This window comes from Mesorhizobium qingshengii, from assembly GCF_027563465.1.
GTDB classification, from domain to species: Bacteria; Pseudomonadota; Alphaproteobacteria; order Rhizobiales; family Rhizobiaceae; genus Mesorhizobium; species Mesorhizobium qingshengii_A.
Map to the genome: position 1 here is coordinate 56101 of NZ_JAPFQA010000004.1, position 55170 is coordinate 111270.

General features: G+C 62.9%; 57 protein-coding genes and 1 tRNA gene (2 of these 58 cut by a window edge). 28 read left to right on the forward strand and 30 right to left on the reverse strand.

The genetic code is table 11. The features are described 5' to 3' along the window. The 7 genes from OOJ09_RS11520 to OOJ09_RS11550 form a co-directional block, all read right to left on the reverse strand. Positions 1 to 90, reverse strand: partial view of a M20 family metallopeptidase gene (locus OOJ09_RS11520; RefSeq protein WP_269905333.1) — the start only. It extends 1227 nt beyond the left edge of the window; only the first 90 of its 1317 coding nucleotides appear in the window; its start codon is at positions 88 to 90; the stop codon falls past the left edge of the window. Beyond that, positions 90 to 1049 carry an ABC transporter permease gene (locus OOJ09_RS11525; RefSeq protein WP_269905334.1) on the reverse strand — a complete coding sequence of 320 codons (960 nt, stop codon included), beginning with the start codon at positions 1047 to 1049 and terminating at the stop codon, positions 90 to 92. The genes OOJ09_RS11520 and OOJ09_RS11525 overlap by 1 nt, the downstream gene beginning before the upstream one ends. Beyond that, positions 1046 to 1993, reverse strand: coding sequence for an ABC transporter permease (locus OOJ09_RS11530; RefSeq protein WP_269905335.1), 948 nt, complete (start codon positions 1991 to 1993; stop codon positions 1046 to 1048). The genes OOJ09_RS11525 and OOJ09_RS11530 overlap by 4 nt, the downstream gene beginning before the upstream one ends. A 47-nt stretch (positions 1994 to 2040) precedes the next feature. Next, the gene (locus tag OOJ09_RS11535; protein ID WP_269905336.1) at positions 2041 to 3027 is read right to left on the reverse strand and encodes an autoinducer 2 ABC transporter substrate-binding protein; all 987 of its coding nucleotides are present in this window, start codon (positions 3025 to 3027) and stop codon (positions 2041 to 2043) included. 34 nt (positions 3028 to 3061) lie between these two features. After that, on the reverse strand, positions 3062 to 3832 hold the full coding sequence (locus tag OOJ09_RS11540; protein ID WP_269905337.1) for an ATP-binding cassette domain-containing protein: 771 nt from the start codon (positions 3830 to 3832) through the stop codon (positions 3062 to 3064). Positions 3833 to 3950: 118 nt separating this feature from the next. Next, positions 3951 to 4727, reverse strand: a complete 777-nt coding sequence (locus tag OOJ09_RS11545) for a glutamine amidotransferase (protein ID WP_269905338.1) — start codon at positions 4725 to 4727, stop codon at positions 3951 to 3953. 72 nt (positions 4728 to 4799) lie between these two features. Continuing rightward, entirely contained in the window at positions 4800 to 5981 is a 1182-nt protein-coding gene (locus tag OOJ09_RS11550) for a carbohydrate kinase family protein (RefSeq protein ID WP_269905339.1), read from the reverse strand. 4 nt (positions 5982 to 5985) lie between these two features. Between OOJ09_RS11550 and OOJ09_RS11555 the strand changes: the two genes are divergently transcribed. Then, on the forward strand, positions 5986 to 6228 hold the full coding sequence (locus OOJ09_RS11555) for a hypothetical protein (RefSeq protein ID WP_269905340.1): 243 nt from the start codon (positions 5986 to 5988) through the stop codon (positions 6226 to 6228). A 281-nt stretch (positions 6229 to 6509) separates the two neighbouring features. On the opposite strand, the gene OOJ09_RS11560 is transcribed toward OOJ09_RS11555, so the two are convergent. From OOJ09_RS11560 to OOJ09_RS11585, 6 genes are all read right to left on the reverse strand, one after another. After that, positions 6510 to 7289 (reverse strand): hypothetical protein, encoded by a 780-nt coding sequence (locus OOJ09_RS11560; protein ID WP_269905341.1) that lies wholly within the window; start codon positions 7287 to 7289, stop codon positions 6510 to 6512. A 276-nt stretch (positions 7290 to 7565) separates the two neighbouring features. Further along, positions 7566 to 8594 (reverse strand): OmpA family protein, encoded by a 1029-nt coding sequence (locus OOJ09_RS11565; protein ID WP_269905342.1) that lies wholly within the window; start codon positions 8592 to 8594, stop codon positions 7566 to 7568. A gap of 122 nt (positions 8595 to 8716) precedes the next feature. Continuing rightward, positions 8717 to 9472 (reverse strand): dienelactone hydrolase family protein, encoded by a 756-nt coding sequence (locus OOJ09_RS11570; RefSeq protein ID WP_269905343.1) that lies wholly within the window; start codon positions 9470 to 9472, stop codon positions 8717 to 8719. A gap of 223 nt (positions 9473 to 9695) precedes the next feature. Further along, entirely contained in the window at positions 9696 to 10202 is a 507-nt protein-coding gene (locus tag OOJ09_RS11575) for a hypothetical protein (RefSeq protein WP_269905344.1), read from the reverse strand. A gap of 144 nt (positions 10203 to 10346) precedes the next feature. Then, positions 10347 to 10730, reverse strand: a complete 384-nt coding sequence (locus tag OOJ09_RS11580; RefSeq protein ID WP_269905345.1) for a hypothetical protein — start codon at positions 10728 to 10730, stop codon at positions 10347 to 10349. Positions 10731 to 10814: 84 nt separating this feature from the next. Then, positions 10815 to 11711 carry a class I SAM-dependent methyltransferase gene (locus tag OOJ09_RS11585; protein WP_269905346.1) on the reverse strand — a complete coding sequence of 299 codons (897 nt, stop codon included), beginning with the start codon at positions 11709 to 11711 and terminating at the stop codon, positions 10815 to 10817. 61 nt (positions 11712 to 11772) lie between these two features. Between OOJ09_RS11585 and OOJ09_RS11590 the strand changes: the two genes are divergently transcribed. Continuing rightward, positions 11773 to 12438, forward strand: a complete 666-nt coding sequence (locus tag OOJ09_RS11590) for a TetR/AcrR family transcriptional regulator (protein WP_269905347.1) — start codon at positions 11773 to 11775, stop codon at positions 12436 to 12438. A 56-nt stretch (positions 12439 to 12494) separates the two neighbouring features. On the opposite strand, the gene radC is transcribed toward OOJ09_RS11590, so the two are convergent. After that, on the reverse strand, positions 12495 to 13253 hold the full coding sequence (gene radC, locus OOJ09_RS11595) for a RadC family protein (protein WP_269905348.1): 759 nt from the start codon (positions 13251 to 13253) through the stop codon (positions 12495 to 12497). A 45-nt stretch (positions 13254 to 13298) separates the two neighbouring features. Beyond that, positions 13299 to 14126, reverse strand: a complete 828-nt coding sequence (map, locus tag OOJ09_RS11600) for a type I methionyl aminopeptidase (protein ID WP_269905349.1) — start codon at positions 14124 to 14126, stop codon at positions 13299 to 13301. Between the two features lie 226 nt (positions 14127 to 14352). Here map and OOJ09_RS11605 point away from each other — a divergent pair, with 226 nt between their 5' ends. From OOJ09_RS11605 to OOJ09_RS11620, 4 genes are all read left to right on the forward strand, one after another. Next, a complete protein-coding gene (locus tag OOJ09_RS11605; RefSeq protein ID WP_269905350.1) occupies positions 14353 to 14751 on the forward strand; it encodes a hypothetical protein in 399 nt (132 codons plus the stop codon). A gap of 112 nt (positions 14752 to 14863) precedes the next feature. Next, a complete protein-coding gene (locus tag OOJ09_RS11610; RefSeq protein ID WP_269905351.1) occupies positions 14864 to 15100 on the forward strand; it encodes a hypothetical protein in 237 nt (78 codons plus the stop codon). 134 nt (positions 15101 to 15234) lie between these two features. Then, complete coding sequence (locus OOJ09_RS11615; protein WP_269905352.1) at positions 15235 to 15531, forward strand: DUF982 domain-containing protein; 297 nt, start codon at positions 15235 to 15237, stop codon at positions 15529 to 15531. 188 nt (positions 15532 to 15719) lie between these two features. Continuing rightward, entirely contained in the window at positions 15720 to 16016 is a 297-nt protein-coding gene (locus tag OOJ09_RS11620) for a DUF6074 family protein (protein ID WP_269905353.1), read from the forward strand. Between the two features lie 197 nt (positions 16017 to 16213). Here the strand turns inward: OOJ09_RS11620 and OOJ09_RS11625 are convergent, their stop codons facing one another. From OOJ09_RS11625 to OOJ09_RS11635, 3 genes are all read right to left on the reverse strand, one after another. Next, entirely contained in the window at positions 16214 to 16855 is a 642-nt protein-coding gene (locus OOJ09_RS11625) for a class I SAM-dependent methyltransferase (RefSeq protein WP_269905354.1), read from the reverse strand. Between the two features lie 747 nt (positions 16856 to 17602). Beyond that, complete coding sequence (locus OOJ09_RS11630) at positions 17603 to 18682, reverse strand: NAD(P)H-dependent flavin oxidoreductase (protein WP_269905355.1); 1080 nt, start codon at positions 18680 to 18682, stop codon at positions 17603 to 17605. Further along, positions 18679 to 19113 (reverse strand): monooxygenase, encoded by a 435-nt coding sequence (locus tag OOJ09_RS11635; protein ID WP_269905356.1) that lies wholly within the window; start codon positions 19111 to 19113, stop codon positions 18679 to 18681. Before OOJ09_RS11635 ends, OOJ09_RS11630 begins: the two co-directional genes overlap by 4 nt. Positions 19114 to 19337: 224 nt before the next feature. Here OOJ09_RS11635 and OOJ09_RS11640 point away from each other — a divergent pair, with 224 nt between their 5' ends. Together OOJ09_RS11640 and OOJ09_RS11645 are read left to right on the forward strand one after the other, a co-directional pair. After that, complete coding sequence (locus OOJ09_RS11640; RefSeq protein WP_269905357.1) at positions 19338 to 21332, forward strand: winged helix-turn-helix domain-containing protein; 1995 nt, start codon at positions 19338 to 19340, stop codon at positions 21330 to 21332. Positions 21333 to 21713: 381 nt separating this feature from the next. Beyond that, entirely contained in the window at positions 21714 to 22070 is a 357-nt protein-coding gene (locus OOJ09_RS11645; protein ID WP_269905358.1) for a hypothetical protein, read from the forward strand. 756 nt (positions 22071 to 22826) lie between these two features. On the opposite strand, the gene OOJ09_RS11650 is transcribed toward OOJ09_RS11645, so the two are convergent. From OOJ09_RS11650 to OOJ09_RS11660, 3 genes are all read right to left on the reverse strand, one after another. Continuing rightward, positions 22827 to 22901 (reverse strand) — tRNA-Glu (locus OOJ09_RS11650). Between the two features lie 212 nt (positions 22902 to 23113). Next, positions 23114 to 24367, reverse strand: coding sequence for a YcbK family protein (locus tag OOJ09_RS11655; protein ID WP_269905359.1), 1254 nt, complete (start codon positions 24365 to 24367; stop codon positions 23114 to 23116). 215 nt (positions 24368 to 24582) lie between these two features. Next, the gene (locus OOJ09_RS11660; protein ID WP_269905360.1) at positions 24583 to 26418 is read right to left on the reverse strand and encodes a PHA/PHB synthase family protein; all 1836 of its coding nucleotides are present in this window, start codon (positions 26416 to 26418) and stop codon (positions 24583 to 24585) included. A gap of 98 nt (positions 26419 to 26516) precedes the next feature. Here OOJ09_RS11660 and OOJ09_RS11665 point away from each other — a divergent pair, with 98 nt between their 5' ends. The 8 genes from OOJ09_RS11665 to recJ all read left to right on the forward strand — a co-directional run bounded on the left by OOJ09_RS11665 (position 26517) and on the right by recJ (position 33690). Further along, the gene (locus OOJ09_RS11665) at positions 26517 to 26903 is read left to right on the forward strand and encodes a hypothetical protein (protein ID WP_269905361.1); all 387 of its coding nucleotides are present in this window, start codon (positions 26517 to 26519) and stop codon (positions 26901 to 26903) included. Between the two features lie 65 nt (positions 26904 to 26968). Next, the gene (locus tag OOJ09_RS11670; protein ID WP_269905362.1) at positions 26969 to 28186 is read left to right on the forward strand and encodes an LL-diaminopimelate aminotransferase; all 1218 of its coding nucleotides are present in this window, start codon (positions 26969 to 26971) and stop codon (positions 28184 to 28186) included. Positions 28187 to 28234: 48 nt separating this feature from the next. Next, the gene (locus OOJ09_RS11675) at positions 28235 to 29548 is read left to right on the forward strand and encodes a homoserine dehydrogenase (RefSeq protein ID WP_269905363.1); all 1314 of its coding nucleotides are present in this window, start codon (positions 28235 to 28237) and stop codon (positions 29546 to 29548) included. 135 nt (positions 29549 to 29683) lie between these two features. Beyond that, complete coding sequence (locus tag OOJ09_RS11680; RefSeq protein WP_269905364.1) at positions 29684 to 30040, forward strand: hypothetical protein; 357 nt, start codon at positions 29684 to 29686, stop codon at positions 30038 to 30040. Positions 30041 to 30111: 71 nt separating this feature from the next. Then, positions 30112 to 30279, forward strand: a complete 168-nt coding sequence (locus tag OOJ09_RS11685) for a Thivi_2564 family membrane protein (protein ID WP_081293949.1) — start codon at positions 30112 to 30114, stop codon at positions 30277 to 30279. A gap of 258 nt (positions 30280 to 30537) precedes the next feature. Then, positions 30538 to 31521 (forward strand): class II fructose-bisphosphatase, encoded by a 984-nt coding sequence (gene glpX, locus OOJ09_RS11690; RefSeq protein ID WP_269905365.1) that lies wholly within the window; start codon positions 30538 to 30540, stop codon positions 31519 to 31521. A gap of 72 nt (positions 31522 to 31593) precedes the next feature. Next, complete coding sequence (locus OOJ09_RS11695) at positions 31594 to 31818, forward strand: DUF6434 domain-containing protein (RefSeq protein ID WP_269905366.1); 225 nt, start codon at positions 31594 to 31596, stop codon at positions 31816 to 31818. A gap of 87 nt (positions 31819 to 31905) precedes the next feature. After that, on the forward strand, positions 31906 to 33690 hold the full coding sequence (recJ, locus tag OOJ09_RS11700; RefSeq protein WP_269905367.1) for a single-stranded-DNA-specific exonuclease RecJ: 1785 nt from the start codon (positions 31906 to 31908) through the stop codon (positions 33688 to 33690). 7 nt (positions 33691 to 33697) lie between these two features. On the opposite strand, the gene OOJ09_RS11705 is transcribed toward recJ, so the two are convergent. The 3 genes from OOJ09_RS11705 to folE all read right to left on the reverse strand — a co-directional run bounded on the left by OOJ09_RS11705 (position 33698) and on the right by folE (position 35940). After that, positions 33698 to 34669 carry a patatin family protein gene (locus OOJ09_RS11705; protein ID WP_269905368.1) on the reverse strand — a complete coding sequence of 324 codons (972 nt, stop codon included), beginning with the start codon at positions 34667 to 34669 and terminating at the stop codon, positions 33698 to 33700. Between the two features lie 84 nt (positions 34670 to 34753). Next, on the reverse strand, positions 34754 to 35212 hold the full coding sequence (hisI, locus tag OOJ09_RS11710; RefSeq protein ID WP_269905645.1) for a phosphoribosyl-AMP cyclohydrolase: 459 nt from the start codon (positions 35210 to 35212) through the stop codon (positions 34754 to 34756). 92 nt (positions 35213 to 35304) lie between these two features. Beyond that, positions 35305 to 35940, reverse strand: a complete 636-nt coding sequence (gene folE / locus OOJ09_RS11715; RefSeq protein ID WP_091575232.1) for a GTP cyclohydrolase I FolE — start codon at positions 35938 to 35940, stop codon at positions 35305 to 35307. Positions 35941 to 36180: 240 nt separating this feature from the next. Here folE and OOJ09_RS11720 point away from each other — a divergent pair, with 240 nt between their 5' ends. After that, positions 36181 to 36627: an iron-sulfur cluster assembly scaffold protein gene (locus OOJ09_RS11720; RefSeq protein WP_269905369.1), complete on the forward strand. Its 447-nt coding sequence runs from the start codon at positions 36181 to 36183 to the stop codon at positions 36625 to 36627. Here OOJ09_RS11720 and OOJ09_RS11725 read toward each other — a convergent pair. Then, positions 36624 to 37547 carry a LysR substrate-binding domain-containing protein gene (locus OOJ09_RS11725; protein WP_269905370.1) on the reverse strand — a complete coding sequence of 308 codons (924 nt, stop codon included), beginning with the start codon at positions 37545 to 37547 and terminating at the stop codon, positions 36624 to 36626. The two genes, OOJ09_RS11720 and OOJ09_RS11725, sit on opposite strands and share 4 nt — an antisense overlap. Before the next feature lie 90 nt (positions 37548 to 37637). On the opposite strand from OOJ09_RS11725, the gene OOJ09_RS11730 reads away from it, so the two are divergent. The 5 genes from OOJ09_RS11730 (at position 37638) to OOJ09_RS11750 (ending at position 42411) form a co-directional block, all read left to right on the forward strand. Further along, on the forward strand, positions 37638 to 37796 hold the full coding sequence (locus tag OOJ09_RS11730; protein ID WP_269905371.1) for a hypothetical protein: 159 nt from the start codon (positions 37638 to 37640) through the stop codon (positions 37794 to 37796). Positions 37797 to 37885: 89 nt separating this feature from the next. Beyond that, complete coding sequence (gene yidD / locus OOJ09_RS11735) at positions 37886 to 38260, forward strand: membrane protein insertion efficiency factor YidD (protein ID WP_269905372.1); 375 nt, start codon at positions 37886 to 37888, stop codon at positions 38258 to 38260. Between the two features lie 146 nt (positions 38261 to 38406). Beyond that, positions 38407 to 39234, forward strand: coding sequence for a class D beta-lactamase (blaOXA, locus tag OOJ09_RS11740; protein WP_269905373.1), 828 nt, complete (start codon positions 38407 to 38409; stop codon positions 39232 to 39234). Positions 39235 to 39411: 177 nt separating this feature from the next. Next, entirely contained in the window at positions 39412 to 41388 is a 1977-nt protein-coding gene (gene thrS, locus OOJ09_RS11745; protein ID WP_269905374.1) for a threonine--tRNA ligase, read from the forward strand. 84 nt (positions 41389 to 41472) lie between these two features. Further along, positions 41473 to 42411, forward strand: coding sequence for a lysophospholipid acyltransferase family protein (locus OOJ09_RS11750; protein ID WP_269905375.1), 939 nt, complete (start codon positions 41473 to 41475; stop codon positions 42409 to 42411). A gap of 75 nt (positions 42412 to 42486) precedes the next feature. On the opposite strand, the gene OOJ09_RS11755 is transcribed toward OOJ09_RS11750, so the two are convergent. Continuing rightward, entirely contained in the window at positions 42487 to 43449 is a 963-nt protein-coding gene (locus OOJ09_RS11755; RefSeq protein WP_269905376.1) for a hypothetical protein, read from the reverse strand. Positions 43450 to 43605: 156 nt separating this feature from the next. On the opposite strand from OOJ09_RS11755, the gene OOJ09_RS11760 reads away from it, so the two are divergent. The 3 genes from OOJ09_RS11760 (at position 43606) to OOJ09_RS11770 (ending at position 46888) form a co-directional block, all read left to right on the forward strand. Then, positions 43606 to 44190: a nitroreductase family protein gene (locus tag OOJ09_RS11760; protein ID WP_269905377.1), complete on the forward strand. Its 585-nt coding sequence runs from the start codon at positions 43606 to 43608 to the stop codon at positions 44188 to 44190. After that, complete coding sequence (locus OOJ09_RS11765; RefSeq protein ID WP_269905378.1) at positions 44191 to 44799, forward strand: flavin reductase family protein; 609 nt, start codon at positions 44191 to 44193, stop codon at positions 44797 to 44799. 187 nt (positions 44800 to 44986) lie between these two features. Continuing rightward, positions 44987 to 46888 (forward strand): CASTOR/POLLUX-related putative ion channel, encoded by a 1902-nt coding sequence (locus OOJ09_RS11770; RefSeq protein WP_269905379.1) that lies wholly within the window; start codon positions 44987 to 44989, stop codon positions 46886 to 46888. A 2-nt stretch (positions 46889 to 46890) separates the two neighbouring features. On the opposite strand, the gene OOJ09_RS11775 is transcribed toward OOJ09_RS11770, so the two are convergent. Together OOJ09_RS11775 and OOJ09_RS11780 are read right to left on the reverse strand one after the other, a co-directional pair. Next, a complete protein-coding gene (locus OOJ09_RS11775; RefSeq protein ID WP_269905380.1) occupies positions 46891 to 47772 on the reverse strand; it encodes an HpcH/HpaI aldolase/citrate lyase family protein in 882 nt (293 codons plus the stop codon). Next, on the reverse strand, positions 47772 to 48224 hold the full coding sequence (locus tag OOJ09_RS11780; RefSeq protein WP_091575212.1) for a MaoC family dehydratase: 453 nt from the start codon (positions 48222 to 48224) through the stop codon (positions 47772 to 47774). The genes OOJ09_RS11775 and OOJ09_RS11780 overlap by 1 nt, the downstream gene beginning before the upstream one ends. Positions 48225 to 48375: 151 nt before the next feature. Here OOJ09_RS11780 and OOJ09_RS11785 point away from each other — a divergent pair, with 151 nt between their 5' ends. After that, entirely contained in the window at positions 48376 to 49497 is a 1122-nt protein-coding gene (locus OOJ09_RS11785; RefSeq protein ID WP_269905381.1) for a DUF2336 domain-containing protein, read from the forward strand. Here OOJ09_RS11785 and OOJ09_RS11790 read toward each other — a convergent pair. Together OOJ09_RS11790 and parE are read right to left on the reverse strand one after the other, a co-directional pair. Beyond that, positions 49494 to 51530, reverse strand: a complete 2037-nt coding sequence (locus tag OOJ09_RS11790) for an FUSC family protein (protein ID WP_269905646.1) — start codon at positions 51528 to 51530, stop codon at positions 49494 to 49496. The two genes, OOJ09_RS11785 and OOJ09_RS11790, sit on opposite strands and share 4 nt — an antisense overlap. Positions 51531 to 51730: 200 nt before the next feature. Beyond that, positions 51731 to 53785: a DNA topoisomerase IV subunit B gene (gene parE, locus OOJ09_RS11795; protein WP_269905382.1), complete on the reverse strand. Its 2055-nt coding sequence runs from the start codon at positions 53783 to 53785 to the stop codon at positions 51731 to 51733. A 237-nt stretch (positions 53786 to 54022) separates the two neighbouring features. On the opposite strand from parE, the gene cpaB reads away from it, so the two are divergent. After that, positions 54023 to 54949, forward strand: coding sequence for a Flp pilus assembly protein CpaB (cpaB, locus tag OOJ09_RS11800; RefSeq protein ID WP_269905383.1), 927 nt, complete (start codon positions 54023 to 54025; stop codon positions 54947 to 54949). A gap of 59 nt (positions 54950 to 55008) precedes the next feature. Next, positions 55009 to 55170, forward strand: the 5' end (the start) of a protein-coding gene (locus OOJ09_RS11805; RefSeq protein ID WP_420107509.1) for a type II and III secretion system protein family protein. Its footprint extends 1257 nt past the window's final position; the window shows 162 of its 1419 coding nt (coding positions 1-162); it begins with the start codon at positions 55009 to 55011; its stop codon lies off the right edge, out of view.

The window sequence follows — 55170 nt, forward strand, 5'->3', positions numbered from 1 at the left end:
TGGAAAAGCGACGAGATCGCTCAGCGTTGCGACGATGCGATCGGCGGTTGCCTCGACGCGCGCGGCAATGATCTCTTCAATGGAAGGCATTATGATCTCCAACGTTGGGAAAGTCGGTCGGCGAGAAGGACGAAAACCAGAAGGCCGCCGACAATTCCCACCTGCCAGACCGTGTTGATGTTCAGTTGCAGAAGACCCGTCTTCAGCGTGACCAGAAGCAGGACGGCCGCGAACACGCCGCCGACGCCGCCACGTCCGCCGGTGATGGCGATGCCCCCAAGCATGGCGGCAGTCAGCGATTCGAGCTCGAGGTTCTGCCCGATATTGGGTCTGCCGCTGCCAAGCCAGGCGAGCGAGACAAGACCGGCGGCACCGGCGAGCGCGCCACTCAAGGAGTAGAGGATGAAGCGAACGCGGTCGACCGGAATGCCGACCAGCCTGGCCGAGCGTTCATTGAAGCCCATCGCGTAGATCCAGCGCCCCCAGGCCGTCGAGAGCAGCAACAGGCCGGCCAGGGCAAAGCAGGGGATGGCAAGCGTGAGGAAGGGCACGGGAATGCCCATGGCGACGCCGCGCCCCCACAGGAGCAGCCAGGAGGGTACGCCTGCCTGGGCCGCGCCGCCGGTGATGGCAAGCGCCGTGCCGGAATAGACGAAGAATGTGCCCAGTGTCGCGATGAAGGGAAGGAGCGCGAGCCCGTTCACCAGCCATCCATTCAAGGCACCGAGCATCGCACCGGCCAGGATGCAGACGACCGGCAGCAGAACGGGCGGCAAGCCCAGCTTGACGCCGAGCATTCCGACGATGGCCGAGAGTGAGACCGTGCCGCCGACCGACAGGTCGATGCCGGACCCGCCGGCCAGGATGACCAGCCCTTGCCCAAGGCCGACCAGGGCCAGGATGGTCGAGAATTGCAGGATGGTGGTGACGGTGCCGAGATTATACACCGAAGGCTTGAGCACCAGCAGGCCCAAGATCACGATCAGCCACAGCCCGCACAGCAAAGTCAGGGTGAGGGCCGGGCCTTGCAGATTCCGGAGCGTCTTCATGCGCGGGCTCGCAGGAGCTGGACCACGGGGAAGCGGTTGGAGATGGCTTCGAAGCCAAGCACGCCGATGATGAGAACGCCGGTGACGACAGGCTGCCAGAGAGAGGGGACACCGATCAAAAGCAGTCCGTTCTGAAGAATTCTCAGCAGAAGCACGCCGAGCACCGTGCCGATCAGGCTGCATTTGCCGCCCAATATGCTTGTGCCGCCAAGAATGACCGCGGCAATGGCATCGAGCGCCAGCGTGCTGCCGATCGTCATTTCCACATTGCGGTAGGTGGCGACATAGAAAGTGGCGGCAACGCCGGTCAGAATCCCGCTGATGACGAAGGTCACGAAGCGGATCTTGATGACCGGGATGCCCGACAGCCGCGCCTTTTCCTCCGAATTGCCGATCGCCAGCAAGTGCAGTCCATAGGGGGTTCGCCGCAGCGCCAGCCAGACGGCCAGATAGGCAGCGACAATCACCAGGGCAGGGACGGGGACGCCGAGCACGGTGGTTGCAAGCAGATTGGTGAGGCTCGCGGGCAGGCCGGAAAGCCATTGCCCGCCGAGAAGGACAAAGACAGCGGTGCGGTAGACGCCGAGCAGGCCGAGCGTTCCGACGATCGCCGGAACGCGGCCGAGGACGACGACGGTGGCGGTCACGCATCCCAGCAGCGCGCCCACCACGGGGCCTGCGACGAGCGCCAGCACCGGATTGCCATCGGCACCGAGCACGCGGCCGATCGCGATGGCCGCCAGACCCATGACGATGCCGATCGACACATCGATGCCGCCCATGGCGAGCAACAGGGTCATGCCAAGGCCGATCAGCAGCAGCTCGACACTGTTGCGCAACACCGTGGCTGCATTGCCGGAGGTCGCGTAGTGGGGCGATGCGACAGAAAAGATGATGATCGCCAGCAAACAGGCGACAAGCAGGGACCACTCCCGCCCGTTCATGGAGAAGACACCGTTTCCTAACTGTCGCACCGCGTTCATGTCAGGGCTCAGAAGTTGAACTTGTCGACATTGTCCTTGGTGAAGACAGCCGGCGGTCCGAGCAGCAGAATGCCTTTCGCGGCATCATAGGTGACGGGCTTGTCGAGGCCGGCAATCTTGTTTTCCGCCTCGAAGCTCTTGCCGTCGATCAGCTGTTTGCCGGCCCAGACCGTGAGATAGCCGAGCTGCTCGGGATCCCACAGCACGGTGAAGCCGAAGGCGCCGCTCTTCAGGTAGGACCGCGCAGTGTTCGGGCTGCAATAGCCGGCGCCGATGACGGAGCCGATCTTGCCGGCGGTTTCGATGGCCTGGGCAACGCCAGGGCATGTCGAGGATGCAACGGCGATGATGGCCTTGATATCGGGGTTGGCGGCCATCAGGTCGCCGGAGATCTGGGCGGCGCGTTCAGCGGTGCCGCCGGCGAACTGCGGCGCGAGCAGCTTCAGCTTCGGATATTTCGCGGCGGCCTCTTTCTGCATGAAGCCGATCCAGGCGTTGAGATTGGACGCCGTCGCTTCGCCGGAGACGATGCCGATCGTTGCATCCTCGCCAACGCGCTTGACGAGCTCGTCGACGATCGTCGTGCCGAGGCCTTCGTCGGTCGCCTGGGCCACATAGACGGCACGGCCGCTGTCGGGCGCGTCGCTGTCGCTGGTGAACAGCTTAATGCCCTTCGCCTTGGCGCTCTCAACCACCGGAGCGATGCTGGAGGCATCGAGGACGCTGACCGAGATCGCCTCGACGCCCTGATCGATCAGGTTCTGGACGATCTGCAACTGGTCGACCGGATTGGTGTCGACGGGACCCGAATAGATGAAATCGACGCCCAGATCCTTGGCGGCGCGATTGCCGCCGGCTTCCATGGCGTTGAAGTAGGGGATGCCGATCAATTGCGGGACGAAGGCGACCTTGTGTTTGTCGGCGGCATGCGCTGCGGTTGCGACGACCAGTGACAGCACGGAGACTGCGAGCGCTTTTTTGAACTGTGAAAGCATTGTGGTTTGATCCTCTCTGGAAATGACGTGCGTTTCAGTTTGTTTTTTCGAGCGCCCGCACGTCGGGATGAGCGCCTGTTATGAGCGAAACGACTTCCTCGTGATCGGTCTCGGCCGCCAGCCGTTCAGCCACCTTGCGGCCACGCCGGAACACCACGATCCGGTCTGCGACTTCGAACACTTCGGAAATGTTGTGGCTGATGAGGACGACGGCACAGCCGCGCGCGGCAAGCCGCCGCGTCAGTGCCAGGACCTTGCGTGTCTCGGCGACGGCGAGCGCTGCCGTCGGCTCATCCATGATGACCAGCCTGGCGTTCAGATTGAGCGCCCGGCAGATGGCGACGGCCTGGCGTTGACCGCCCGACAGGCTGCCGACTGGGGCTTCCGGATCGGAAATATGGGCGTCGAGTTCCTTCAGCAGGCCATCGACGCGCTGGCGCATTTCCTGGCGTTTCAGAAACGGAATGCCAAAAATGGAGCGTTTCAATTCGCGGCCCAGAAAGACGTTTTCGGCGATCGACAGGTTCTCCGACAGCGCGAGTTCCTGGAAGATCGTCGCGATCCCCGATGCTGCTGCATCCTTGGGCGAATGAAAGGAGACCGGATTGCCCTCGATGACGAGTTCGCCATCGCTGGGCGGATGGGCGCCGGCAAGAATCTTGATGAAGGTCGATTTGCCGGCGCCGTTGTCGCCAAGCAGCGCCAGCACTTCGCCGGAGCGGATTTCCAGGTCGACATTGGCAAGCGCGGTCAGCGCGCCGAAGCGTTTGCCGATGTTCCTGGCGACAAGAAAGGGTGCAGTCATAGCGGTTCCCCAGCGGTTGCTGATTGGCTTGAAGCGCCCTCAGTCGACGCGCTTTAAGCCCTTGTTTTTATGCATGTCGTTGCCCCAAAACCGCTGCACACTCTTGGGCGACATGCATTTAGACTGCCTTGCTGACCCAGTGCAGCACATTGGTCCAAAGGCGCGCGTAGCCGGGCCATTCGACAAAGCTGTTCGGCAGCCAGTGCGGGCCGATGTCCGATGTCCAGACCAGGGTGCGGCCTTCGCCATGACGTCCGGTGACCAGCAACGGATGGTTGCCCTGGTCCCGCGGCAGCCGCGCCAGAACCTCGACATCGTCCCGATCGCGGGCAATGACCTCGTTGGCGCCGAGCAGCAGCGGCCATTCGCCATCAATGCCGGCAAAGATCGGATGATCCCTGGGGCCAGTGATCGAAGGCCGAAACCCTTCGGGAATTTCGAGCCGGTCATCGTTGGGAAGGCAGGTCACCGGCAAGGCATCCTCGACAGCCGTGCGATGCCAGCGGGCCTTGCCGTCGATGCCCTGGAAGGAGAAGTAGCCGCCGATCATGATCAGGCCGCCGCCAGCCAGCGTCCAGTCGCGCAGAAGCTTGAGCCGGTTGGGCACCGTCTTGCCGTGCAGCCAGACATCGGGATGGAGCAGAAGCGAGTTCGCGCCAATGTCGGAAAGGATGATCGCCTTGTACTGTGACAGGCCCTCCATGGTGAAAGGCAGCTTCTCGACTGCCTCGTGAGCCGGCATGTAATCGAGATCGAATTCGCTGTCCTTCAAGGCATCAACCAGAGGCGTTGCGCCCAGATGAAAGGTAACGCTGCCGAACTGGTCGAACCCCTTGTAGTGGGTCGCCGAACTCACCCAGCTCTCGCCGACCAGAAGCACTTTTGTTTTCGCCATGGTCATGTTCTCCTGATTTCGCCAGATGGGGCGGCTGTCTGCTGTCGGTCGCAAAGTCGATAAGTCATTGATCTAGCTTGCCATCATCGCGCTGTTCGCCAAGGCGGCGGCCTTCAATGTGGCAAAGTCCGCGATGTAGCCCTGCGCGCCCTCGACCGTCGTCGTCAGGCTCGCACCAATCGCCGCAAGGCGGGCGGCGTCTTCCAGCGATGCGCCGTGCAGCCAGAGGCTGAGGAAGATGCCGGCAAAGCTGTCGCCGGCGCCGGTCGCATCGACGCGGTCGACAGGCAGTGCCGGCACCTCGATCTGCGGACTGCCACTTGCCGGAAAGACGACCGCGCCAAATTCGCCGAGGGTAAGCACGACCGTTCCGCGCGGCTTGATGCGTGACAGCATCAGCCGCACCTCTTCGATCATTGTCGCCATCCGGCTGCGAAAGTCGAAAATCTCCCGCATCATCACGTCGTTGATGAAGGTCAGGTCGATCTGCTTGACCATCCGCGTGAAGATTTCCGGCGTGCGCGCGCTTTTGGGAAGGCCGGCCGAATGCAGGCTCACCTTCCAGCCGGCCTGATGAAAGCGCGCTATGGATGCGGTCATCGTTTCATAGTGAAAGCCTTCGATGTGAAGACAGGCCGGGCGCTGCTCGGGCTGGATGTCGAGATTGGCGGTCAGGTCGACCTCGCCAAGTTCAAACGGTTCGCTGATGATCGTGCGGCTGCCGTTGCGCTCGATGATCACGATCGCCTGCGAGAGGCGGTTGTTGGGCGTACTGCGGATCGGCAAGGCGTGGACGCCCAGTTTCGAAAGCTCGCCCAGCGCCCAGTCGCTCTCCGGATCCTCGCCGACTGCCGTCGCCAGTTCCACGTCAAGAGCGTAGGGGGCGCCGACGCCGGCGGCGGCAACCGCGAGATTGGCCGCCGGCCCGCCCAACGCTTTTTCGATGTGGCTGGCGGTGATCCGGTCGTCGCGATGCGGCAACACGTCGACGCGGCAGAGGAAGTCGACACTCACCCGGCCGGCGACCAGAAGCCTTGGCAGATGATCGAGGTTTCTTGGCCTGCGCGGCGCGCGGCCCGGCAGCGAGCGTGCAAACGAGCTGGGCCGGTACATCAGCGCGGCGACCGCCTTCTCGATGCGGTCGCGCGTGCCGTCCTTGAGGCTGGCAGTTCCATTGATGAAGTTCGATACCGTACCGATGGAGACACCGGCGGTTCGAGCGACATCCGCTATGGTCGGGCGCTTGCGTTGCAATTGCTTGGTTCCAATTGAAGCGTTTCAAACGGTAACAGCGGATGCGCCACGCCTCAATGAAATGATCTTCCAAAAAACTGGATATCTCCCGTTTGGTTTGGGAGATTTTCCTGTGTCACAGCCGGCGCTGGAATTGATCTTTCCAAGATTGAACGTTTTTCAATTTTCCAGCAAAAAGATTGTGCACGCGGATTTTCTGCATTTTATTCAATCGGCAGGTCTGATCGAGCGTTCGGAGCTGGCCTGATTCATCGCGCGGCTACGCCGCCTGCGCGGAGGTTGGATGGATCTGGTGGGCAAGCCTAGAGGTGGCGCGCCACGATCGGGACAAGGTGACTTTTGCGAGATCGTCAAAATCAGTTCGACGCATCACGGCTTCCACCGAGGTGTCTGGTCGCTCTGCTGCCCAATTCTTCGGTTGGTTCGTGATGGACCGTTTCCTTTTCGATGGCCAGGAACAGCGATGCCGCCGGGCAAAGCCCGGCGGCATCTTCCTTGACTGGCTACTGCCGTTTCGGTTGCGATGTCCTACGGCGTCGCCCCCGCTTGCATCGCGGCTGCCATCTGGTCGATCTTGCCGGCAAGCACGCCCTGGGCCCAAGCCGTGACCTGGGCGTCGACGGGCTTGTTGGCCATATCCGTCAGTGCCGCGTCGAGCGACGCCTGATCAGTACCGACCGTGGCCGCGGCAGCGTCCGCCTGGGCCTGGGCGGCGGCCGCGTTGTCGGCGTCGACAACGGTCTGCTGAGCAGTGATCTGGTCTTTCAGAGCCTGGATCTGTTCGGCCGTGGCGGACGGGTCCGCCTGCAGCGCGGTCAGCTGCGCGTTCAGGGCATCCAGTTGGGCCTGGGCGGCGGCGGCCGTGGCGGCTGCCGCATCAGCCGCGGCCTGGGCGTTCTTGGCTTTCGCCGACTGCGTGACAAACGCCTGAATGGCAGCGAACTTCTTGCTCTTGGAGTGCATATAGGCGTTGATGTTGCGCTGCAGCGAGTTCAGCCGGCCGAGCTTGGCATGGATGTTCTTGTCGTTGGGCACGGACGCGACCTGCGTCGTGTCGACCGTGGTGTCGGTCGTCGTGTCCGTTTCCGACTTGGCCACCTGCCCTGGCGCCGACGCCGACTTGCCATGCGAGGCGCCGCTGTTGCCATTGCCGCCAGCATTGCCCCCGCCGTTGCCACCACCATTGCCACCACCATTGCCGCCGCCGTTGCCGCCGCCGTGCCCGTTGCCACCGGCTCCGGCGAGTGCGGGAGACGCCAGAAGCGCCAATGCGGCAAGCGCCGCGAACAGAGTTTTTCGGTTTGTCATGGTGCCTCCTCGGGGAATCGCCACCTCCGCCCAACCGCTATAGCAGCGTCGTATGAGGAATCGCTAATTGCACAGGGTAAACTTTAGACAAATGCGGTTTCAATGCGCGAGCCTGCCGACTCGTAGGCGCCATGGTCCTGACTGCCAACTGGAGGCACGGCAATGGTCGTCGAGTGGCTTATCGGAAAGGCGCCGAAGCAAGAGAAGTCGATGACGACAGCATAGTCACAGTCAGATGCGCGATGCGGAAGCCGCCGCTTGGCGGATCGGTGGCAATCATGGCTGTAGACCAAGGGCGCTCAGCCCCATTTGAGCGTCACTGGGCACCATCTCGACGCGACGGTTCCTGGCTCGGCCTTCCTGTGTTGCGTTTGAAGCGACAGGCGCCTGGAGACCAACGCCGCTCGACATCATTCGGCTGGTCTCAAGATGGTAGGTTCGGGAAAGATCGTCGACGACAGCGGCTGCACGGGCCTTGGAAAGTTGCATATTGAAATCAAAACCACCGACACTGTCGGTATGCCCGATCAGATATACTCTCTGAGCGGGATTCTGCTGGAGGAACTTGGCGATCTCATCCAGTGCAGGTCGAGATTCCGGCTTGATCGTCGCTTTGTCGAAATCGAAGAGAATGCCGTATAGGGCAGCCTTGCCGTCAACCTCGAAATCCTTCGAGATATCGGCAGCCGAAGCCGGGACCATACGGTCTTCGAGCGCTCCAACTTGTACCGCATCCAGGCGAACCATTGCCTGACCCTTCTGTGGACTGAAATTGGGATCGTAGCCGTCCTGATATTCGATGACATAGAGGGCAATGTACGTCTTGGCGCCGCCGTCTTCCTTCACAGCCGCGATATAGCGCGCCTGATCGGGGCTATAGCCCCAGATCTGCGTGCCGGGACCCGTGGTTTCAAAAAAGGAACCAAGATGGGGACCCGTGGCATCCCGCTCAGCCTGAAACAGAATCCGGTACCCATTCGCCGCCAGATCCGCCTTGTAGTTACGAAAGACATCGACCGAGGAAACAGCGGGAGGGATGGCATAGACGTTCTCAACCAAGCGACCCTCGATATTCATCGAGGATTCGAATTCTGCCTTGTTTGAATCGAAATCGAAGCCGGTATTCTTCCCGGTTGGCAGAGTATAAGTATCAAAATCGTGCCTCTCGCACATGACGATAGAAGAATCGATAAACCGCCTTAGGCCGCCAACGTCAGAGCAGCCGGCAATGTCATTTGCTGAAGCAGAAGGATTGGATAGCCAGATGAAGATGATGGCGTAAGCAATTTTTGTGAGTATGCTCACTCGATTGACTCGTTTCATTTTAATACCTTCTTGCTGTTGGATCTGAAGGTGGCAAGCACCCTGCCGTGCGCATCTGCCTGGCAGTGCGCCGTGTCGGTGGGATACGAGGTGTGGCGAGGCCGTCAGTTCGCCAGGAAAGCGGGTACCCGTCGAATTGCATCGGCGCGTGCAGCCGGGTTGGTGCCCGTATGTGCCGAGCCGCTGCCGTCGGCCGTGAAGGCAAGGTCGGCCGTTTCGTGAACCGTCAGGTTCGGATGATCGAAGTCGTGATAGGCATCGGGGTAGACGACAATGGATACCGGCTCGCCGACTGCTTGCGCCTGTGTCGCCAATTCTTCGCAAGGCTTGGCTGGCGTCCAGTCGTCGGCCGCACCGATCAAGATCAGCAACGGGATCCGGGCGTGCCAATCGCCATGTGCGAGAGGGAGGCGACAACCGGGATAGAAGGCAATCGCCTTTGCGAAATCCGGTCCCCCATCCTGAACGGGACGCTTCTGCCCGACGGTATAAAGGACCGCCGAGCCACCGTTGGACCAGCCGAGGAGAGACACGGCCCCGGGGTCGACGTCCTCGCGATCCTGCAGATAGGCCTTGGCCGCGAAAGCATCGTCCCGACGTTCCTTTGCCGGTCGTGTTATCCGATCCTGGACCTTGCACTGAGGCCCAGCACCCCGGGACCCGAAACTGTCGGGAAAGAGCACGACATGGCCCTCGGCGACCAGCCGCTTGGCCCAATCGGCGTGGCGCGGCGCTAGATCGCCATGCCGCCCATATAGGCCGGCGCAGCCATGCAGGGCTATGACGGCCGGAAACCGACCCGGACCGTCTGGCCGAAAGAGTTCGCCATGCAGCATCAACCCTTGCCCGGCGAAAGTCACCGGCTCTGCCGTTGCTGAGAGGTTTGAAAGAAGGAAAGCGCAGACGCCAAAGGCAAGACCGCGGCATCGCGCGGAAGCGAAGACGAATTTCTTCATAGTCGACCTACGAGCACAAGATGACTGAAATCCAAGTTTGCAACCTACTCGTTTTGTCCAGGCAACGATGTCAGGCGCCCTGTAAATTGCATTCCATTGACGAGGAGGAACCGGAGTGCCCTAGCCGTCAAGCCATCGTGTTTTGTTGAAAATGCTGGTCCAACCTTTGGAATTGGATCACGTCAGCGTAGCCAGCAGCCATTTGCTCCGTGACAACCTCGAGCATGAACCAGTTCTCGATCCATAGCTCGATGACGTGGAAGACAGGTGCCCGGCCAGGTGCCCCGCGCCCTATGTATTTGGTGAGCCATCCTTCTCTCGCGCCGATCCGCTCGATCTCCTCCCGCTCACGCGGAACCGAGAGAAGGGCATGAAACGCCGTGAGATCTGGCGGATTACCTATGCCCGCTTCAACTGTGTCGACAAAGGCGGGGCCGTCACCGCCTTTGCCCGGCTTGAGCACCATGGCGCGCGGATAGACTTCGATCATCGTTCCGCGCGGGTCGCCGCTGACAGCCATGAAAGCACCAGAGACGGGTCCGGGGAAGGGATAGCAGCGCCCGTCCATGAGCTCGGCGAGGACGTCCGCAACGTGGCGAGGTTCGGAGGCCGGGATGGATATGTGATGGATCATTGTCTTCAGGTCCTTTCGTGTTTTGCGGGTATGATGACCCGGCCGGAACGGCGGAATCGGTGAGAAGGCCATGCGGGACTTTGCGACGGCGCAGCATTTCAAACGTCGTTTCTGCCGGGGCCGCAGGCGCCAGCGCAAAGGAGGTCAACCGGGTTCGGGACCCCGCCGCACCAGGCCAATGCACATGGTCAGGAACAGGAGGGCTCCGGCGAGCCAAATCAAAGCGCCAACGATTGCGAGCGCGGACGTCACCTGCGCAACGGCAAGTGCAATGCCGGGCAAAAACATGATCGCTCCCAGGTTCGCTATCGCGAATTGCCAAGGCGCCAGCTTAGATGCCTGCAATTCGGGAAATGCCCGCACCACGAGCCCGTACAAGCACAGGGAAGCCCAACCAACCAGGTTGATGTGAGCGTGAACTGCAACATACTGAAAGTTCTCAGTGATCCCCATGCCGATTCCGAGACACAGGCCGGAAACGAGATAGGTGGCAGCTGCAACGATGTAGTAGCGGTCAATGCGGACCATGAATCTTCCTTTGATCTTGCTGAGTGCCCAACACGGACGCTTCTCTCCCCAACATCGGCGGTGAGGCGCGCGCGGTTCGTCCGACTATTTCCGACGCGCCGACGCCAGCAGCGTCAGGCCCGGAAAGTCCAGACCAGTGGACGTCGTGTAGGGTCCAGCCGCCTCACGCAGGCGGGCCTGCAGACCTTGCTTTGCGGCCTCGGGCATTGAAGCAAGCAATGCCGCGAGCGGTCCGGCCAGCGCAGTCGTTCTCGCCATCCACTCCTCGAAGGAGTTGGCGTGGGTGGATACGGCCAACTCACTGACTGAGACATCAGCGAGTCCGGCACCGAGGAGGATATCCGCCAGCTTGGCCTTGTCCTGGAGCGAGAAAGGCCCCGGCCTGCCCGGCGGTGGCGCCTGCTTTCCGGTCTGTGCGCTCACCCCATCGAAGATGAGCTTGAGCCAGGGATTCTGTTCGCGTGGTCCCCACACTGCCAGTGCCACCCGGCCGCCTGGCCGCAGCACGCGAAAGATCTCACGCGCCGCCTTGGCGGGATCGAAGGCAAACATCAGTCCCTCGCGGCAGAGAACGACATCGTAGGAGCAATCCCGCTCGTCGATGCTCTCGAGGTCGAGTTCTCGCGTCCGCACATTGTGGACGCCAAGAGCTGCAGCGCGAGAGGCGGCGATCGCCGTCATGCTTGCGGCGACGTCCGACAGGACAACCTCGCCGCCGGGCGTAACCAGTCTTGCCGCCGCGAGGCCCACCCCTCCTGCGCCACAAGCCAGTTCGAGCACACGTTCGCCCGGACGAGGTGATGACAGGTCGAGCAGTTTGCCAGTGATCCCCGCAGCGCGCGTATCGATGTAGTCCGCGTGCTTGGCCCATGCCTCCGCGACGGCTTCCCACATACCGTGAAGATGCGCACGGGCTTCGGAGATTCCTCCTGCCGGGCCCGGCGATTCAATCGTCTGGCCGATGATTTTTCTGGCGTCCATGAGACGTCTCCTGCTATTGATTACTGGTAATGAGTATTAACTACAGTGAGACTGTATCGAAATGAAAGCGCCGGTCAAGCCCAAGCGCAGCTACAACTCATCACGTCGTCGTGATCAGGCGGCTGAAACGCGGAAGGTGATCCTCGAAGCGGCTCAAAGGCTGTTCGAGGGGCAGGGCTATGGGGCGACCACGATGAACGCGATCGCGGCCGCGGCGAGCGTCTCCTTCAAGACGGTCTATCTTGCGTTCGAGACCAAGGGCGGCGTGCTGAACGCGCTGTGGGATCTGCTCTTGCGCGGCGCCGAGGACGCAGCGCCGGTCGGCGCCCTGCCATGGTATCGCGAGGTAATGGAGGAGCCGGATCCGCAGCGACAGCTTCGCCTCAACGCTCGCAACTCGCGGATGGTCAAACAGCGGATTGGCGCGGTCACAGGCGTGATCCGCAGCGCGGCACCTCTGGACCCGGACATCGACAAGCTGTGGCGGCGCATCCAAGTGTCGTTCTATGACAACCAGCGCGCCATCGTCACGACGATCGCCGCCAAGAATGCGCTGCGACCCGATCTTGACGTCACGCGCGCCGCCGACATTCTATGGACGCTCAATCATCCGGATCTCTGGCTGCTGCTTGTGGGGGAGCGTGGCTGGACGCCCGAGGCATATGAGCAATGGTTCGGCGACATTGCCTGCAGCCAATTGCTAGGGGCGAACAGTCAAGGAAAGTAGTGCCGGAGAAATGACGGAGCGGTGCCACCCGGCTTCGTCGGCATATTGGTCGTCGCCTAGATCAGCAGCAGGCCTTTCATGCTGGAATAGCCTTTCCTGCCGATGATGATGTGGTCATGCACGGCGATGCCCAGCCGTTTGGCCGCGTCGATGATTTCCTTGGTCATCTCGATATCGGCGCGTGACGGCGTCGGGTCGCCGGACGGATGGTTGTGTACCAGAATGATCGCGGTCGCCGAGAGTTCAAGCGCGCGCTTGACCACTTCGCGCGGGTAGACAGGCGTGTGGTCGACGGTGCCGACCTGCTGCACCTCATCGGCGATCAGCGCGTTCTTCTTGTCGAGGAACAGAATGCGGAACTGCTCGCGCTCCTCGAAGGCCATGGCCGAGCGGCAATAGTCGAGAAGCTGCTGCCATGACGAGAGGACTTCGCGGCCGCGGACCTCGCCGCGCGCCATGCGCTGCGCGGTCGCCGCGACGACTTTCAGGTCGAGCGCCACCGCCGGACCGATGCCCTTGACCTCCTGCAGCAGACCGACCGGCGCGCCAAGCACTTCGGCCAGCGTGCCGAAGCGCGACAGCAGCGCCTTGGCGACCGGCTTGGTGTCGGAGCGAGGGATCAGGCGAAACAGCAGGAGCTCCAGCAGCTCGTAGTCGGGCAGGGCGTCCCCACCGGCAGCGGAAAAGCGTTCGCGCAAGCGGTCGCGATGGCCGAGATAATGCGGCTTTTCGTCGAGCGTCCTGGCTTTCGCCGCCGGCCGGATCGGCGCTTCGGAGAAGAAACTCCGCTCGTCGTCGTCGCTTCCTGTCCCCACAAGCCGCTCCGCATTTCCTGGCCGGAAAGACCCGGCGGAACAAGATTAGGCCGGCAGGCCGGGGCGGTCGAGTTTTTTGGGCGACAGCGTGAAGATCTCGCAGCCGGCATCGGTCACGCCGATCGTGTGCTCGTACTGCGCCGACAGTGAACGGTCGCGCGTCACCGCCGTCCAGCCATCGGACAGGACCTTCACATGCGGCCGCCCGAGATTGATCATGGGCTCGACGGTGAAGATCATGCCGGGCCGCATCTCGACGCCCTCGTTGACGTTGCCATAGTGCAGGATGTTGGGCGCATCGTGGAAGAGCTGGCCGACGCCGTGGCCGCAGAAATCGCGCACCACCGAGCAGCGCTCGCCCTCGGCATAGGTCTGGATAGCAGCGCCGATGGCACCGGTGCGGGCGCCGGGCCTGATCGCCGCGATGCCGCGCATCAGGCATTCATAGGTGACTTCAAGCAAGCGTTCGGCCGCACGCTTGATGGTGCCGACAGGATACATGCGCGAGGAATCGCCGTGCCAACCATCGAGGATGTAGGTGACGTCGATGTTGACGATGTCGCCATCCTTCAACGGCTTGTTGTCGGGAATGCCATGACAGACGACATGGTTGATCGAGGTACAGGACGATTTCGTGTAGCCGCGATAGTTGAGTGTCGCCGGCAGCGCGCCGTGATCCATGCCGAACTCGAAGACGAAGCGGTCTATTGCTTCCGTGGTAATGCCGGGCTCGACCATCGGCACCAGTTCGTCGAGGCAGCGGGCCGTGAGATCGCATGCCTTGCGCATGCCGGCAAAGCCGTCCTCGCCATAGAGGCGGATCTGGCCGGTATTTCTGAGCGGTGCCGTGGCGGCGTCGAGATAGGTGATCATTTTGTCCGTATTGCCGGTAGAAGGCCTTTGAAAGAGCCAGGGTGAAATCCCGACAGATTTGGCACTTGGGGGCAAAAGGTTCAAGGAAGAACTGCCTGACGCGGCCGGGCAGTCTGGATATTTGCATCGTCAGGGCCAATGTCTTGCCGGTTTGTGCCCGGCTTGCTTTCCTTTCTTGCCACCTTGCGTTAGGGCGGGGGAGGTTTTGGGAGATCGCAACCTTTTCATGACGGCCAAGCGTAGCAGATTGCTTAAAGCGCCGCTGGCGGCCGCCTGCTCATGTCTGATGGGCATGGTGCTGCTGGCGATGCTGTGCCTTGGCCAGCCGGAGATGCCAGCCTTCGCGGACGCTGCATCGGGCGGTGCCAGCGTCGGCGTCGAACGGTCTGGCGAGGTGGCGGCGCTGCTGCGTGTCACCGGCAAGGCGCAAGCGCTGGAAGTTCGCGCTGTCCGGCCGGTGCTGGCCAAGTTTGCCAGCGGCCATCCCGCCTTGCCGGTTCCCGAAGCTGTTTTCCTTCGGTTTGACCGGACTTCGCCGGACGCGGTTGTGTGCGGACACGGACCGGCCTCGGGTCGCAAGGCGAGCGCCAACCAGCCGCGCGCACCGCCCTCCATCCCGGCCTGAGCGGTCCAGAACCGCACTTTTCACCACATACCCATCCCTGTTCGCGTCGTGACCATGCGGCGGCTGTCGGCCGCGCAGCGGTCGCGCGGCGCGTCATTTCCGGATTATTTCAATGCAACGCATCAAGACATTCAAAACCCTGTCGCGCGCGGTTTCGGCGGCTTCATTCCTCTCCGTCCAGGCGCTCATCTGCATGGGAACCGTCTATTGGGCGGTAGCGGAGACACTCGGCCTGTCGGGAACCGGGGCGGTGATCCTCGCCGTCATTTTCGCGGCGCCATCGGCTTTGGTCCTGGTCACGGTGGTCCGCGTGGCTTTTGACGCCGAGACCGACCCGGCGAACCAGTAACGCTTCTGGCGCAGTCGCCGTCATGCAGCGGTTCGCGACCGCAGTGACGACACATTTCTGGGCCAGAAACCTGTCAAGGCAACTTTCGACGACGAACGGCGTTGCCTCGGTGACGCCGGTTCGGGAGACAGGAAATGGACAGACTGCAATTCGAGGTTCCGGTGCGCATCGCACCCGCGCCCGGCCTCCCGGTCGAGGAGATTTACGGCATCGAACAGGCGCTCGATTTTCTTCAGGATTGGCCCGCGCGACGTCAGGGCCCGGTTTATCAGAAGGCGTTCAATGCCTGCTTTGGCGCCACGGTGGACGTGGTCAAGACCGAGGATGCTTGTCGCGCATTCATGGCGTTTTGTCGTGCGAGCGGACTGATGGCCAGGGACATGATGACGCCGCGCAAGCGCGGTGGCGAGGCGAGATCGCTGCAGGCTTGAGGGCCGTCTCCCATTTCGGCTGTCCCGATCGAAATGCCAAGGGTCGCGTTTGAACGCACATGACGTGTCGCGGGGATCATCGCCTGCGTTGTCCCGGACGAATGCCCTGCATCGTCCCGGACGACTGCATGAAGACGCGCCAACGCACGCGCCGTTAAGGTTCCGTTTCCATCTTCGAGGTTACGCCATTGCTTGTTCAGCAATGGTTGATTCGTTGCGTCAGTCCCATGGTTCGGAAGATGTCCTCAGCAAACGTGCGTGCGTTCCCGATTGATCGTCAGGTTTTCCTTGTTCGGGAGGTTGCCGCCAAGCTGGGGACCCTGCATGGCGACAAGGCGACCTCCTTCTGGAAGGCCAAGGCTTCCGAGCTTCTTGATCACATTGTCGGCTCGGGCAAGGACAGGACTTCAGCCAGCGACGAGGTTCGCCGTTTCTTCTTTGCCGTGCAGCAAGAGATGCACATGCTGGCCGCCGACGCCGGTTGAACTGGAATTTCTCGCGGAACCGGTGGCGTCAAGCTGAAGTCGGGCCGCGAACCGGAAGACGTCCGCCTCATCCACCACGACACGATGGAGCCGCCGTTGCCTTGCTGCTAGCTGATCCCCCAGGTATCGTTTTCCGGATGAGCCATTCGAGGCTCTGCCACTTTTCCGAAAGTGCAGGCTTCCATGGCGAAGGTCCGTCAACCTTTCGGGGGTGCCGCGACACCGGCGTAGTGGCTTCCCAATTGCCAGAAGTGCAGGGGGAACCGCCCGCGCTCCTCTTCAACCAGCCGGAAGCCCGCCCCGCGGAGCAACCGCAAGGGATCGCGGTTGAGGTGGCAGCCACCGGCGAGCGATCCCCACGGCCGGTTCAGGCGCTCCTGCCATCTGCGGCGTAGCGGCCCCTCGGCCCGGCCGTGTTCGATGAAGATCAGCCGGCCCGTCGGCTTCAGGATGCGCCGGATTTCGGTCAGCGCCGTCTCAGGGTCCGGAATGGTGCAGAAGGCATAGGTCACGACGACGGTGTCGGCGAAGGCATCGGCCAACGGCAGGCTCTCGCCGCTGGCCCGCAGGCATTCGACCTCGAATGGCAGGGAACGGCTCTTCGGTCCGGCCAGGCCGAGCATAGTGCCGTCCGGATCGACGCCGACCAGCAGCGCCACCCTGGCGGCGTCGTAATAGGGAAGGTTCAGGCCAGACCCGAAGCCGATTTCGACGACAATGCCCTCTGCCCGCGGGATCATGCGCCTTCGCATGTGGGCGAACGCGTTGGCCGAACAGCCGGCGTGGACGAAGTAGGGAGCCATGCAGCGCGCGTACCAGGAGAGGCAGGATTGGCACATGGCTCAGCCTCCTTGCCCGGTGTTCGCAACGCCGAAAGGTGTGCCATCCCCGAAATCAGCCTCGGACGTACGATGGTGGGGGAGAGTATTGATCAGTGACATTTCTCGCTCCGGGGGAGTCTCCTGATCGGGCCCACTCGGCCCGACGTCCTGGGTACATAGAGGGCCGGCGTCCCCTCAACGTCCCCGCGCGGCCGCGTACGGATCGATGGAGCGATTGGAGTTCCGACTTCTGGGTTTTCCGGAGTTTCGTCTCAACGGGCGGCGGGTGGAACTCGCTCCACGCAGGGCGGCAGCGCTCCTGATCACCTTAGCCGGGGCCTGCGGCCCCATGGCGCGCGACGTTGCCGCCACTCTGTGGCCCGAAGCCGATGAGGAAGCCGCCGCGCAAGCCTTCGCCGCACACTGTGTAAAATCCCAATCGCCTTCCGCAGCGGGGTTATCGTCGCCAGCGGGGCATCACTCAGCCCGCATCGGGCCTGTCCGTCGAGGCCGACTCCAGGGTTTCGAGCACTCAGGGCCGCCTCCAGTCCCGGCTCCCGGCAAGGGTCTCGGTAATGACGGTGGTTCTGCACCGCTCTGGCGACGCGCCGGACTTGTCGAGGCCGGGCGCTTCATTGCCGCCAAGATCCCAGGCGCGCGGTGCATCGAGGTTCCCGGTGACAACCGCTGATTATGGGTCGGCGACCAGCAGTGCGCGCGCACTGCCGGGGTGATCGTTGCGAATCGATTTGTGAAGGCCGCGCGTCAGGCGGCCTCTCCCATGCCAGTCAGACGGCGGAGCACTGACTCTGCCTCGACCGTCATGCGCCGGACTATTTCGCCCGCAGGCAGAACTTCGTCGATGTTGCCGGCGCTTTGTCCGGCCGTCAGGCATGCCTGCTCCATGTCGCCGTCGAAATCGGGCGTCGGCAGGATGGCGCTGTAGCGCGGCACCGGGATTGTCTGGCCGTTCAGCACGGTAGAACCGATGAACTGGCCTTCCGCATCCTTGATGGCTTCGGCTTCCCGCCCCAGCGCCGCACGTGCGCCGTCATTGACGATGGCCCTCATCATCTGATCGGGCCATTCGGGGCCGTAGATGGACAGGATCGCCGTATCGCCCACATCGGCAGCTAGCACGCGGTGCTTGTAGGCATCGTGCGCTTGGGCCTCTTGCGAAGCGAGGAAACGGCTGCCGCACCAGACGGCATCAGCGCCGAGAGCGAGCGCGGCGGCCATGGTCGTGCCATCCACTATGCCGCCTGCGGCAAGCAGCGGCAGGCCCGGGAAAAGTCGGCGAATGCGGGGAAATAGCGTCATGGTGGACGCTTCAGCCCGGTTGTGGCCACCTGCCTCGGCCCCCTGGACGATAAGGGCCTCGGCGCCGAGGGCGACCGCTTGCTCAGCTTCCGCGACGCGGCCGACCTGCATCCAGACCTTGATGCCAGCGTGCTTCAGCCGTCCGACATGCTCCGCGGTCGGCAACGTCCAAAAGAAGATCGCGAGCGCCACCTGTTCCTCAAGCAGGACGGATATGTGTTCGTCGGTGACGAAGTCGCCGATCAGGTCGACACCGAATGGCCGCTTCGTAAGTGCCTTGGTCTTGCGGATGAGATCACACAGGACGTGGGCCGGGTTGATGTCTGAGCCGATCGTGCCAAGCCCGCCGGATTCGCACACAGCGGCCGCGAGAGCGGGACGGGCGATCATCGCCATGCCTGCGTTGACGATCGGCGTCGCGAGCCCGAAGTCCCGCATAATAGATGTCGAAATCATAGTCTGTATCCTTTGATGTAGTTGAGGGCGGCCTGCCCGCATCGCGCCGTCCGGGGGTTTGATCGTCATGGCCGTATCGTCATCGTGGCCATCGAAGGAATTTCCGAAGCGCTGGGTTCGCCGAGCGCGGCCCGTGCCATGGTCAGAACCGACAGCTCGGTATTGACCGAGAAGGCATCCACCATGACCCCGGTAAGTCCCATGGCGGCAAGCCGCCGCTCGTGCTTTTGCCGATATCGGCTCGCCGCCGCAGCATCCCTGAACAGGTAGATGCCCCCCGCATGCCCCGTTTCGCGGTCTTCCAGCCAGATCTTCCAGACAAGCCCGTCCTCATTGGCGATGTCGCTGGCTAGTTCTTGCGAGGCTTGCGCCAGTTCCTCTCCCCAGGGCCCTGCGAAAGGAAAACGAAACAACAGTGCGGTCGGCGTGGCCACGCGCCGCACGCTGCGATCGCCGGGGACGGGCCCGCGGCGACCGATCCTGGTCTTTGGTTCATTCATGATCTCTTTCCTGTGGATGAGCTCTTGCGGCCGCCGTGGCCTTGGCAGCCAACGATGGCCTGAAGGACAACCGATGCCGTTTCCGTGGCTCCATTCGATGCGGATCGTCTGCCTTGGAAGGCGACCTTTCCCGCGGCGGCGGCCTTGTTGGTTCGACCTTAGTAGACTGAGCGGTTCGATAAGGTCATGATGAGCCGATGAGTAATCGATGAGAACTTTGCTCCATGACTTCGGCCACGATCGCCGACCTAGTACGGGCAGGGCGCCGTTCTTCTTTGGCAGGACGCGATTCGGAATTGCGCCTTCTGCGTCAGGTGACGGCCCCGGGTGGACCGATCGTCGTCTACCTTCACGGCCCCGCCGGCATCGGCAAGACGGCGCTCGTTTCAGCGCTCGAAGCTACTCTTCGCGAAGATGACGGAGTCCGTGGGCTCAAAATCGCAGCAGGATCAGTGGAACCCACCCCCTCGACAATCCTGGCTGCGATGGGCCGGGCGCTTGGCAACGAAGTCACCCGAACGGTTGCCGATTTGGCGGATGCGCTGACAAGCATCAAGGAAACCACGGTCGTGATGATCGACGATGTCGATACTTGGCGCCTGGCGAGTTCATGGCTCCGGGTCGAGCTTTTTCCTGCTCTCCCGGCAAGCACGCGCTTCGTATTGGCAGGCACAGCCGTTCCACCGCCGGCTTGGTCGTCGGACTACGGACGGTATTTCGTTGATATCAAGCTCGGCGCGCTTCCGAGATCCCAAAGCGATGCAGTGGTTGCCGCGGCGGGCCTGTCGCCGGAAACAGCCGAGCGCATTTGGGCCTTGACCGGCGGTCATCCTCTTGGCCTGCACATGGCGATCCACGCCGCGCGCACCGGTTCGCTCGGCACCACACGCGACGCCGGCGAACTCGCCAACGCCGTCCTGAATGCCATCGGAGACACCCAGTTGCGACGGGCTGTCGAAGCATGCGCCATTGTTCGACGCGCAAACCGGGCCCTGGTGTCAGCCATTCTGCAGACTGAAGAGCCGGTACAGCTTTCGTTGCTCGAGGCTGTCGAAGCCCTGCCATTCGCGACGCGCGACGCCGAAGGAATCTATATCGCGGAGCCGGTGCGGCGGGCCATAGTCGATTGGATGTCTGGCGTTGAAGCCGAACGCTATCAGTTGTGGCGCAAGATCGCGGCAGACTGGATCGTCAAACGCCTTCGCAGTTCGGGGCGCTCCGGCCGATGGCGGCACATGGCCGATCTTCTCCACCTGCTGGAGCAGCCTGCACTTCGCAATGCGTTCTTTCCTCCGGAGGCGGAAGCGCCGCCTGTCGAGGCGGCTCGCGCTGATGATTTCCAGCAAATCCTGGACATCGTCGATCTGCGCGACGGCAGCGACGAGCGCGCACGTATCGAGGCATGGATTCAGCATCTGCCGCATCGGTTTTCTGTGGCACGAGGACCCGACGGTGAAGTGCTGGCTTTCTACTTGTTCACGCGCCAGGACGATCCGCACGACGGGCTCGGCGCACTTGATCCTCTCTTTGGTGCTTGGCAAACCCATCTGGCTGCAAATCCCGTGAATGGGGAAGTGCTGTTCATCCGCCAAATTTCGGGGAGGGCCACCGAAGCCCACGAAGCTGGCCGCATCGCCTGCATTCTCGACCTGAAACGCAACTATATCGAGCGTTGGGGAATGGCGCGGATCTACTGCTATGCCTTCGCGGGCGACCGCGAGCTGCTGCATCGGCTCGGGTTTCGCTCCTTGCAGGAAGCGCCAACCGATATGCCGGCCACCATGGTGCTCGAAGTTCCGGGCGGCGACATGATTGGATGGGTCTCGGCTCTGGTCGACGCCGGACCGACGGGAATGGTCGATAGCGACAATCTGGATTTCGCGCGCGATCGCCGCGAGGTAGTCGTGGAAGGACATGCAGTCGAGTTGACCCGTCTGGAGGCGCAAGTCCTTGGTGAGCTGATTGATCGTGCGCCTGCGGTGGTACGACGCGAAGATCTCATCGAGCGTATCTGGCGCCGCACATATGTCGGTAGCAACGTCGTTGATACGGTCGTGCGGACGTTGCGCAAGAAGCTGGGGTCCAGGCGCGATTGCATTCAGACGGTCCCAAAGGCCGGTTATCGATACGTCCAACCCGGCACGTCCGCGGCAAGCACTTTACCAATAGTTGCCAAACTTGACGGCCTGGAAGATCGAATCGAGTCGATGCCAGGGTGAAGGCCAATATCTGCGTCCCCAATTCCAGACGCGAGAGGCTGCCAGTTCGTCACCGGCCCAAAACGCGACGTCCGCGGCTTGGTGATGCCCGTAGGTGGCGCAACGGCTACTCTCATCGTTCTCGCGTCAGCTGGGTCAGATCGCCCCCGCCGGGCGGCCGGTCACCGACACGCGCTCCGCCGGGGTTTTACGGCAGTGGGGCAGGGGTGGCCTGGCGGCCCTTCCACTGAGGGTTCAGGGGACTGAACCTGCCAGCCATAAGCAGCTGTGGACGGATAGGTTTTGTCAGCAGAGAACGTGATCGCGCGGCAGGCATCTCTGCGAACCGCCACGCCGGTGCTATGGTGTGCCCGCACTCATCAATCAGCAAGGATATGAGGCATGCCCGGGGTCACCCGCCGTACACTTCTTGCGTTCACGGCCATTGCGTCTGTCGTTGAACCGACGTTTGCCGAAGGTGAAGGTATCTCGCGCGAATTGCAGTCGCTGATCACAACCCATGAAACCGCCTACGCTGCGCTCCACAGGGTTGTTCACCAAGCGGGCAGCAACTGGCATGACCGCAAGATGGCAGACCGAATTGAGGAGCAAACCTTGCTAGCCATATGTTCCTATCCTGCCATCAGCAGAGGCGATCGCCGGGCCAAATCCGAGTACTTGTTGACTATTGAGGCAAGGGGTGAACTCGACCTGAAAGAGCACATGCAGGCCATCTTGCACTCCATTGTGCCGGGTTGATTTCTGGCGACGTCGGACCCTGCCCGTTGCCCATGGCGGCGAGCCTTTTTGGGCGATGGCTTGACAACCTTCGGCACCCTCACGCTATTGTGGAGCAGGGCAAACAGGGGGATTCCGATGAAGAAGACGTACGAACAGCCGACACTCATCAAGAAAGATCGACTGTCCAGCGTAACGGCTGGCCCGGGTCCCTCAATCGCGCCGCCGCCGCCACCGCCTTGATGGTGCGGCTGCAAAAACGCCCGCCTCGGCTCACGCGAGGCGGGCTTTGCGTTTTCAGGCGTCGATCCTGCTCCGGCTGAATTTCCGCCGTTGCCTTGCCCGCCGCCATTATCGTGGCCGCCACCATTGCCGGCAGCTCTGCGAAGGCAGGAGAGGCTCATCCTTCGAATCAATCCCAGTTTTTCGCCTGTCGCGAACGCAGGCCGACCGATCCCTGCCCTATAGAGGGACCTACCGCGTCTCGGCAATTGCTCTATTAGCGAGCGGCAAACCATCGTCGGCGATCGCCCGCGCGGGACGCGAGTTTTCTTGGTCGTCTGACCGCCTTGCGTGGGCGTCTTAAGCGCCTTCCCGATCAACTCCTCGACGACCGTAGTCGTGCCGCTGGCCGGCAATAAGGCCATGTCCGCCCGGTATGGGCTTCTGGCGTCCAAGTGACGTAAGGCCCGCTACCCACGGTGATGGATTTCTTTATGATTCCCCAGGCCATATTAGCCAGCGGAGCGAGGTCTTCGGGTAAGTATTTGATTATCCTGGTACGCCCAAGGGGAATCGAACCCCTGTTACCGCCGTGAAAGGGCGGTGTCCTAACCGCTAGACGATGGGCGCGCTCAGACGAAGCGGCTTATACTGGCGTTGCGCGCAACCGGCAACCCGTCAAGTGCCGGCTTGGACAACTTTTTTCCAGCCTGTCAAATCTGGTGTTTCGAGAGGTCCGGCCCGGTGCCGGCATCTGCTCGGCTGCACTCCTCGGCCAAGGTTCCGGCCTGGATCCCAGGGTCTCCGCGACGGAGCTTCGCCCAGGGATGACGAAGTTGCTCCTAGCCGTCGCCACCGCCGCTGCGCCGGCGGCAACGCCAGTTCCAGTCGCGCTCGGGGCCGACATCGACGTGCACGGATTCGGTGTGGCAGTAAGTGCCCACGCCGCCGCGGCCGGGCATGCTTCTGATATAGCTTGCCAGCTCCCATTTCGAAACGCCGGGGACCTGGATGTCGGCGGCGGCGCAATACATGTGCAGCGAATTCTTGGCACCGTTGGCACGCCGGTTGCGGGCCGGATCGCGATAGCCCGACGTCACCGTCATCTTGCGGCCGTAGTGGCCTTCGATCGTCTTCAGCACCCGAACCAGCGAGGGCTTCAGGCACGCCACGTCGACGCTCTCGTTCTGCTTGAGCAATCCGTTGGGCGCCAGCCGGGCCATGCCGGCGGCGGACGCGACCTGATAGGCCCCGGCGCCCGTGCCCTCGTCCTCATTGAGGTCGACGTCGCTTTCGTCGTCGAGGCCGGATTTGCGCTTGATTTCGAACAGGGCTGTCTGGCGCACGCCGGGCAGGGCATCGCTACCAGTGATGTGGCCGGTCTCGCCGCCGATCGAGGCCAACTGCACCGGCTTTGCCGTGGAATCGGCCGAGGCCAGCGTGATGATCGGCTTTGCCGGTGCTGGTGCCGGCTTGGCCTGCACCGCGGGCGGCTCACCCGACCTGGTGTTGATGAGCGGTGTCGCCGAGGCCGGCGTGGCGCCAAACATCGAGGCCAGGAAGCCTTTTTTCTTGGGTGCTTCGGCCTGCGGCGATTGTGGCATCTCGCCAGCCGTCACGTAGACCGGATTGTTCATCGCTGGCGCGGCTGTGGGCTTTGGCGCGGTCACGCCTGCATCGGCGGCGGCAATCTGTTGCGCCACCGCGTCGTTCTCCCGCGCCGTCTGGGCCGGCTGCTGCAATGATTGCGGCGTGTTTCCCGCGATCGTTTCGGCGCCCGGCGGAGTGGTCAGCGGAAAGGCGGCCTGGGGGTTCGCTATTGGTACATAGGCGACCTTCTCGGGAAGCGCCGTATCGCTTGCCGTCATCACGGTCGTCTGCTCGGTGGTGACCTGCGACGAATCGGCGACGGTGGCCGCCTTGGCGCTCGAGGCCGCGCTTATGTCCGATGCAGTAGCGTTGTAACCCGGCATTCCAACCGACATTGTCGGGTCGCCAGCCGAGGTGCAGGAAGCCAGAAGCACGGAGCAGAGCGCTGCCACGATGGCGCGGCGTTCTCCCTTTGCGAGGCTCCATCCTGCTGATTTCAAAGCCAAATTCCCCCTCGATGTCCGGTCGGCATATCCTTGATGCAGCGCTGAAACGTCCGCGTCGAGGTACCTTTGTCTCCGATCCGGAAACGAGACCTGTGTCAAATCCGCAAGCCTGGAAGTATTTTTGTCGTGATTGCTGAATTGTGGCCGCTTGAAGGTTGACGACACCATTTCGCCCGCTTTTACCGGCCCGTCAACTCACCAGACATTACAGTCCGTTACACACGCACCTTCACATAGGTACCGGGAGCATCCCCCAAGGTTTTCATATGCTTGCCGGGTTTGCGGGCAGGCACGCGGGTGTTGTCCTTGGCCTCGATCCAGTCTTGCCAGTGCGGCCACCAGGATCCTGGATGTTCGGTGGCCCCGGCAATCCACTGGCCGAAGTCGCCCATCGGCGTCCCTCCGGTCCAGTACTGATACTTCTTGGATGCCGGCGGATTGACGACCCCGGCGATATGGCCCGACCCGGCCATGACGTAGTCGACCTTGCCGCCGAAATATTTCGAGCCGAGGAACACGGAGAGCGCCGGCGCGATGTGATCTTCCCTGGAGGCGAGGTTGTAGACGGGAATGGTGATGTCGGCGAGCGAGACCGTGTGGCCCGCCAGTTCCATCGTGCCGCGCGAAAGGTTGTTCTCGAGATAGCAGTTGCGCAGATAAAAAGAGTGGTTGGCCGCGCCCATGCGGGTCGAATCGGCGTTCCAGTAGAGCAGGTCGAAGGGCAGGGGATCCTTGCCGCGCATGTAATTGTTGACGACATAGGGCCAGATCAGGTCGCCTGAACGCAGCATGTTGAAGGCGGTCGCCATCTTGGTGCCGTCGAGGTAGCCCTTTTCGCTCATCGACTTTTCCACCGCCGCGACCTGTTCCTCGTCGACGAAGACTTTCAGGTCGCCGGCGTGGGTGAAGTCGACCTGCGTGGTGAAGAAGGTGGCCGACTTGATGCGGTCGTCGCCTTCCTGCGCCATCAGCGCCAGTGCCGCCGCCAGCAGCGTGCCGCCGACGCAATAGCCGATCGCGTTGACGTCCCTTTCGCCGGTGGCCTTCTCGATCGTGTCGAGGCCGTATTGCAGCCCTTCGCGTATATAGGCTTCCCAGCTCTTGGTGCCGTGGCGCTCGTCCGGGTTGATCCAGGAGATGACGAAGACGGTGTGGCCCTGCTCAACCGCCCAGCGGATGAAGGACTTCTGCGGATTTAGATCAAGGATGTAGAACTTGTTGATCCATGGCGGGCAGATCAGCAGCGGCCGCTTGAGCACCATCTCGGTCGCGGGATCGTATTGGATGATCTCGGCGACATCGCTGCGGCCAACCACCTTGCCGGGAGTGGTGGCGATGTTCTTGCCGATCTCGAAGGGCGAATAGTCGGCCTGGCGCAGCTTCAGATCGCCCTTGCCGGCGGCGATGTCCTCGGCCAGCATCTTCATGCCGCGCACCAGGTTTTCGCCGTTCGAGGCGACGGTTTCGCGAAACAGTTCCGGGTTGGTCAGGATGAAATTCGACGGCGAGATGGCGTTGGACACCTGCTTGACGTAGAAGCCGGCCTTGTGGCGGGTGTGCTCGTCCAGGCCATCGGCGTGTTCTACCAGGTCGGCCGCCCAGCGCGAGGTGACGAGATAGGCCTGCTTGAGAAAATCGAAGAAGGCGTTGCGGCCCCATTCGGGGTCGAGGAAGCGCTTGTCGCCACGTTCCGGCTTGACGGCGTCCTCTGTGCCTTCGGCGGCGTTGCTGGTGCGCTGAATGGCGTTGGCCCAGACAGTCATGTAGCCGGAGAACAGTCGCGTCTGCGCTTCCAGCGCGCGCTGCGGATCGGAAAGCCAGTATTCGCTGAGCTTGGAGAAGGTCTTCACCATGTCGACGACCGGCTCGGCGACGCTATCGCGCACCTCGCCTTTTTCGCGTGGCTCGGCCCATGCGGAAGCAGCCTTGCCGGCCTGCTCGATCATGCGCGCCATGTTCAGGGCAAAGCGTTCCGGGTCCTTCACCAGATATTGCTCGACGGTCGAAGGCTCGTCATCTTCCGCTTTGCCCGAATCGGGTGTCTTGGACATGGTTCGCGGGGTTCCTCCCGAAGCGTTTTCTTGACATATTAACATGGGACATCCGACCGGGTCCAATCTCGCTCTACCTCGGCTGCCAAGGAAACAATATGACGATTAATATTGGCGAGACTGTTTTTTTCGGTGCTGGACGTTTTCTGCGCATCGGCGCGGCAATCATCCTTCTGGGGATTGCCGCGTGTTCGAGCACCAACGCTCCGGGGCCTGTCGCGGCGGGCATGGGGCCGAAGGACACCGGCACCTTTCCAAACCTGAACATCAAACCGCAAGTGGCGGCGCCGCAGTTCACCGAAGCCGAGAGGAACGCCAAGCTTGCGCAATTGAAGGCGGATGAGAACGCGCAGGGCGCGAAAGGCGGCGGTCCCAAGGTCACCGACCAGGCGGCGCTCAAGGATCTGGCCAAGAAACATGGCGGTGAAACGCTGAAGCAGATCGAAGGCAAATGCGACCCCGCCCTCGACCCTACCTGCAAATGAGTATATAGGGCGCGCGCAAACGCGCCCTCCAAAGACCAAGTCACCAAGTGATGTCTGGAACTGCCATGGAAGAATTTCACAAGGTCCGCCGGCTTCCGCCTTACGTCTTCGAGCAGGTCAATCGGCTCAAGGCCAGCGCCCGTTCGCGCGGCGCCGACATCATCGACCTCGGCATGGGTAATCCGGACCTGCCGACGCCCAAGGCGATCGTCGACAAACTTTGCGAGGTCGTGCGCGATCCGCGCACCCATCGTTATTCCTCTTCGCGCGGCATTCCGGGCTTGCGTCGCGCCCAGGCCAACTACTATGCCCGCCGCTTCGGCGTGAAGCTCAATCCGGACACGCAAGTGGTGGCGACGCTGGGGTCGAAAGAGGGCTTCGCCAACATGGCGCAGGCGATCACTGCCCCGGGCGACGTGATCCTGTGCCCCAATCCGACCTATCCGATCCACGCTTTCGGCTTCATCATGTCGGGTGGCGTCATCCGCTCGCTGCAGGTGGAGCCTGATGACGGCTTCATCCCGGCGCTCGAGCGCGGCGTGCGGCACTCGATCCCGAAGCCGCTGGCGCTGATCCTCAACTATCCGTCGAACCCCACGGCGCTGGTCGCTTCGCTCGATTTCTACAAGGACGTGGTGGCGTTCGCGAAGAAGAACGACATCATCATCCTTTCCGACCTTGCCTATTCGGAGATTTATTTCGACGGCAATCCGCCGCCGTCGGTGCTGCAGGTGCCAGGCGCGATCGATGTCTGCGTCGAGTTCACCTCGATGTCGAAGACCTTTTCCATGCCCGGCTGGCGCATGGGCTTCGCCGTTGGCAACGAGCGGCTGATCTCGGCGCTGACGCGGGTGAAATCCTATCTCGACTACGGCGCCTTCACGCCGATCCAGGTGGCGGCCGCGCATGCGCTCAACGGTGACGGCGCCGACATCGCCGAGGTGCGCGACATCTACCACAAGCGCCGCGACGTGATGGTCGATGCCTTCGGCCGGGCCGGCTGGGCTATTCCCGCGCCTGCGGCTTCGATGTTCGCCTGGGCGCCGATTCCGGAGCCGTTCCGTCATCTCGGCTCGCTCGAATTCTCCAAGCTGCTCATCGAGCACGCCGACGTGGCGGTAGCGCCCGGTGTCGGCTTTGGCGAACATGGCGACGATCACGTGCGCATCGCGCTGGTCGAGAACGAGCACCGGATCCGGCAGGCGGCGCGCAACATCAAGCGCTTCCTGTCGACCAGCGCCAAGCAACCCAACAACGTGGTGCCGCTTTCCGCACACCGGTAGGCTTGCCGCACACAATTTTTCGATCTGACTTGAAGGACGTCGCCGGCTATGGCTGAAGCACTGCGTGTTGGAATTGCCGGTCTCGGCACGGTTGGCGCGTCGGTGGCGCGTGTGCTGTGCGACAAGGCGGCGGAACTGACCCGGCAGTGCGGGCGCGACATCGTCGTCACCGCGGTCTCGGCGCGCGACCAGAAACGCGATCGCGGCGTCGATCTCGGTTCGGCGAAATGGTTCGACGATCCGGTCAAGATGGCGCAGGCCGGCGACATCGATGTTTTCGTCGAACTGATCGGCGGCGACGAGGGGCCGGCGCGCGCCGCGGTGAAGGCGGCGCTCGAAGCCGGCCATCATGTCGTCACCGCCAACAAGGCGCTGCTCGCCAAGCATGGTGTTGCGCTGGCCGAGATCGCCGAGAAGAAGGGCGTGCTGCTCAATTACGAGGCGGCGGTGGCGGGCGGTATTCCCGTCATCAAGACGATGCGCGAGGCGATGGCCGGCAATTCGGTCACCCGCGTGTTCGGCATTCTCAACGGCACCTGCAACTATATCCTCACGCGCATGGAGGCCGAGGGCATCTCGTTCGACGCTTGCCTAAAGGACGCGCAACGGCTGGGCTATGCCGAGGCCGATCCGACCTTCGACATCGAGGGCCACGACACCGCGCACAAGCTGTCGATCCTGACCAGCCTTGCCTTCGGCACGAGGATCGCTGCCAGCGATATCTACATGGAAGGCATTTCCAACATCACCCAGGCCGATATCCGCGCGGCCGGCGATCTCGGCTACCGGATCAAGCTGCTTGGCGTCGCCCAGCGTACCGAAAGCGGCATCGAGCAGCGCGTGCACCCGACCATGGTGCCAACGGCCTCGGTCATCGCGCAGGTGCATGGCGTCACCAATGCGGTGGCGATCGAGACCGACATACTGGGCGAACTGCTGCTCTCCGGCCCCGGCGCCGGCGGCAACGCCACTGCCTCGGCCGTGATCGGCGACATCGCCGACATCGCCAAGAGCCGGCCCGGCTTCCAGCATGGCCCGGTCTTCGGCCGGCCGGCCAAGGAACTGAAACCCTACAAGAAGGCGCAGATGCGCAGCCATGCCGGCGGCTACTTCATCCGCCTGACCGTGCACGACCGCATCGGCGTGTTCGCGGCGATCGCCAAGCGCATGGCCGACAACGATATCTCGCTGGAATCGATCGTCCAGCACGCGGTCAGCGGCGAGGCGGCGGCGCAGAAGACGGTGATCCTCGTGACCCACGAGACGACCGAGGCCGCCGTGCGCAAGGCCGTCGACGGCATCACCAAGGATGGTCACCTGACCGACAAGCCGCAGGTCATCCGCATCGAGCGGGCAGGGTAGCTTCCATTCGGGCCGCAGCGCGGGCAGATATCGCGCCGGTTTTGCACCTCGGTGCGATGGCAAACAGCCGCGATATGCCGGAACGAATTCACGTCGGCGCCGTTCTCTTGGTGAGCAATCAAAAGGAACCGCTTCATGGCCGATACCAACAAGTCCGACACCCCCCATATCGACGACATCCAGAAGGCTCTGGAAAAGCAGATCGCCGAACTGCGCAAGGAGATCACCAGGATCAACAAGAGCATTTCGGCGCGCGGCGCGGAAATGCTGGACGACGCCAGCGAGCAGGCTTCCGATTTCTACGAGACCGCGGCGAGCCGCGCGTCGCGAACCGCCCAGCAGCTGCGCACCCAGGCCCAGGCGGTGTCGGAAGTCGCGCGTGAGAATCCCGGCACGACGACCGCCGTGATCGGTGTGATCGGCCTGCTCGGCTTTCTGGCCGGGCTGGCGATTGGCCAGTCGATGAACGACACGCCGCGCCGCTGGTATTGATGGCATCCCGATAGAGCCGGCGTTGCCGGCTCATTTCCTTGTTCCCGGTAGATCATTTCCAGGAGGGCACCATGGCTTCATCGATGCTGATAGGCATCCTGATCACGTTCCTTGTGATCATCCTCGTTCTCTATCTGGTCCAGCGTCTGCCGCTCGACGCAAGGATGAGGCAGATCGTCCAGATCATCGTCATCATCATTGGCATCATTTCGCTGCTCAAATATCTCGCGGTCTTCTAGGCCGCGAAGCGCGCCAATGCGTCGCCGCTGGCTGTGATGGGGATCAGGCAGCCGACCGGCAACCGATCATGATTTTCACTTTTCGGGCCGGTCGGGTTCTTCCCGACCGGGCCGGCCCTATTTCAAAAATGTGGTTTAATCGATTGATATTGCTACTTATTCGATAAAACTCTCGGCAGGTCTTGCCGTTGTCATGCTCGTTTGACAAAAGAGACGCGCCTCCGGCGGGAGGCGGCGTGCAAGCGAGGATCTGCCGAAATGAATGTGGCCCAGAACATCGTCGCCGGTCTTGACCGGATACTCACCATGGAGCTGGTGCGCGTCACCGAACGGGCCGCCGTCGCCGCCGCGAGGTTGCGCGGTCGCGGCGACGAGAAGGCGGCCGACCAGGCCGCCGTGGACGCCATGCGCCAGGAACTCAACCGGCTTGCCATCAAGGGCACGGTGGTGATCGGCGAGGGCGAGCGGGACGAGGCGCCGATGCTCTACATCGGCGAGGCAGTCGGCTCCGGCAAAGGTCCGGCCGTCGACATCGCGCTCGATCCGCTCGAGGGCACGACGATCTGCGCCAAGAACCTGCCCAACGCGCTCGCCGTCATCGCGATCGCCGAGAAGGGCAGTCTGCTGTTCGCGCCCGATGTCTACATGGACAAGATCGCCATCGGACCAGGCTATGCCGATGGCGTCATCGACATCGATGCCTCGCCGGCCGAGAACATCGCGAGCCTCGCCCGGGCCAAGGGCGTCGCGGTGCCGAACATCACCGCCTGCATCCTCGACCGGCCACGCCATGCCAAGCTGATCGACGCCGTGCGCGCCACGGGCGCCGCGATCCGGCTGATCGGCGACGGCGATGTCGCCGGCGTCATACACACCACCGATCCCGAGGAAACCGGCATCGACATCTATCTCGGCACCGGCGGCGCGCCAGAAGGGGTGCTGGCCGCGGCGGCGCTGCGGTGCACCGGTGGCCAGATGCAGGGCCGGCTGATCCTCGATACGCCCGAGAAGGTCGCGCGCGCCGCGAAGATGGGTATTTCCGATCCGAAGCGGGTCTATCGTGCGGAAGACATGGCGCGCGGCGACGTGCTGTTCGCGGCCACTGGTGTCACCGACGGCAACATGCTGGCGGGGGTCAAGTTCGGCCGCACCTACATCACCACCCACACGATCGTGTTGCGCTCGTCCTCGCGGACCGTGCGCGAGATCAAGGCGCGGCATCAGGACCTGGATAAGTTCTAGACCGGCTTGCGAAGCCACGTCGCAATCGTTAGCCATCTGGTTGCATCCGATGCTGGCTGTAAGGACTTGGCGATGAAACCGTTCGACTGGCACGCCGACCCGATCTCGCGTGCCACGGCCATCACCAGATCCTATCGCAACACCCAGAACGTGCGCCGCTTTCTCACCCGCGAATGCGGCGATGGGTTCAGGTTCGACCGACCTTTCATGGCCTGGCTCAAGGACGGCGCGCAAAAGACGATGGGGGATGCCGCCGACGAATGGCTTCGGCGCCAGGCTGAAAAGCGGAAAGCGTAGGTTTCTTGAGGTTTCCCATCACCGCGAACCGCTTGGCTTTGCCTGCCTTTGGCCTATCCTGCGGCCATACATGAGTTGGCAAACCGCATGACCGGCGAACGGCGCCTCTTCCTCGACGTCAGACAGTCGGCTACCGGCATCTCCTGGGAGCACCGGCTGACCGAGCGGCAGGACATGGTTGCGCTCGCCATCGCGCAAGGCCATGGCGTGCCCGACATTGTCGCGCGCGTGCTTGCCGGTCGCGGCGTCACCGCCGAGCAGACCGAGCGGTTTCTCGATCCGACGATCCGCGACCTTTTGCCCGATCCGACATCGCTGACCGACATGGACAGGGCGGCGGCCCGCATCGCCGCCGCGGTGATAGCCAGGGAGAAGGTGGCGATCTTCGGCGACTATGACGTCGACGGCGCCGCCTCGTCGGCCTTGCTGAAGCGTTTTCTCGCACATTTCTCGGTGCCGTCGGAAATCTATATCCCGGATCGCATTTTCGAAGGCTATGGTCCCAATCCGGACGCCATGCGCGAACTCGTTTCGCGCGGCGCGACACTGATCGTCACTGTCGATTGCGGCACCAACAGCGCCGCTTCCATCGATGCGGCCAATGCGGCCGGCGCCGATGTCGTCGTGCTCGATCACCATCAGGTCGGCGGTCCGTTGCCGGCGGCAATCGCTGTCGTCAATCCCAATCGTGACGACGACCTTTCCGGGCAGGGCCATCTGTGCGCCGCCGGCGTCGTCTTCCTCGCCCTTGTGCAGACGGCGAAGATCCTGCGTGGCCGTATGGCCGACGCTGGGCTGCCGGACCTGCTTTCTCTGCTCGATCTGGCGGCACTTGCGACCGTCTGCGACGTGGTGCCGCTCATCGGCGTCAACCGCGCCTTCGTGGTCAAGGGGCTGCAAATGGCGCGCCAGCAAAAGAACGAAGGGCTGGCGGCACTGGCCCGGGTCTCGCGTATCGGCGAGCCGATCAGCACCTTCCACCTGGCCTATCTCATCGGCCCGCGCATCAATGCCGGCGGGCGCATTGGCGATGCGGCACTTGGCAGCCGCCTGCTTGCCACAGACGATCCGGTCGAAGCGCGCACCATCGCCGAAACGCTCGACCGGCTCAATCAGGAGCGGCAGCTGATGGAGCAGGAGATGCTGGCGGCGGCGCGCGCCGAGGCCGATGCCGAGCTTGCCGGTGGCAATGGACCGGCGATCGTCGTCACCGCCAGCAACAACTGGCATCCGGGCATTGTCGGCCTGCTCGCCTCACGGCTGAAGGATCACGCGCGGCGGCCGGCCTTCGCCATCGCCTTCAATGCCAACGGCGTCGGCACCGGTTCGGGCCGATCGGTATCGGGTTTCGACCTCGGCCGATTGGTGCGAGAGGCCGCCGATGCCGGCCTGATCGTCAAGGGTGGCGGCCATGGCATGGCGGCGGGAATCACGGTGGAGCGCTCGAGACTTGGCGAGCTCAGGGCGTTTTTCGAAGAGCGGGCGGCCGCCGATGTGTTCCGGCTGCAAGGCGAGGAAAGCCTGGCGATCGATGGCGCGCTGGCCGCCGAAGGCGCGACGGTCGGTTTGCTCGACGCGCTGGAGAAGGCGGGACCATTCGGTGCCGGGCATGCGGCACCCGTCTTTGTGTTGCCGCGTCATCGGCTGGCCGACGCCAGGCCGGTCGGCACCAACCACATTCGCGTCGACTTGCAGTCGGAAAGTGGCGGCCGCATCCAAGCGATCGCTTTCCGCGCCGTCGATACGGCGCTTGGCGAATTCCTGTTCAAGAACCGAGGCAAGACGGTGCATGTCGCCGGCTCGCTGTCAGGCAACTACTGGAACGGCAACCGCACGGTGCAATTTCGCATTGTCGACGCGGCCCGAGCGTAGGGTTTGATCAGGCGAGAACGGTCTGCAGCCGTGTCAGTTCGCCGATCTGCGCCATCGTTGCCTCATAGCCGAGGCGGATCGCCTCGTCGGCGCGATGGAATTCGGTCAGGCCGATATGGCTGAGCTTCGGCTGCAGCGACATGTCAGGCGGATCGCCGGCAAGCCTGGCGCGCGAAATGCGGTCCTGGATGATGTTGAAGGCTTCGACCATGACGCCGGTAATGCCGAGCCGTGTCTCGCGGGACTGGCGGTCCGTGTCGACTTGGCCGGGCCTCGGCGCGTCCTTTTCGACGACCAGCTCGCCGGCGCTGTGCTTGATGACCGCGGCGCGGCCGAACAGATCATAGTGAAGGTTGACCGCCACAACGAGCGGCTGCTCATAGGCGCGGCAGACCGAAACCGGAACCGGGTTGACCAATGCACCGTCGACCAGCACGCGGCCGTTGCAGTTCACCGGCTCGAACACGCCAGGCAGCGCATAGGAAGCGCGCATGGCGGTGATCAGCGAACCGCTCGACAGCCAGATTTCATGGCCGGTGCGGATCTCGGACGTGACTGCGACGAAGGGCTTGGGCAGATCCTCGAAGCGAACACCGGCCACATGTTCACGCAGCCGGGCGTCCAGCTTCATGCCGCCGAACAGGCCGCTGCCGCGCAGATTGAGGTCGAGCAGCCCGAAGATGCGCCGTCTGGTCAGGCTGCGGGCGAAGTCTTCCAGCTCATCCAGCTTGCCGGCGAGATAACAGCCGCCGACCAGCGCGCCGATCGAAGTGCCGGCGATCATCGAGAGCTCGATACCGGCTTCATCAAGCGCGCGCAGCACGCCGATATGGGCCCAGCCTCGGGCGCAACCACCACCCAAGGCGAGCGAAATTCCTGTTTTCTTTGCAGGTTTTGGTTCGTACGCGCCGCCGGACGAAGAGAGGCCATTGGCTTCCCGAACGTCTGGTCTGTTACGCAATGACGCCCACTCGAGCATCATAATCTCCCTTGTCCCACTCCCTTTCTACAGGAAGTACGTTTGAGAATAGTGAATATGAGTGGTTTGTGAATATTGAATGGTTCACAAAGGCTTCCGATACGTGCTTTCCGCATCGAACAGCGGCTTGCTGCCGTCGCCGGCAAGCGTCGCCTTGCCTTCGGTCAGCCCCACCGTCCGATAAAAGCATGAACGCCGACCGGTGTGACAGGTTGCGTCGTGGCCCAACACTTTGACGCGCAGCCACAATGCATCCTGATCGCAGTCGGTGCGCATCTCGACGACATGCTGGAAATTGCCCGAGGTTTCGCCCTTCTTCCAAAGAGCATTGCGCGAGCGCGACCAGTAGTGGGCGATGCCGGTTTCCAGCGTCAGCCCCAGCGCCTGCGCATTCATGTGCGCCACCATCAACAGCATGCCATCTTCGGCATCGGTGACGACCACGGTGACAAGGCCGGCGGCATCAAAGCGCGGCGAGAGGATAGTGCCTTCCTCCAGCGCTTTCTTGTCTGATGGAGCTTTCGGAAATTCCAGTGCCGACATCGCCGGTTCATTTTCTTGTTTGACCATGATCTTTTTCGAAAACCGGTCTCCACTTTTCGGGATCATGGTCTGGCGAAGCCGGCGGGGACCGATCAGACTCCGCCGCCGCGCACCATGGTGACGAAACGAACCTGCTCATCGGGAGTGTCCTTGAAGACGCCGGTGAAGGTCGAGGTGAGGGTGGTGGAACCCTGCTTGCGGATGCCGCGCATCGCCATGCACATGTGCTCGGCCTCGATCATGACGGCAACGCCACGGGGATTGAGCACATCCTGGATGACGCCTGCGATCTGCGCGGTCAGTGCTTCCTGCGTCTGCAGGCGATGGGCGAAGATATCAACGACGCGCGCGATCTTGGACAGGCCAACGACCTTGCCGTCCGGCAGATAGCCGACATGCGCCTTGCCGATGATCGGCACCATGTGGTGCTCGCAATGCGAATGGAAACTTATGTCCTTGACGATGACCAGGTCGTCATAGCCGGCGACCTCCTCGAAGGTGCGGCCGAGTTCCTCGGCCGGGCACATGTCATAGCCGCCAAACATTTCGCGATAGGCCTTGGCCACGCGTTTCGGCGTGTCGACGAGCCCCTCACGGTCCGGATTGTCGCCGGTCCAGCGCAAGAGCGTGCGCACGGCAGCCTCGACTTCAGCTTCGCTCGGTCGGTCGGTGACCGGTTTTTCCATGTAGGCGGACTGGGGCATGAGTTTCTTGATGACGGCATCCATAAAAGGCGTCTCCCGTAGTTCCTCTCTGCGGAGGAACGAGTTGAACGGACCACGACCTTTCGGTGTCGGAAACTCGCCCAGTTTCCAGCCCCGTAAGCGGCGTGAACTTTCCGGCAAGAACGCTGGCTCTCGCTGCCTTGTCGATACCGGACTGCCAGCATTATATATGGTCATGACGAGCGAAAGGAAGACACGGCAGCGGCAATCGCTGTTCGCTTGGCGGCGACGGATTGGAAAATAATGATCAACGACGTCTACAATGCGAAAATTCTGGGTTTTGCCGGAAACATCGCGCGCATCGGCCGGCTCGACCATCCCGACGCGACCGCGAAGGCGCATTCCAAGCTGTGCGGTTCGACCGTCACCGTCGACCTCAAGATGGCGGATGGCGTGGTCACCGACTTCGCCCATGACGTGAAGGCCTGTGCGCTCGGCCAGGCGTCATCCTCGATCATGGCGCAGCATGTCGTCGGCGCGAGCGCCGAAGAATTGCGCGCGGTGCGCGACACCATGCTGAAAATGCTGAAGGAAAATGGCGCTCCGCCTGACGGCCGCTTCGCCGACCTGAAGTATCTGGAGCCGGTGCGCGACTACAAGGCGCGCCATGCCTCGACCATGCTGACCTTCGACGCCGTGGTCGACGCGATCGCCCAGATCGAGAAGAAGCGCGCCGAAGAAGCAGCTTAGGCCGGATCTCCCAAATTCCGCGCGCGCCGGCTTTCGGCAAATTCGCCGCGGATCCAGTCGGCGAAGGCCGCGGCCGGCTCCGATAGATCCCCCAAACTCCTGGCCACCAGCCAATAAGCGCCGGAGGCGACGTCGATGTCGAACGGCTTGATCAGGGCGCCGGATGCGATTTCCTCGCCGATCTGCAAGAGATCGCCCAGCGCCACGCCATGCCCGAGAAGGGCGGCCTGCTTTGAAAGCGACGCATCCGCCAGCATGGGACCGCGCGCGGGCACGGCATCGGCGGGCACACCGGCTGCTTCGAACCAGCGCGCCCAACCCTGCCGGTTTTCCTCGTGCAAAAGCGTGTAGCGACCAAGGTCGATCGGCTTCCCGAGGGCAGGACCCGAGGCGAGCAGCGCCGGCGACAGAACCGGCGAATCGACTGTCGAGGCAAGTCGCTCAGCCTCACTGTGTGGCCACGAGGCGGCGTGCGCGCTGAAGCGCAAGGCAAGTTCGGGCTGATCGCTACGGAACTCGATCAGCCTTGGATCGACTTCGAGGGAAACGTCGATATCGGGTCGCAATTCGCGAAATCGATTGAGCCGTGGCACGAGCCACACGGATGCAAGTGAGGGTTCGACGCTGACGCGAACCACGGACTGCGCAGGGACCGTGACCAATTGCGAAAGCAGTCTGTCGATGTCGTCAAAACTCCGGACCAATTGGGCGAGCAGGCGCCGGCCTGCATCGGTCAGGTCGACGCGGCGGTGGTGACGTTCGAACAGGGGCTGACGCAGGAAGATCTCGAGCTCGCGGATTTGCCGGCTGATCGCCGCCTGCGAGACAAAAAGCTCCTCGGCGGCCCTGCTGAAGCTCAGATGCCGGCCCGCCGCCTCGAAACTCCTCAATGCCGTCAGCGGCAAGCGCCCACGCTTCATTCGCATAACCTCAGATTATCCGTAGTGGAAATTATACTCGTTTGAAGGCGAGAGCCAGTGGCGGTCTAATCGCGTCAAAGGAGACCGACCATGATCCAGTTCCTGAGCATCCTTGGCGATGTCATGCGGGTCGCGACGTTTCAATGGCGTGACGGACAGCAGCAGGCAAAGCGCCGTGAAGAGCCGGCCAGTCCTGTCCGCCGGGCGCCTTCGGCCGGACAACATCCCTTTCGTCGTTCGAGACCCTGAAGCGGACGACACCAACGGGTGGGACGGGGATTGCGTTCCGCGGCCGAAGTCCACATCTATCCGTTCGGAAACGCGATACGGAGAATGCGGTGCGCGACCAACATGGGCATGCGCATATCGTCGGACGGCCGAGGCGCGGCCGCAACTGGCCCGGCCCGTGGCGCAAGACGCCGGGCCGTGTCCTCGGCACGTCGCTCGTGCGCCTTTACCAGCTGACGCTGTCCGGCTTTGTCGGCAATTCATGCCGGCACCTGCCGACCTGTTCCGAATATGCGCATGAGGCAATCGCCCGCCATGGCCTGTGGGCCGGCGGCTGGATGGGTTTTTTCCGGGTGCTGCGCTGCGGGCCATTCGGCACGCATGGCATCGACCTTGTGCCGGAGGCGCTGGCGAATCGTTATGTCTGGTTCATGCCCTGGCGCTACTGGCGGATCGGCAGCAAGCACGGCAAAGCGCAGAGCTGACGGCGCCGGTCAAGCCTCGGCGACAGTGCGCATTTACGATCCGGTAGGGTTAACGCAAGCCTGCACAAAGACTGCGCATTTGAGACAAATTCGAGACAAGAGACCTCGCTAAGCCGCTCGCGAACCCCCTCTGGAGCGAGCATCACATGCGCAACGTCGACCGTCTTCCCTTCATCTTGGCCGGAATCCTGTTCCTGCTTGCCTGGTTGCTGGGATTTCCGATGCGCGCTCAATCGGCGCCGCTGGGGGATCTCCAATGCACGCTGATCGCCGACGCGGCGAGCGGCAAGACGCTCTACCAGGAAGGAGTATGCGACCAGCGGTTCAGCCCGGCGTCGACGTTCAAGGTGCCGCTGTCGCTGATCGGCTATGATGCCGGCATCCTGAGTGACGCGCACACGCCGAGCTGGGACTACAAGGCCGAGTTCAACGCGGTGAGGCGGGATCAGAAGACCGTCGATCCCACCGTCTGGGAAAAAGATTCGATCCTCTGGTACTCGCGTGAAATCACCCGCCGGCTTGGGCCGGAGAGGCTTGCCGGCTATGTCTCGAAGTTCGACTACGGCAACGCCGACGTTTCCGGCAACCCCGGCAAGAATGATGGGCTGACCCAATCCTGGGTGAATTCCTCGCTCAAGATCACACCGGCCGAGCAGGTCGACTTCCTGCGCAAGCTGCTTGCCCGCAAGCTGCCGGTTTCGGCCAAGGCTTATGACATGACCAATGCCATAGTCCCGACCTTCCAGGCGGAGGCCTGGAGGGTGCAAGGCAAGACCGGCAGCACCAGGCTGGCTAATGATGCCGACAAGATCCAGGACAAGCGCTCGCTCGGCTGGTTCGTCGGCTGGGCGCAAAAGGACGGCCGCCAGATTGTGTTCGCAAGGCTCGTTGTCGACACGAAACGGACCGACATGCCCAAGGGCCTCAAGACGCGGGCCGGATTCCTGAAAGACCTGCCGCGGCTCATCAAATGAAGATGTGAGGCTCAAGCCGGCTTTACGGCGGCGGAAACTGCTCATAAAAGACAGCCGCCGCCGGATGCAACCGGCTCTTGCCCTATGCATGTCGTCGCGCCAAGACCGCTACGCAGTTTTGGGCGACCTGCGTTTTAACCACCCGCGCTCGTTTGCGGGACTGGATAGGAGATACCCATGCTGAATTCCGTTTCCCTGACATTTCCCGATGGCTCCGTCCGCGATTACGACGCGGCGATGACCGGCGCTGGCCTGGCCGAATCGATCTCGAAGTCGCTGGCCAAGAAGGCGGTCGCCTATAGCATCGACGGCGTCGTGCGCGACCTTTCCGACCCGCTCGGCAAGTCCGGCAAGGTCGAGATCGTCACCCGCGACGATCCGCGCGCGCTGGAACTCATTCGCCACGACGCCGCCCACGTGCTGGCGGAAGCCGTGCAGGAACTGTGGCCGGGGACGCAGGTGACGATCGGGCCGGTGATCGAGAACGGGTTCTACTACGATTTCGCCCGCAACGAGCCGTTCACACCCGACGACTTTCCGGTGATCGAGAAGAAGATGCGCGAGATAATCGCGCGCAACAAGCCGTTCACCAAGGAGGTCTGGTCGCGCGACAAGGCGAAGAAGGTCTTCGCCGACAAGGGCGAGCGCTACAAGCTGGAACTGATCGACGCCATTCCCGAGGACCAGGATCTCAAGATCTATGCGCAGGGCGGCTGGTTCGATCTCTGCCGCGGCCCGCACATGGCTTCGACCGGCCAGATCGGCAGCGCCTTCAAGCTGATGAAGGTGGCCGGCGCCTATTGGCGCGGTGACAGCAACAACCCGATGCTGACGCGCATCTACGGCACAGCCTGGGCCGACCAGGCACAGCTCGACGCCTACCAGACGATGCTGGAGGAGGCCGAGAAGCGCGACCACAGGAAGCTTGGCCGCGAGATGGACCTGTTCCATTTCCAGGAAGAGGGGCCGGGCGTCGTCTTCTGGCACGCCAAGGGCTGGAGGATGTTCCAGAACCTGGTCAACTACATGCGCCGCCGCCTCGACGAGCAGGGCTATCAGGAGGTCAACGCGCCGCAAGTGCTCGACAAGAGCCTGTGGGAAACGTCAGGCCACTGGGGCTGGTATCGCGACGCCATGTTCAAGGTGACGGTCGCCGGCGACGATACCGACGACGACCGTGTCTTCGCGCTGAAGCCGATGAACTGTCCGGGCCATGTGCAGATTTTCAAGCATGGACTAAAATCCTACCGCGATCTGCCTGTAAAGCTGGCGGAATTCGGCAATGTGCATCGCTATGAACCATCGGGCGCGCTGCACGGGCTGATGCGCGTGCGCGGCTTCACGCAGGACGATGCGCATATCTTCTGCACCGAGGAGCAGCTGGCGTCGGAGTGCCTGCGCATCAACGACCTGATCCTGTCGACCTATGCCGATTTCGGTTTTGACGAAATCAGCGTCAAGCTGTCGACGCGACCGGACAAGCGCGTCGGCACCGACGAGGCGTGGGACCACGCCGAAGCGATCATGGGCAGCGTGCTGGAGACGATCAGGGCTAGGTCCGGCAATCGGATCAAGACCTCGATCAATCCGGGCGAGGGCGCCTTCTACGGACCGAAATTCGAGTATGTGCTGAAGGATGCCATCGGCCGCGAATGGCAATGCGGCACGACGCAGGTCGACTTCAATCTGCCGGAGCGCTTTGGCGCTTTCTACATCGGCTCGGATTCCGAGAAGAAGCAGCCGGTGATGGTGCATCGCGCCATCTGCGGTTCGATGGAACGCTTCCTCGGCATCCTGATCGAGAACTATTCCGGTCATTTCCCGCTGTGGTTCGCGCCGCTGCAGGTGGTGGTGGCGACGATCACGTCGGACGCCGACGGCTATGCCACCGAGGTGGTGGCGAAACTGAAGGCCGCCGGGCTTTTGGCGGAGGCGGATCTGCGCAACGAGAAGATCAACTACAAGGTCCGCGAACACTCGCTGGCCAAGGTTCCGGTCATCCTCGTCTGCGGCAAGCGCGAGGCGGAAGAGCAGACGGTCAACATGCGTCGGTTGGGCTCGCGCGACCAGGAATCGCTTGGCCTTGCCGAGGCGATCGCACAATTGACCGAAGAAGCGATCACACCGGACCGACGGCGCAAACGCGCTGCCTGATCCGCATAGTCCTAACGACATGGTGGTGGAGCGATCCACCGCCATTTTCATATCCTTGTCACGCCAACATTGTAACGCCCAGTCATGCTCAAGCTGAAGACGCGCGAAAAACCGTTTCCCGAACTTTCCTATGCCAATCCGCGGCAGCCGGCGCTGACGCGTTGGGTCATCCATTCCATTGAAGGCCTGTCAGGACGCGACCGCTATGCGGCGCTCTACGATTTCTGGCGCCGCCAGGTCGTGCCGACTGGCGAGCGCGTGTTCAGCCGCATGCTTGAGCTCATCGACGTCCGCGTGCGGACCGCCGATCAATGGCCGCCCGCACAATTGCCGGATACGCCGCTGGTGATCGTCGCCAACCATCCGTTCGGCATCGGTGACGGCATTGCCGTGCTTTCGCTGGCCGAGCAACTGGGGCGCCCGTTCCGGGTTATGATCCACAAGGACCTGCTCAAGATCCGCGAGATGGAACCCTATTCGCTGCCGATCGACTTTTCCGAGACCAAGGACGCGCTGAAAAACAACATGGCCGTGCGCCACGAGGCGGTGCGGCTGCTGAAGGAAGGCGTCACCATCGTGGTGTTTCCGGCCGGTGGTGTCGCCACCGCGCCGAAGGGCTTTGGCCGAGCGCGCGACCTGCCATGGAAGATGTTTCCGGCGCGTCTCGTCCAGGACGCCAGGGCGTCGGTGATCCCGATGCATTTTTCCGGGCAGAACGGCAGGCTGTTCCATTTGGTCAGCGGGCCCATGAACATGGCCGAGCGCGACGGCCGGGTGGCGAAATTCGTCGGCAAGGCCTCGCTGACGCTGCGCATTTCGCTGCTCATCCACGAATTCGCGCGGCTGTCGGGCAAGGCGATCGACGTGCGCGTCGGCGATGTGCTGAGCTGGAGCGAACTGGAACCACTGCGCGACCGCAAGGCATTGCTCGACCGCCTTCATCGCGGCGTCTTCGATCTGGCGCCAATCATCGCGCGTCGCAAGATTCCGTTTCTGCCGGCGCGGACCAGGCTGGCAGCCTGAAATCAGCATCCACGTACGGTGGACCGCAAGGTCAAGGAAACCGGCATTTGCCGCTTGGAAACGTCCGGCAAAAGGCTAATCCGCGCCTTCCTCGGGGTCCATCGCCGCTGCCTCGGTGGCCAGGACCTCGATTTCCTGGTTCTGTCCGGCCACGACCGTAAAATCCTTCTGATAGATGCGATCGCGGTTCTTGGCGATGATGGTGTAATCGCCCTCGGCGAGCACCATCGAGGCGAAGGCGCCGACGGTTTCCTTGATCGGATCGCCGGATTCGTTGAGCAGCGACCAGGACGTGTCGGCGATCGCCTCGCCACCAGTTTCGCGCACCAGCTTCAGGGTGATCTCGGCGGCGTGGTGCTCGACGGTGGCTTCCGTCAGCTTGCCCGCCTCGACGCGGATGTCGGAGCGGATGACCGCGTTGACCGCGCCATAGGTCGAGACGACGTGGTAGATCCCGGCGTTGAGCCGAACGACAGTGTTGGGTTCGACGTCCGGGATGATCAGCGCGCGGTCGCCATTGGGCTCGGCGTGGCCTTCGTAGATCGAGAAGCGCAGATTCTTGGGCGGGATGCGCACCCCGCCGGACAGCACGGCGTCAAGTTTGAGCCCGCCGGCGTCGAGCACCAGGTTTTCGCGCTTGGTGTCCTTGCCGACGGTGATGCGCTTGGTGGCGCCGGCCCGGCCATAGGAGGCATGAACCAGATAGCTGCCGGGTTCGAGCTGGAAGACGGCGGTGCCGCCATGCGCGGAAGCAACCATCGGCAATTTGCCGTTGACGGCTTCGGGCTTGAAGACGCGCCAGACGATGCCGCGGGTGATGTCGGAACCCTTGTCGGTCAGCTGGGCGGACAGCGTGATGGCGCCGCCGCCTCCGAGCGCGAGCGATGTTTCGCTTTTCGGCGTCGCATAGCTCGAAATGCCGGGCAGTTTCAGATCACTGACGCCGTCCTTTTGCTGTGCAACAGCCATCGAAGCCGACGCGATGAACAGCGCGGCACAGAGCCAGACCAGGAAAAGACGCAGTGTCCCCTCAAACATGCCTTGCGTTGAAGCCCATGGCGGTGGCAATTTCAAGGCTTAAGAGCCGATCGACAGGACTCTTCCGTCCGGCGCCGCCCGCGCCAATGCCCGAGCCGCCCGTGTTCCCGATGGCGCGCTTCAGCTCAAAACAAGAGTTCTAGGAGACTTGCGCCCATGGCGTCGCCGATCATCGACTTCCTGCTGACCCGAAATTCAGCACCGATCCCGGACCTCAAGGAGCCGGCGCCGAATGACGCGGACATCGCGACGATGATCGCCGCCGCCTCACGTGTGCCCGACCACGGCCGGCTCGAACCCTGGCGCTTCATCCTCTACCGTGGCGACGCGCGCGTCGAGATCGGCAAGAAGCTTGCTGCCCTTGCCGAACAGCGGGAAGGACCTTTGCCGGAGGGCCGCCGCAACCAGGAACTGGCGCGGTTCTCGCGCGCACCGCTGGTGATCGGCGTCGTGTCGATCCCGAGGGACAATCCAAAAATCCCGCAATGGGAGATGTTCCTGTCGGGTGGCATGGCGGCGATGAACCTGATGATATCGGCCAACGCGCTGGGTTATGGCACCAACATGATCAGCAACTGGTATTCCGACGTGCCGGAGGGCAGGGCGCTGCTGGGGCTGGCACCTCAGGAGCGCGTCATTGGCTTTGTCCATATCGGCTCCTATGCTGGCCCGGCACCGGAGCGGCCACGGCCAGATCCGGCAAAGCTTTACGGCGACTATTCGGGGCCGTGGGTGGGCTGAATGTTCTACGAGCCGTCAAAGGGCCACGGGCTGCCGCACGATCCGTCGAAGGCGATCGTGGCGCCGCGTCCGATCGGCTGGATTTCGACGCTGAGCGGGGCTGGCGAGATCAATCTGGCGCCATACTCCTTCTTCAACGCCGTTTCGACGCGGCCTTTCATCGTCTGGTTCTCCTCCGAAGGCGAGAAGGACAGCGCTACCTTCGCCCAGGAAACCGGCGAGTTCGTCGCCAATCTCGTCAGTCGCGACCTCGCGGAGAAGATGAACCGCACGTCGGTCAACGCGCCGCGCGGCGTCAATGAGTTCGTTTATGCCGAGCTTGCCATGGCGCCGTCGCGCCTCGTCGCGCCGCCACGCGTGGCGGCGGCACCGGCGGCGCTCGAATGCCGGGTGACGGAGGTCTTTCGGCCAAGGGCGCTCGATGGAACGCCGACGAGCGCAGTCGTTGTCGCCGGCGAAGTGGTCGGCGTGCACATCGACGATGCCTTCCTGAAAGACGGCCTGTTCGATATCACCATGGCCGGCAATGTCGCTCGTCTCGGCTACATGGACTATGCCAGTGTCACCGAGGTGTTTTCGATGCGCCGGCCGCATTGGGACAAGGATTAACTTCAGGTTTGGCCCCGTCCGCAATCCCAATGCTTCGGTTGGGGAGGCCGGTATGCGGTTCCAGCGCGATCGGCCGTGAGAAAGCGAAAGCGATTCCCCTTTCTTAAAACACAGGCTAAGAGAGCGGCTTCGGCGATGCGTTGGGGTTGGCGCATCGACCTTGGGGATAGTGCGGGGCGCCGGCGACATGAAGAAACGAGACTCGCTGGGAACCCGGCTGCGCTACGGGTTTGACAAGAGCATGGCCGCTGGCCCGATCGCTTTGATCGGCTGGCTCGCCGTCGTTTCCCTGCTGATCATCATCGCCGCAGCGGGGTTCCTCGCGGTGACCCGCATCGCGCCCGAAGGCGGCGAGCCGCTGAACTTTTTCGAAGCGTTCTGGGAAGCGCTGATGCGCACGCTCGATTCCGGCACGATGGGCGGTGACACGGGCTGGGCCTTCCGTCTTGTCATGCTGTTGGTCACGCTTGCCGGCATCTTCGTCGTGTCGGCTCTCATCGGCGTGCTCAGCGCCGGTGTCGACAGCAAGCTCGATGAATTGCGCAAGGGTCGTTCGCGGGTGCTGGAGACCGATCACACCATCATCCTCAACTGGTCGCCGTCGATCTTCGACGTCATCTCCGAACTCGTCATCGCCAATGCCAGCCGCCGCCGTCCACGCATCGTCATCATGGCCAATATGGACAAGGTCGAGATGGAGGACGAGATCGCGGCCAAGGTCGGCAAACTGGGCAACACGCGCATCATCTGCCGCAGCGGCGACCCGACCGATCTCTACGATTTGGCCATCGTCAATCCGCAGACCTCGCGGTCGGTCATCGTGCTGTCGCCGGACGGCGACGATCCGGATTCGCAGGTCATCAAGACGGTGCTGGCGCTGGTCAACGATCCGAACCGGCGCACCGACCCCTACAACATCGCCGCCGAGATCCGCGATGGCAAGAACGCCGAGGTCGCTCGCGTCGTCGGCGGCGCCGAGGTGCAACTCGTGCTGGCCGACCAGTTGATCTCGCGCATCGTCGTGCATTCGAGCCGGCAGTCGGGGCTCAGCGGCGTCTATTCTGAGCTGCTCGATTTCGACGGCTGCGAAATCTACACGACCGAGCAGCCGGAACTCACCGGCAAGACCTTCGGCGAGGCGGTGATGGCGTATGAGCACTGCGCGCTGATCGGACTTTGCGACCAAAAGGGGCGCGTCAGTCTCAACCCGCCGTCGGACCTGGTGATCGGCAAGGACATGCGCGCGATTATCATCGCCGAGGACGATGCGGCGATAAAGTTGGGAAGCACCGGGATCAAGATCGACGCGGCGGCGATCCGCGGTCCTCGGTCCGTCGAGGCGAAGCCGGAGCGCATGCTGATCCTCGGCTGGAACCGGCGCGGTCCGATCATTACCTATGAATTGTCGCGCTACGTTGCGCCTGGTTCGATCCTGACCATCGCTGCTGATACGCCCGGTCTCGAGCGGGAAGTTGCCGGATTGCCGGTCGCCGGCGACAATCTGTCGGTTGATTGCCATATCACCGACACGTCGAGCAGCACCGCGCTGGAAAGCCTGGACGTGCCTTCCTACGACCATGTGCTGGTGCTCGGCTACAGTGAAACCATGGCAGCGCAGCCCGCCGATACGCGTACGCTGGTGACGTTGCTGCATCTGCGCAAGATCGCGGATGATGCCGGTCTGCATATCAGCATCGTCAGCGAGATGATCGACGTGCGCAACCGGGAGCTGGCGGCGGTGACCAAGGCCGATGATTTCGTCGTCAGCAACCGGCTGGTCAGCCTGATGCTGTCGCAGTCGTCCGAGAACCCGTACCTCGCCGGGATCTTCGATGACCTGCTCGACGAGGAGGGCTCCGAAATCTACATGCGCCCGGTCGCCGACTATGTCGCCATCGACCGGCCGTTGACGTTCTGGACAATCGCGGAATCGGCGCGGCTGCGCGGTGAAATCGCCATAGGTCACCGACGCATCCGCGCCGGAGACACCGACCAGCGGGCGTTGGGCGGCGTCACCGTCAACCCGCTGAAATCGGAAGCACTGACCTTTCTGCCGGAGGACCGGATCATCGTGCTGGCGCGGGACTGAGACTAGGCTGAAATCCCGGCTGCCCTGGCGCGGGCCAGAAGCCGTTCGGCCAAGCGCAGATGCGGTCGGTCGACCATCTTGCCGTCGATGCCGACGACGCCGGGATTGCCCGCCGCCGCGAATGCGTCGACGATTGCCTGGGAGTGTTTCACCGCCTCCGCCGAAGGCGTGAAAGCGGCGTTGATGACGGGCACCTGATCGGGGTGGATCGCCATCTTGCCGGTGAAGCCATCCCGCTCCGCTTCGGCACATTCCGCTGCGAAGGCGGCCATGTCGCGAAAATTCGGAAAGACGGTATCGATCGCCGCGACTTCCGCGGCGGCCGCCGCAAGGATGGTCGTCAGGCGAGCATGGCGGAACACATCGGTGTAGCGGCCGCGCTCGTCGCGTGCGGAGCGCGCGCCGATCGCCGCCGACAGGTCCTCGGCCCCCCAGGTGAGGCCGGCGAGCCGCGCGCTTGCCCCGGCATAGGTCGCCGCCGCCAGCACGCCCGCCGGTGTTTCGGTGATGATCGGCAGGATCTTGATCGCGCCGTCGGCCAGTCCGTTTTCGGCCTCGTGAACCCTGAGCTTTGCCGAGAGATGCTGCACATCCTGGCCGCTGTTCGACTTCGGCAGCATGATCCCGTCGGGCCTGGCTGAAACGAGCGCCGCCAGATCATCATCGGTCTGCCCGGTCGAGAGGTCGTTGACCCTGACATAGATCGCCGAGCCGGTCTGCGTCCTGTGGCTGGCAATGAAACGTGCCGCGATCTCGCGCGCCAGCGCCTTGTTTCGGGGCGCCACGGAATCCTCGAGGTCGACGATGACAACGTCGGCGCCGGCGCCAAAGCCCTTCTCCAGCTTCCTCTCCGAATCACCGGGGACGAACAGCAGCGAACGCATCAGGCCGCCTTTTTCAGCATCATGGCCTGCCTGGTGCATTTGGCGACAAGGTCGCCATGCTGGTTGTAGGCCCGGTGCTCGAACTCGACGATGCCGCGATCGGGCTTCGATTTCGATTCACGCACCGAAATTACCGTCGTTTCGACGCGGATGGTATCGCCATGAAAAACCGGATGCGGAAACACGGTTTCCTTCATGCCGAGATTGGCGACCGTGGTGCCAACGGTGATGTCGTTGACCGAAATGCCGATCATCAGGCCGAGCGTGAACAGCGAGTTGACCAGCGGCTTGCCCCACTCGCTTTTGGCGGCGAAGTCGAAATCGATATGCAGCGGCTGCGGGTTGAGCGTCATCACCGAAAACAGCATGTTGTCGCTCTCGGTGACGGTCTTGCGCAGTGTGTGCTGGAAGACGTGGCCGACGACGAATTCCTGGAGATAAAGCCCGGCCATTTTCCCTCTCCTCCGCTGCTTGACGGTTGATAAGCGCTGCAAACCACGCTCGCAAGCCAGTTAATGAACATGGTGAACCGTTCGTAAACCATTTCTGCCTACCGTCTCCACGGGGCCAAGAGCATTCTGATACGGGGCGTAGGCGGGTGGCATGGTTGTTTCGCATTTTTTGAGATGGATTTGCACGGCCAGGGTCTCGGAGCGCGCGGCCGCGGCCAACGCGCTGGCTCGAGCCTATGTCAATTCCGACCTGCCTTTCGAGGATCGCTGCGCCGCCGAGGCGGCGCTGACGCTGCTGCTCGACGACGCCTCGTCAAAGGTGCGGCTGGCCATGGCCGACGCGCTGTCCATGAGCCACCACGCGCCGCTGCAGATCATCAGCGCGCTGGCGTCCGACCAGCCGGAAGTCGCCGGCGTGGTGCTGGCGCGCTCGCCGCTGCTCACCGACGCCGATTTGATCAACCGCGTGGCCAGCAGTCCGAAAGTGACGCAAAAATTGATCGCCGATCGGCCGCTCGTCTCGATGGCGCTATCGGCGGCCATCGCCGAGATCGGCGAGGCGGAAGCCTGTGTCGTGTTGCTCGCCAACAGCGGCGCCGACATCGCTTCGCTCAGCTTCCGCCGCATGGCCGAACGCCATGGGCACCTGCCTTTGGTGCGCGAGGCGCTGATATCGGATGCCCGCCTGCCTGCCGACTGCCGGCATATGTTGCTCGTCAAGCTCGGTGAAATGCTCAAGACGTCGCTGCTGGTCATGGCGTTGATGGGGCCCGCCCGGGCCGACCGGGTCATGCGCGACGCTTGCATCAAGGCGTCGGTGACGCTGATCGAGGGCACGCGTCAGGAAGAACATTCGGCGCTGATCGAACATCTGCGCCTGCGCGGCGATCTCACCGCCAGCTTCCTCATCCGCACCATCGCCCACGGCAAGGTCGATTTCTTCGGCTCGGCGCTGGTCGCGCTCAGCCAGCAGTCCGAACAACGGGTAAGGGCGTTGCTGGCCGGCGGGCAGGATGTGGCTTTGCAGGCGCTGTTTCGCAGCGCCGGCCTCGCCGCCGCCACGCATGCCATCATCCTGCGCGCGCTCAAGATCTGGCGCGAGGTCGCCAACGGCAAGCGCGTCGCTGGAGTGCAGGAGGTGAGCTGGCTGATGCTCAAGGAACTGGGCGGACAGTCGGCGGAAGGCGATCTCGCCGCCCTGGTCAAGTCGATCCATCTCGATGCGCTGCGCGAGAATGCGCGCGGCCATGCGCTGGCGATCGCGGCGGCTTAACCTTTATCCTTCGCGAAAAAGTCCGGGAAATCGTCCATCGCGGCGGCAATGATGCGCAGCGATGCAGCGATCTGCAGCAACTCACCGGCGTCGTTTCGCCGGGCGATAGCCGCTGCATATTGGCGAGCGACGGCAACGGTCGCCGTCTGCGGATCGCCGGGGGCGCGGAAGAGCAGTTCGCGTGCCAGCCCTCTCAGGAAGTCGGCGATCGAAAGCGCGGTCTCGGATGGGATGGCTTGGCCTTGGCTTGCGCCACGCAGCCGCAGGATTTCGAGGCCGACCGTGACGGCGGCGACGCCGCCGCCAAGAACCGCATCGCCTTTCCTGCCGGCATTCTGCACCAGTGGCATCAGCTGGTTGATGCGGTCATAGGCAAGGCTCTCGAAGGCCGACCGCCTCGCCACGCGCTCATGCAGGCAAAGCCGCGCCAGATCCTCGCGCATGGCGCGCACGATGCGGTTGGCCGCCAGCCACGGATTGGCGGGCAGCACGATGATGAAGACACCGATTGCCAGCAGGATACCGACCAGGATCGACGCCGATCCGGCGAAGAACGGGCCAGGATCATAGGTCATCGCCTGATGCGGACTGAGGAAGGCGAGGAAGTTGATGGCGAAGGCCGTCGCAACACCAACATAGCGCGGATTGGCCATGGCCAGGGCCGTTGGCACCAGGATGGGCACGACAAACAGCATGAACCAGCCGAAGCCGGGCAGTGCGGGCAGTGCTATCTGGCCGACGAGAAAGGCAAAGGGCAAGGCGAGCAGCGTTCCCTTGAAGAAGCCCCAGGACACCTGGACCGGGTTCGGCCGCGCGGCAAACAGGCTCGACACGACGGCAACGAGGATGACGGTGCCGGCGGCTTCCGTCCATTTGGTCGTCAGCCAGAAAGCCGCGACCAGCAGCGTCGCGAGGGCGGCGCGTACGGCATTGCGCAATGCGCCGGGGTAATCGCGGTGCACCACCAGCGCGGGCTGCCTGCTGCTCCGTGCCGGGCGCGCGACAGGCGCGCGCAGGGCATCGAGACCGCGCAGCACCTGCTTGAGGGCCTCGGCGAAATCGGCGGCGATGATGAGGCGGGTGACGGTGCCGACCCTGTCATCCCCCTGGTCGACCGATTCCTCGGGCATCTGCCGTGCCTTGGCCGAGATCGCATCGAGCCGTTCCACCCAGGGCGCCGTGTCGTCAAGCGCGCCCGGCCTGGCCGCCAGCTCGGTGACAAGGGCCTGCAACTCTGAGCGCACCGGTAGGAGTGCCGCGTTCCTTGGAGCGGCGTGAGAATGGAGCGTGCGAGCCGCCGACAGGGCGGAGAGCAGTTGTCCGATGGTGCGCCGGACCGGATGGGCGCGCGGCGCGAAGCTCGGCGCTTCGAGCCTGGCATAGGCGCGCATCTCGCCGAGTGTCTGGGTGTCGGCGACCAGCTTTCGATGCAGGCCGGAGAGCGTCGCCGCATCGCCACCGGAGAACGCGCCGCCGGCATAGGTGGCGAGATCGAGAATGCAGCGCTTTAGCCGCGAGATGATGGCGTCGCTGGCCAGTCTTGGCAGGATCAGCCGGCTGGTCAGGCCGGCGCAGACGATACCGAGCACGATTTCGGCACAACGCGCGACCGTGAGATCGACAACGAGGTGCGGCTGTCCGAAGGAGGGCAAGCCGATGATCATCGCGGTGTAGCCGGCAAGGGCGGCACCGTAAGCTTCGGGATTGCGCAGCAGCGACGAGACGAAGGTGCAAATGCCGATCCAGACGGCAAGCACGGTCACCAGCACCCAGGGGTTGGTGCCAAAGACCGTGGTAAAGCCGATCGCAGCAACGCCGCCGGCAAGCGTGCCGAGCAACCGGTAGAAGCCTTTCGCAAGAACCATTCCGGCAACGGGTTGGGCGACGATGAACACGGTCATCATTGCCCATTGCGGGTGGTCGAGCTTGAGGGCGTAGGCGACCAGAAGCGCCATCAAGCCGGCCGAAACGGTGCGGAGCGCGAAAATCCAGTCCGAGCGCGTCGGCTGGGTCAGGGCGGCAAGCCTCGCCATAATACCGCTGCGCAGCCGGTCCCAGGTCAATCGCTGATCTCCGCACCCGACGCCGACAAGCTAGAGCAATTCCAGGAAAAGTGTGAAACGGTTTTCCTGGGAAAAGCGCACGGCGCTTTCCCTTGGGAATTGCGTCAAAACAAAGAGATAGAGCGGCTCGGCGTTTCCGTGAAACGATGAACCGCTAGAGCAGACGATGTTCAGATGTCCAGCACTTCCGTCTCGGCGAATTCGGCGCGTTCCTGGATGAAACGGAAGCGGGCTTCCGGCTTGGTGCCCATCAGTGCGTCGACCGCATCCTTGGTTGCCGCCTCGGCATCGATCACGTCGATCCGAAGCAGCGTGCGCTTTCGCGGATCCATGGTGGTTTCCTTGAGCTGCGAGGCCATCATCTCGCCCAACCCCTTGAAGCGGCCAAGCTCGACCTTGCCGCGTCCGGTGAATTCGGTGCGCAGAAGCTCGTCCTTGTGCGCGTCGTCACGGGCATAGGCAACCTTGCCGCCTTGCCTGATCGAGTAAAGCGGCGGTACCGCCAGGAAGAGGTGGCCACCACGTACCAGGGCCGGCATCTCCTGGTAGAAAAAGGTAATCAGCAGCGAGGCGATGTGGGCGCCGTCGACGTCGGCGTCGGTCATGATGATGACGCGGTCGTAGCGCAAATCCTCATCACGGTATTTCGACCGTGTGCCGCAGCCGAGCGCCTGGATCAGGTCTGAAATCTGCTGGTTGCCGGCGAGCTTGTCGTTGCCGGCGCTGGCGACGTTGAGGATTTTTCCCCGCAGCGGCAGCACTGCCTGGCTGGCGCGATCACGCGCCTGCTTGGCCGAGCCACCGGCCGAGTCACCTTCGACGATGAAGAGTTCGGCGCCGGCGGCGGCATTCTGCGTGCAGTCGGCGAGCTTGCCCGGCAGCCGCAGTTTGCGCACCGCGCTCTTGCGCGACACTTCCTTTTCCTGGCGTCTGCGCACCCGTTCGTCGGCGCGGGCGATCACCCATTCGAGCAGCTTCGAGGCCTCTTGCGGATTGTCGGCCAGCCAATGGTCGAACGGATCGCGGATCGCGCTCTCGACAATGCGGATCGCCTCGATCGTCGCCAGCCGGTCCTTGGTCTGTCCGACGAATTCGGGCTCGCGGATGAACACCGACAACATGCCCGCCGCCGAGATCATGACATCTTCCGAGGTGACGATCGAGGCGCGCTTGTTGCCGACGAGATCGGCATAGGCGCGCAGGCCCCGCGTCAGCACATTGCGGAATCCGGCCTCGTGGGTGCCGCCTTCACCAGTCGGGATAGTGTTGCAGTAGGAATTGATGAAACCATCGCCACCGAACCAGGTCACCGCCCATTCGAGCGAGCCATGGCCGCCTTGCTTGTCGCTCTTGCCGGCGAAGATCTCGCGCGTCACCTGGAAGTCGTCGCCGAGCGATGCCTTGAGATAATCCTTCAGGCCACCGGGAAAATGGAATTCCGCCTTGGCCGGCGTCTGGTCCTTTTCCTTGATCAGGGACGGATCGCAGGTCCAGCGGATTTCGACGCCGCCGAACAGATAGGCTTTCGAGCGCGTCATGCGGTAGAGCCGCGCCGGTTCGAACGCGGCGCCCTTGCCGAAAATCTGCTCGTCGGGATGGAACCGTATTTTTGTGCCGCGTCGGTTATGGACCTCACCGAGTTGCTCCAGGCCGGTCACTGGAACACCACGCGAGAATTTTTGCCGATAAAGCTGCCGCCCCCGCGCGACCTCGACCTCGAGATGGTCCGACAGCGCGTTGACCACGGAGACGCCGACGCCATGCAGGCCGCCCGAGGTCTCGTAGACCTTTGAGTCGAACTTGCCGCCCGAATGAAGCGTCGTCATGATCACTTCAAGCGCCGGCTTCTTGAATTTCGGATGCGGATCGACCGGGATGCCGCGGCCATTGTCGGTGACGGCGAGATAGCCGTCGGCGGAAAGTTCGACATCGATGAAGGTGGCGTGGCCAGCGACGGCCTCGTCCATCGAGTTGTCGATCACCTCGGCAAACAGATGGTGCATCGCCTTGTCGTCGGTGCCACCGATATACATGCCTGGCCGGCGGCGTACCGGCTCCAGCCCTTCCAGCACTTCGATGTCGGCAGCACTATAGCCTTCGCTGCCATCCTTGGTCGCGGCGGGACGCTTGGTGGCTTGCACCAGCGGGTCCGCCGGGCGCGCCGGTGTGCGAACCGGCTGAGGCTGCTTGTTCAGATTGCCGAAAAGATCGTTGTTGTCGTCCATGCCTGCCATAGAGTCCGGTGCCGCGAATCACCTCGGGATACTGCCACGCTTTTCAGCGCCAAGCGACCGAGGTTCCTGTTCCGTTCGGGGATTTGCCTCCTCTTAACCCAAAACCATTCGATAACCAAGTCGGCGGAAATAGGTCCGATGCCGCCGCCCGGGATTCCTGATTCTTTAACAATGCCGCCTAGCGTGAGCCCAACAAAACAAGAAACTACGGGCATCAGGGGTTTCGGCGTGAGGGGCAAGGCCATAACGATGATCGGCATCGCTGCCGTTTTCGGCGCGATCTCGATTTTTGCCGCGGATTTCTGGGTCAAGAGCCAGGCCAGGACCGATTCCGAGGAGAAGACGGCGTCGATCGCCCCTCCCGCGGCACCCAGGATCGAGTTCAAGACCATCGTGGTGGCGAGTGCCCCATTGCGTTATGGCATGGAACTCGACCGCGCGAAGCTCAGCGAAATCCCCTGGCCGCAGGATTCCTTGCCGCAAGGCGCCTTTGCCACCATCGACGGGTTGCTTGGCGAAGGCAGTCGCGTGGTGCTGTCGCCGATCGAGGTCAACGAACCGGTGCTGCTCACCAAGCTGTCGGGGGCAAATGGCCGCGCGACGCTTTCCAACATGCTGACGCCCGGAATGCGGGCGGTGACCATCCGCACCGACGAGATTGCCGGTGTCGGCGGCTTCGTCACCCCGGGCGACCGCGTCGATGTCGTGCTGACGCGCGACGCCGGCGAAATCCAGGAGGTGGCCAAGAACGCGCAAGGGGCGGCCGGTTCGACGATCACCTCCGAGATCGTCGTCGCCGACGCCAAGGTGCTGAGCGTCGGGCAGGGCGCGGACGTGCGCCAGACGACGCCGCAGATTGCCAATTCGGTGACCATCGAGGTGACGACCGACGGCGCGCAGAAAGTGGCGCTTGCCCGCACCGTCGGCACGCTGTCGCTGTCGCTTCGCTCGGCCAGCGAAGGCGGCGATGGCAGCAACGGCGTCACCACCATCTCATCCTTCGGCGGGTCGGTGGCTTCCAACGTCAAGGCGGCGGCAGGATCGCTGTTCGATGCCATGCCGAAAGAGCCGGAGAAGCCAAGGTTCAAGACGATTATCGTAACGCGCGGCACGCAGGCCGAGGAATACCAGGTTCCTTCGCGGGACCAGAAATAGAAGCCAGTGGGGACTGGGTGAGGGACGGGACAATGCTCGGGCTGAACACGTATGGGACTATGGGAAGGTTGCGCGTTTTGCGTACCCTGGCTGTCGCGGCTTCGCTGGCCGCTGTAGCGATGCTGGCTTTCGGCGCCTCGGCCAGGGCCGACAACGACATCGTCTATGTTTCGTCGACCAAGAATGCCTCGATAAAGGTGGCCAAGGGCAAGCCGAAGACG

Excerpts from the sequence above, each read along its gene's own strand:
- OOJ09_RS11525 (WP_269905334.1), bottom strand. The coding sequence starts at position 1,049 with ATGAAGACGCTCCGGAATCTGCAAGGCCCGGCCCTCACCCTGACTTTG.
- OOJ09_RS11530 (WP_269905335.1), bottom strand. The coding sequence starts at position 1,993 with ATGAACGGGCGGGAGTGGTCCCTGCTTGTCGCCTGTTTGCTGGCGATC.
- OOJ09_RS11535 (WP_269905336.1), bottom strand. The coding sequence starts at position 3,027 with ATGCTTTCACAGTTCAAAAAAGCGCTCGCAGTCTCCGTGCTGTCACTG.
- OOJ09_RS11540 (WP_269905337.1), bottom strand. The coding sequence starts at position 3,832 with ATGACTGCACCCTTTCTTGTCGCCAGGAACATCGGCAAACGCTTCGGC.
- OOJ09_RS11545 (WP_269905338.1), bottom strand. The coding sequence starts at position 4,727 with ATGGCGAAAACAAAAGTGCTTCTGGTCGGCGAGAGCTGGGTGAGTTCG.
- OOJ09_RS11560 (WP_269905341.1), bottom strand. The coding sequence starts at position 7,289 with ATGACAAACCGAAAAACTCTGTTCGCGGCGCTTGCCGCATTGGCGCTT.
- OOJ09_RS11575 (WP_269905344.1), bottom strand. The coding sequence starts at position 10,202 with ATGATCCATCACATATCCATCCCGGCCTCCGAACCTCGCCACGTTGCG.
- OOJ09_RS11580 (WP_269905345.1), bottom strand. The coding sequence starts at position 10,730 with ATGGTCCGCATTGACCGCTACTACATCGTTGCAGCTGCCACCTATCTC.
- OOJ09_RS11585 (WP_269905346.1), bottom strand. The coding sequence starts at position 11,711 with ATGGACGCCAGAAAAATCATCGGCCAGACGATTGAATCGCCGGGCCCG.
- OOJ09_RS11590 (WP_269905347.1), top strand. The coding sequence starts at position 11,773 with ATGAAAGCGCCGGTCAAGCCCAAGCGCAGCTACAACTCATCACGTCGT.
- map (WP_269905349.1), bottom strand. The coding sequence starts at position 14,126 with ATGATCACCTATCTCGACGCCGCCACGGCACCGCTCAGAAATACCGGC.
- OOJ09_RS11605 (WP_269905350.1), top strand. The coding sequence starts at position 14,353 with ATGACGGCCAAGCGTAGCAGATTGCTTAAAGCGCCGCTGGCGGCCGCC.
- OOJ09_RS11610 (WP_269905351.1), top strand. The coding sequence starts at position 14,864 with ATGCAACGCATCAAGACATTCAAAACCCTGTCGCGCGCGGTTTCGGCG.
- OOJ09_RS11615 (WP_269905352.1), top strand. The coding sequence starts at position 15,235 with ATGGACAGACTGCAATTCGAGGTTCCGGTGCGCATCGCACCCGCGCCC.
- OOJ09_RS11625 (WP_269905354.1), bottom strand. The coding sequence starts at position 16,855 with ATGTGCCAATCCTGCCTCTCCTGGTACGCGCGCTGCATGGCTCCCTAC.
- OOJ09_RS11630 (WP_269905355.1), bottom strand. The coding sequence starts at position 18,682 with ATGACGATCAAACCCCCGGACGGCGCGATGCGGGCAGGCCGCCCTCAA.
- OOJ09_RS11635 (WP_269905356.1), bottom strand. The coding sequence starts at position 19,113 with ATGAATGAACCAAAGACCAGGATCGGTCGCCGCGGGCCCGTCCCCGGC.
- OOJ09_RS11640 (WP_269905357.1), top strand. The coding sequence starts at position 19,338 with ATGACTTCGGCCACGATCGCCGACCTAGTACGGGCAGGGCGCCGTTCT.
- OOJ09_RS11645 (WP_269905358.1), top strand. The coding sequence starts at position 21,714 with ATGCCCGGGGTCACCCGCCGTACACTTCTTGCGTTCACGGCCATTGCG.
- OOJ09_RS11660 (WP_269905360.1), bottom strand. The coding sequence starts at position 26,418 with ATGTCCAAGACACCCGATTCGGGCAAAGCGGAAGATGACGAGCCTTCG.
- OOJ09_RS11665 (WP_269905361.1), top strand. The coding sequence starts at position 26,517 with ATGACGATTAATATTGGCGAGACTGTTTTTTTCGGTGCTGGACGTTTT.
- OOJ09_RS11670 (WP_269905362.1), top strand. The coding sequence starts at position 26,969 with ATGGAAGAATTTCACAAGGTCCGCCGGCTTCCGCCTTACGTCTTCGAG.
- OOJ09_RS11675 (WP_269905363.1), top strand. The coding sequence starts at position 28,235 with ATGGCTGAAGCACTGCGTGTTGGAATTGCCGGTCTCGGCACGGTTGGC.
- OOJ09_RS11680 (WP_269905364.1), top strand. The coding sequence starts at position 29,684 with ATGGCCGATACCAACAAGTCCGACACCCCCCATATCGACGACATCCAG.
- OOJ09_RS11685 (WP_081293949.1), top strand. The coding sequence starts at position 30,112 with ATGGCTTCATCGATGCTGATAGGCATCCTGATCACGTTCCTTGTGATC.
- glpX (WP_269905365.1), top strand. The coding sequence starts at position 30,538 with ATGAATGTGGCCCAGAACATCGTCGCCGGTCTTGACCGGATACTCACC.
- OOJ09_RS11695 (WP_269905366.1), top strand. The coding sequence starts at position 31,594 with ATGAAACCGTTCGACTGGCACGCCGACCCGATCTCGCGTGCCACGGCC.
- recJ (WP_269905367.1), top strand. The coding sequence starts at position 31,906 with ATGACCGGCGAACGGCGCCTCTTCCTCGACGTCAGACAGTCGGCTACC.
- OOJ09_RS11705 (WP_269905368.1), bottom strand. The coding sequence starts at position 34,669 with ATGCTCGAGTGGGCGTCATTGCGTAACAGACCAGACGTTCGGGAAGCC.
- hisI (WP_269905645.1), bottom strand. The coding sequence starts at position 35,212 with ATGTCGGCACTGGAATTTCCGAAAGCTCCATCAGACAAGAAAGCGCTG.
- folE (WP_091575232.1), bottom strand. The coding sequence starts at position 35,940 with ATGGATGCCGTCATCAAGAAACTCATGCCCCAGTCCGCCTACATGGAA.
- OOJ09_RS11720 (WP_269905369.1), top strand. The coding sequence starts at position 36,181 with ATGATCAACGACGTCTACAATGCGAAAATTCTGGGTTTTGCCGGAAAC.
- OOJ09_RS11725 (WP_269905370.1), bottom strand. The coding sequence starts at position 37,547 with ATGAAGCGTGGGCGCTTGCCGCTGACGGCATTGAGGAGTTTCGAGGCG.
- OOJ09_RS11730 (WP_269905371.1), top strand. The coding sequence starts at position 37,638 with ATGATCCAGTTCCTGAGCATCCTTGGCGATGTCATGCGGGTCGCGACG.
- blaOXA (WP_269905373.1), top strand. The coding sequence starts at position 38,407 with ATGCGCAACGTCGACCGTCTTCCCTTCATCTTGGCCGGAATCCTGTTC.
- thrS (WP_269905374.1), top strand. The coding sequence starts at position 39,412 with ATGCTGAATTCCGTTTCCCTGACATTTCCCGATGGCTCCGTCCGCGAT.
- OOJ09_RS11750 (WP_269905375.1), top strand. The coding sequence starts at position 41,473 with ATGCTCAAGCTGAAGACGCGCGAAAAACCGTTTCCCGAACTTTCCTAT.
- OOJ09_RS11755 (WP_269905376.1), bottom strand. The coding sequence starts at position 43,449 with ATGTTTGAGGGGACACTGCGTCTTTTCCTGGTCTGGCTCTGTGCCGCG.
- OOJ09_RS11760 (WP_269905377.1), top strand. The coding sequence starts at position 43,606 with ATGGCGTCGCCGATCATCGACTTCCTGCTGACCCGAAATTCAGCACCG.
- OOJ09_RS11765 (WP_269905378.1), top strand. The coding sequence starts at position 44,191 with ATGTTCTACGAGCCGTCAAAGGGCCACGGGCTGCCGCACGATCCGTCG.
- OOJ09_RS11770 (WP_269905379.1), top strand. The coding sequence starts at position 44,987 with ATGAAGAAACGAGACTCGCTGGGAACCCGGCTGCGCTACGGGTTTGAC.
- OOJ09_RS11775 (WP_269905380.1), bottom strand. The coding sequence starts at position 47,772 with ATGCGTTCGCTGCTGTTCGTCCCCGGTGATTCGGAGAGGAAGCTGGAG.
- OOJ09_RS11780 (WP_091575212.1), bottom strand. The coding sequence starts at position 48,224 with ATGGCCGGGCTTTATCTCCAGGAATTCGTCGTCGGCCACGTCTTCCAG.
- OOJ09_RS11785 (WP_269905381.1), top strand. The coding sequence starts at position 48,376 with ATGGTTGTTTCGCATTTTTTGAGATGGATTTGCACGGCCAGGGTCTCG.
- OOJ09_RS11790 (WP_269905646.1), bottom strand. The coding sequence starts at position 51,530 with ATGGCGAGGCTTGCCGCCCTGACCCAGCCGACGCGCTCGGACTGGATT.
- parE (WP_269905382.1), bottom strand. The coding sequence starts at position 53,785 with ATGGACGACAACAACGATCTTTTCGGCAATCTGAACAAGCAGCCTCAG.